This is a genomic window from Stutzerimonas urumqiensis, from assembly GCF_003640395.1.
Classification (GTDB): Bacteria; Pseudomonadota; Gammaproteobacteria; order Pseudomonadales; family Pseudomonadaceae; genus Stutzerimonas; species Stutzerimonas urumqiensis.
The window spans coordinates 169,688-225,821 of sequence record NZ_RBZQ01000003.1 but is presented as its reverse complement, the minus strand read 5'-3'; the positions used below and the strand labels follow the sequence as shown (position 1 = coordinate 225,821).

Annotated in this window: 49 protein-coding genes and 1 riboswitch (2 of these 50 cut by a window edge); of the genes, 33 read left to right on the top strand and 16 right to left on the bottom strand. The window is 66.2% G+C overall.

Annotated features, from left to right (window positions below; all coding sequences use genetic code 11):
* The 3 genes in view from D7325_RS07055 to D7325_RS07045 are tightly spaced (each overlapping or abutting the next) and all read left to right on the top strand, a layout consistent with a single transcriptional unit that may run on beyond the window.
* Window positions 1-2,246, top strand: the 3' end of a protein-coding gene (locus D7325_RS07055) for an Hpt domain-containing protein (RefSeq protein WP_120994843.1). It extends 4,789 nt beyond the left edge of the window; only the last 2,246 of its 7,035 coding nucleotides appear in the window; its start codon lies beyond the left edge, outside the window; it ends in the stop codon at window positions 2,244-2,246.
* A complete protein-coding gene (locus D7325_RS07050) occupies window positions 2,239-3,282 on the top strand; it encodes a chemotaxis protein CheB (RefSeq protein ID WP_120994842.1) in 1,044 nt (347 codons plus the stop codon). Before D7325_RS07055 ends, D7325_RS07050 begins: the two co-directional genes overlap by 8 nt.
* Window positions 3,279-3,752 (top strand): chemotaxis protein CheW, encoded by a 474-nt coding sequence (locus D7325_RS07045; RefSeq protein ID WP_120994841.1) that lies wholly within the window; start codon window positions 3,279-3,281, stop codon window positions 3,750-3,752. The genes D7325_RS07050 and D7325_RS07045 overlap by 4 nt, the downstream gene beginning before the upstream one ends.
* A gap of 4 nt (window positions 3,753-3,756) precedes the next feature.
* On the opposite strand, the gene D7325_RS07040 is transcribed toward D7325_RS07045, so the two are convergent.
* Together D7325_RS07040 and D7325_RS07035 are read right to left on the bottom strand one after the other, a co-directional pair.
* Window positions 3,757-4,476 (bottom strand): 16S rRNA (uracil(1498)-N(3))-methyltransferase, encoded by a 720-nt coding sequence (locus D7325_RS07040; RefSeq protein WP_120994840.1) that lies wholly within the window; start codon window positions 4,474-4,476, stop codon window positions 3,757-3,759.
* Window positions 4,477-4,531: 55 nt separating this feature from the next.
* A complete protein-coding gene (locus D7325_RS07035) occupies window positions 4,532-5,938 on the bottom strand; it encodes an adenosylmethionine--8-amino-7-oxononanoate transaminase (protein ID WP_120994839.1) in 1,407 nt (468 codons plus the stop codon).
* A gap of 157 nt (window positions 5,939-6,095) precedes the next feature.
* Here D7325_RS07035 and D7325_RS07030 point away from each other — a divergent pair, with 157 nt between their 5' ends.
* The 5 genes from D7325_RS07030 to D7325_RS07010 all read left to right on the top strand — a co-directional run bounded on the left by D7325_RS07030 (window position 6,096) and on the right by D7325_RS07010 (window position 13,182).
* Window positions 6,096-6,650, top strand: coding sequence for a cytochrome b (locus D7325_RS07030; protein ID WP_120994838.1), 555 nt, complete (start codon window positions 6,096-6,098; stop codon window positions 6,648-6,650).
* A 15-nt stretch (window positions 6,651-6,665) separates the two neighbouring features.
* A complete protein-coding gene (locus D7325_RS07025; protein WP_120994837.1) occupies window positions 6,666-7,241 on the top strand; it encodes a YceI family protein in 576 nt (191 codons plus the stop codon).
* A gap of 225 nt (window positions 7,242-7,466) precedes the next feature.
* Window positions 7,467-8,609: an efflux RND transporter periplasmic adaptor subunit gene (locus D7325_RS07020; RefSeq protein ID WP_120995109.1), complete on the top strand. Its 1,143-nt coding sequence runs from the start codon at window positions 7,467-7,469 to the stop codon at window positions 8,607-8,609.
* Between the two features lie 8 nt (window positions 8,610-8,617).
* Window positions 8,618-11,755: an efflux RND transporter permease subunit gene (locus D7325_RS07015; RefSeq protein ID WP_120994836.1), complete on the top strand. Its 3,138-nt coding sequence runs from the start codon at window positions 8,618-8,620 to the stop codon at window positions 11,753-11,755.
* On the top strand, window positions 11,752-13,182 hold the full coding sequence (locus D7325_RS07010; RefSeq protein WP_120994835.1) for an efflux transporter outer membrane subunit: 1,431 nt from the start codon (window positions 11,752-11,754) through the stop codon (window positions 13,180-13,182). Before D7325_RS07015 ends, D7325_RS07010 begins: the two co-directional genes overlap by 4 nt.
* 64 nt (window positions 13,183-13,246) lie before the next feature.
* On the opposite strand, the gene rhlE2 is transcribed toward D7325_RS07010, so the two are convergent.
* From rhlE2 to ahcY, 3 genes are all read right to left on the bottom strand, one after another.
* Window positions 13,247-15,076, bottom strand: a complete 1,830-nt coding sequence (rhlE2, locus tag D7325_RS07005) for an RNA helicase RhlE2 (RefSeq protein ID WP_120994834.1) — start codon at window positions 15,074-15,076, stop codon at window positions 13,247-13,249.
* Between the two features lie 232 nt (window positions 15,077-15,308).
* Window positions 15,309-16,163 (bottom strand): methylenetetrahydrofolate reductase [NAD(P)H], encoded by an 855-nt coding sequence (gene metF / locus D7325_RS07000; RefSeq protein WP_120994833.1) that lies wholly within the window; start codon window positions 16,161-16,163, stop codon window positions 15,309-15,311.
* A gap of 183 nt (window positions 16,164-16,346) precedes the next feature.
* Complete coding sequence (ahcY, locus tag D7325_RS06995) at window positions 16,347-17,753, bottom strand: adenosylhomocysteinase (RefSeq protein WP_120994832.1); 1,407 nt, start codon at window positions 17,751-17,753, stop codon at window positions 16,347-16,349.
* A gap of 24 nt (window positions 17,754-17,777) precedes the next feature.
* Window positions 17,778-17,860: riboswitch (S-adenosyl-L-homocysteine riboswitch) on the bottom strand.
* Window positions 17,861-18,052: 192 nt separating this feature from the next.
* On the opposite strand from ahcY, the gene D7325_RS06990 reads away from it, so the two are divergent.
* Both D7325_RS06990 and D7325_RS06985 read left to right on the top strand, forming a co-directional pair.
* The gene (locus tag D7325_RS06990) at window positions 18,053-18,484 is read left to right on the top strand and encodes a hypothetical protein (protein ID WP_120994831.1); all 432 of its coding nucleotides are present in this window, start codon (window positions 18,053-18,055) and stop codon (window positions 18,482-18,484) included.
* Between the two features lie 67 nt (window positions 18,485-18,551).
* Window positions 18,552-19,001, top strand: a complete 450-nt coding sequence (locus tag D7325_RS06985) for a c-type cytochrome (protein ID WP_120994830.1) — start codon at window positions 18,552-18,554, stop codon at window positions 18,999-19,001.
* A 17-nt stretch (window positions 19,002-19,018) separates the two neighbouring features.
* Here the strand turns inward: D7325_RS06985 and D7325_RS06980 are convergent, their stop codons facing one another.
* Together D7325_RS06980 and ligB are read right to left on the bottom strand one after the other, a co-directional pair.
* Window positions 19,019-19,402 carry a DUF1090 family protein gene (locus D7325_RS06980; protein WP_120994829.1) on the bottom strand — a complete coding sequence of 128 codons (384 nt, stop codon included), beginning with the start codon at window positions 19,400-19,402 and terminating at the stop codon, window positions 19,019-19,021.
* Between the two features lie 53 nt (window positions 19,403-19,455).
* Window positions 19,456-21,117, bottom strand: coding sequence for an NAD-dependent DNA ligase LigB (gene ligB, locus D7325_RS06975; RefSeq protein WP_120994828.1), 1,662 nt, complete (start codon window positions 21,115-21,117; stop codon window positions 19,456-19,458).
* Window positions 21,118-21,418: 301 nt separating this feature from the next.
* Between ligB and D7325_RS06970 the strand changes: the two genes are divergently transcribed.
* From D7325_RS06970 to D7325_RS06960, 3 genes are read left to right on the top strand one after another with little or no spacing between them, the layout of a single operon-like run.
* Window positions 21,419-22,345 carry an ABC transporter ATP-binding protein gene (locus D7325_RS06970; protein ID WP_120995108.1) on the top strand — a complete coding sequence of 309 codons (927 nt, stop codon included), beginning with the start codon at window positions 21,419-21,421 and terminating at the stop codon, window positions 22,343-22,345.
* On the top strand, window positions 22,342-23,103 hold the full coding sequence (locus D7325_RS06965; protein WP_120994827.1) for an ABC transporter permease: 762 nt from the start codon (window positions 22,342-22,344) through the stop codon (window positions 23,101-23,103). Before D7325_RS06970 ends, D7325_RS06965 begins: the two co-directional genes overlap by 4 nt.
* Window positions 23,104-23,141: 38 nt before the next feature.
* Window positions 23,142-23,705, top strand: coding sequence for a DUF2780 domain-containing protein (locus tag D7325_RS06960; RefSeq protein ID WP_120994826.1), 564 nt, complete (start codon window positions 23,142-23,144; stop codon window positions 23,703-23,705).
* Between the two features lie 155 nt (window positions 23,706-23,860).
* On the opposite strand, the gene metK is transcribed toward D7325_RS06960, so the two are convergent.
* Together metK and D7325_RS06950 are read right to left on the bottom strand one after the other, a co-directional pair.
* On the bottom strand, window positions 23,861-25,051 hold the full coding sequence (gene metK / locus D7325_RS06955; RefSeq protein ID WP_120994825.1) for a methionine adenosyltransferase: 1,191 nt from the start codon (window positions 25,049-25,051) through the stop codon (window positions 23,861-23,863).
* A gap of 14 nt (window positions 25,052-25,065) precedes the next feature.
* On the bottom strand, window positions 25,066-26,067 hold the full coding sequence (locus D7325_RS06950; RefSeq protein ID WP_120994824.1) for an ArsR/SmtB family transcription factor: 1,002 nt from the start codon (window positions 26,065-26,067) through the stop codon (window positions 25,066-25,068).
* A 171-nt stretch (window positions 26,068-26,238) separates the two neighbouring features.
* Between D7325_RS06950 and tkt the strand changes: the two genes are divergently transcribed.
* The 10 genes from tkt to D7325_RS06900 all read left to right on the top strand — a co-directional run bounded on the left by tkt (window position 26,239) and on the right by D7325_RS06900 (window position 36,776).
* Entirely contained in the window at window positions 26,239-28,236 is a 1,998-nt protein-coding gene (tkt, locus tag D7325_RS06945) for a transketolase (protein ID WP_120994823.1), read from the top strand.
* A gap of 174 nt (window positions 28,237-28,410) precedes the next feature.
* Window positions 28,411-29,454: an erythrose-4-phosphate dehydrogenase gene (gene epd, locus D7325_RS06940; RefSeq protein WP_120994822.1), complete on the top strand. Its 1,044-nt coding sequence runs from the start codon at window positions 28,411-28,413 to the stop codon at window positions 29,452-29,454.
* 42 nt (window positions 29,455-29,496) lie between these two features.
* Complete coding sequence (locus D7325_RS06935) at window positions 29,497-30,657, top strand: phosphoglycerate kinase (protein ID WP_120994821.1); 1,161 nt, start codon at window positions 29,497-29,499, stop codon at window positions 30,655-30,657.
* 94 nt (window positions 30,658-30,751) lie between these two features.
* Window positions 30,752-30,943, top strand: coding sequence for a hypothetical protein (locus D7325_RS06930; protein WP_120994820.1), 192 nt, complete (start codon window positions 30,752-30,754; stop codon window positions 30,941-30,943).
* Window positions 30,943-31,302, top strand: coding sequence for an MliC family protein (locus D7325_RS06925; RefSeq protein ID WP_120994819.1), 360 nt, complete (start codon window positions 30,943-30,945; stop codon window positions 31,300-31,302). Before D7325_RS06930 ends, D7325_RS06925 begins: the two co-directional genes overlap by 1 nt.
* Window positions 31,303-31,412: 110 nt before the next feature.
* A complete protein-coding gene (gene fba / locus D7325_RS06920) occupies window positions 31,413-32,477 on the top strand; it encodes a class II fructose-bisphosphate aldolase (protein ID WP_120994818.1) in 1,065 nt (354 codons plus the stop codon).
* Window positions 32,478-32,694: 217 nt separating this feature from the next.
* Window positions 32,695-33,294 carry a CDP-alcohol phosphatidyltransferase family protein gene (locus tag D7325_RS06915; protein WP_120994817.1) on the top strand — a complete coding sequence of 200 codons (600 nt, stop codon included), beginning with the start codon at window positions 32,695-32,697 and terminating at the stop codon, window positions 33,292-33,294.
* Window positions 33,295-33,320: 26 nt separating this feature from the next.
* On the top strand, window positions 33,321-35,075 hold the full coding sequence (locus D7325_RS06910; RefSeq protein WP_120994816.1) for a bifunctional alpha/beta hydrolase/class I SAM-dependent methyltransferase: 1,755 nt from the start codon (window positions 33,321-33,323) through the stop codon (window positions 35,073-35,075).
* 146 nt (window positions 35,076-35,221) lie between these two features.
* A complete protein-coding gene (locus D7325_RS06905) occupies window positions 35,222-35,842 on the top strand; it encodes a lysophospholipid acyltransferase family protein (protein ID WP_120994815.1) in 621 nt (206 codons plus the stop codon).
* Between the two features lies 1 nt (window position 35,843).
* Entirely contained in the window at window positions 35,844-36,776 is a 933-nt protein-coding gene (locus D7325_RS06900) for a phosphatidate cytidylyltransferase (RefSeq protein ID WP_120994814.1), read from the top strand.
* 59 nt (window positions 36,777-36,835) lie between these two features.
* On the opposite strand, the gene D7325_RS06895 is transcribed toward D7325_RS06900, so the two are convergent.
* The gene (locus D7325_RS06895) at window positions 36,836-37,504 is read right to left on the bottom strand and encodes an HAD-IA family hydrolase (RefSeq protein ID WP_120994813.1); all 669 of its coding nucleotides are present in this window, start codon (window positions 37,502-37,504) and stop codon (window positions 36,836-36,838) included.
* A gap of 40 nt (window positions 37,505-37,544) precedes the next feature.
* On the bottom strand, window positions 37,545-37,925 hold the full coding sequence (locus D7325_RS06890; protein ID WP_120994812.1) for a response regulator: 381 nt from the start codon (window positions 37,923-37,925) through the stop codon (window positions 37,545-37,547).
* A gap of 524 nt (window positions 37,926-38,449) precedes the next feature.
* On the opposite strand from D7325_RS06890, the gene D7325_RS06885 reads away from it, so the two are divergent.
* From D7325_RS06885 to D7325_RS06870, 4 genes are all read left to right on the top strand, one after another.
* The gene (locus tag D7325_RS06885; protein ID WP_120994811.1) at window positions 38,450-38,728 is read left to right on the top strand and encodes a DUF3509 domain-containing protein; all 279 of its coding nucleotides are present in this window, start codon (window positions 38,450-38,452) and stop codon (window positions 38,726-38,728) included.
* A gap of 84 nt (window positions 38,729-38,812) precedes the next feature.
* Window positions 38,813-39,268, top strand: coding sequence for a PA2171 family ribosome-binding persister protein (locus D7325_RS06880; RefSeq protein ID WP_120994810.1), 456 nt, complete (start codon window positions 38,813-38,815; stop codon window positions 39,266-39,268).
* 157 nt (window positions 39,269-39,425) lie between these two features.
* Entirely contained in the window at window positions 39,426-39,809 is a 384-nt protein-coding gene (locus D7325_RS06875; protein ID WP_120994809.1) for a hypothetical protein, read from the top strand.
* A 49-nt stretch (window positions 39,810-39,858) separates the two neighbouring features.
* Window positions 39,859-40,044, top strand: a complete 186-nt coding sequence (locus D7325_RS06870; protein ID WP_120994808.1) for a hypothetical protein — start codon at window positions 39,859-39,861, stop codon at window positions 40,042-40,044.
* On the opposite strand, the gene D7325_RS06865 is transcribed toward D7325_RS06870, so the two are convergent.
* Window positions 40,045-41,259 (bottom strand): BaiN/RdsA family NAD(P)/FAD-dependent oxidoreductase, encoded by a 1,215-nt coding sequence (locus D7325_RS06865; protein ID WP_425452268.1) that lies wholly within the window; start codon window positions 41,257-41,259, stop codon window positions 40,045-40,047.
* Between the two features lie 109 nt (window positions 41,260-41,368).
* Between D7325_RS06865 and D7325_RS06860 the strand changes: the two genes are divergently transcribed.
* The gene (locus D7325_RS06860; protein WP_162988014.1) at window positions 41,369-42,130 is read left to right on the top strand and encodes a substrate-binding periplasmic protein; all 762 of its coding nucleotides are present in this window, start codon (window positions 41,369-41,371) and stop codon (window positions 42,128-42,130) included.
* Here the strand turns inward: D7325_RS06860 and yccS are convergent, their stop codons facing one another.
* Window positions 42,131-44,314: a YccS family putative transporter gene (gene yccS / locus D7325_RS06855; RefSeq protein WP_120994806.1), complete on the bottom strand. Its 2,184-nt coding sequence runs from the start codon at window positions 44,312-44,314 to the stop codon at window positions 42,131-42,133.
* Between the two features lie 191 nt (window positions 44,315-44,505).
* Between yccS and D7325_RS06850 the strand changes: the two genes are divergently transcribed.
* Window positions 44,506-45,987 carry an alkaline phosphatase PhoX gene (locus D7325_RS06850; protein ID WP_120994805.1) on the top strand — a complete coding sequence of 494 codons (1,482 nt, stop codon included), beginning with the start codon at window positions 44,506-44,508 and terminating at the stop codon, window positions 45,985-45,987.
* A 72-nt stretch (window positions 45,988-46,059) separates the two neighbouring features.
* On the opposite strand, the gene dbpA is transcribed toward D7325_RS06850, so the two are convergent.
* Window positions 46,060-47,439 carry an ATP-dependent RNA helicase DbpA gene (gene dbpA, locus D7325_RS06845; RefSeq protein ID WP_120994804.1) on the bottom strand — a complete coding sequence of 460 codons (1,380 nt, stop codon included), beginning with the start codon at window positions 47,437-47,439 and terminating at the stop codon, window positions 46,060-46,062.
* Window positions 47,440-47,513: 74 nt separating this feature from the next.
* The gene (locus tag D7325_RS06840) at window positions 47,514-48,401 is read right to left on the bottom strand and encodes an acyltransferase (RefSeq protein ID WP_120994803.1); all 888 of its coding nucleotides are present in this window, start codon (window positions 48,399-48,401) and stop codon (window positions 47,514-47,516) included.
* Window positions 48,402-48,563: 162 nt separating this feature from the next.
* On the opposite strand from D7325_RS06840, the gene D7325_RS06835 reads away from it, so the two are divergent.
* Window positions 48,564-49,784: an HD-GYP domain-containing protein gene (locus D7325_RS06835; protein WP_120994802.1), complete on the top strand. Its 1,221-nt coding sequence runs from the start codon at window positions 48,564-48,566 to the stop codon at window positions 49,782-49,784.
* A 47-nt stretch (window positions 49,785-49,831) separates the two neighbouring features.
* On the opposite strand, the gene pulA is transcribed toward D7325_RS06835, so the two are convergent.
* Window positions 49,832-52,948 carry a pullulanase-type alpha-1,6-glucosidase gene (gene pulA, locus D7325_RS06830; RefSeq protein ID WP_120994801.1) on the bottom strand — a complete coding sequence of 1,039 codons (3,117 nt, stop codon included), beginning with the start codon at window positions 52,946-52,948 and terminating at the stop codon, window positions 49,832-49,834.
* 249 nt (window positions 52,949-53,197) lie between these two features.
* On the opposite strand from pulA, the gene D7325_RS06825 reads away from it, so the two are divergent.
* The 3 genes from D7325_RS06825 to D7325_RS06815 all read left to right on the top strand — a co-directional run.
* Window positions 53,198-53,464, top strand: a complete 267-nt coding sequence (locus tag D7325_RS06825) for a DUF4212 domain-containing protein (RefSeq protein ID WP_120994800.1) — start codon at window positions 53,198-53,200, stop codon at window positions 53,462-53,464.
* Window positions 53,465-53,471: 7 nt separating this feature from the next.
* Window positions 53,472-55,238: a sodium:solute symporter family protein gene (locus D7325_RS06820; protein ID WP_120994799.1), complete on the top strand. Its 1,767-nt coding sequence runs from the start codon at window positions 53,472-53,474 to the stop codon at window positions 55,236-55,238.
* 182 nt (window positions 55,239-55,420) lie between these two features.
* Window positions 55,421-56,134, top strand: partial view of a PAAR domain-containing protein gene (locus tag D7325_RS06815; RefSeq protein WP_120994798.1) — the beginning only. The gene runs 1,182 nt beyond the window's last position; 714 of the gene's 1,896 nt are visible here — the first part of the coding sequence; its start codon is at window positions 55,421-55,423; its stop codon lies off the right edge, out of view.

Here is a 56,134-nt window from a genome sequence, read left to right as displayed (position 1 = left end):
ACACCCTGAAAGGCGGCGCGCGGTTGGCAGGGCAGCGGGCGCTCGGCGACATGGCTCATGATCTCGAGCAACTGCTGAGCGAGGCGCACGGTCGCGGCGCTCCCTTTGCCGAAAGCCTCGAGGTGGACCTGAACAACGGCTATTCGGCGCTGCTGGCTAGCGTCGAGGAGCTGAGTGGGCGCCTGGAGGGTGTCGGCGAGCCGGAAGCGCCGCAGCCTAGTCCGCAGGACGAGCCGACCGGCCAGCCGGCGGCTGAGGCCGCGTCCGCTTCGCCTCGCCCGCTCAACCTTCCCATCATGGCGGCCAGCGCCGAGACGGGAGCCGAAGCGACGCCTGCGAAGATCCTGCCTTTCGTACGGCGCGCCCAGGAGGCGGCCCTCAGTGCCGCCGCCCGGCGGGCACCGCAGGAACTGGTCAAGGTGCCGGCCGACCTTCTGGAAGGCCTGGTCAACCTGGCGGGCGAAACGTCCATTTTCCGCGGACGGGTAGAACAGCAAGTCAGCGATGTGCGTTTCACGCTGAGCGAGATGGAGGCCACGATCGAGCGGGTCCGCGACCAGTTGCGTCGTCTGGACATCGAAACGCAGGCACAGATCCTCAGCCGCTACCAGGCCGAAGCGGAACGGGCAGGTTACGAAGAGTTCGATCCGCTGGAGATGGACCGTCATTCGCAGCTGCAACAGCTCTCGCGCGCCTTGTTCGAGTCGGCATCCGACCTGCTCGATCTGAAGGAGACCCTGTCGGCGCGTAACCGGGATGCCGAGACGCTGCTGTTGCAGCAGGCGCGGGTCAATACCGAATTGCAGGAAGGGCTGATGCGCACCCGGATGGTGCCGTTCGATCGGCTGGTGCCGCGCCTGCGACGCATCGTGCGCCAGGTCGCTTCCGAGCTCGGCAAGCAGGTCGAATTCATCGTCGGTAATGCCGATGGCGAAATGGATCGGACAGTCCTGGAACGCATCGTCGCGCCGTTGGAGCACATGCTGCGCAATGCGGTCGATCACGGTATCGAGCTGGCGGATCAGCGCCGCCTGGCCGGCAAGTCCGAACAGGGCACCATCCGGCTGGATCTCGGCCGCGAGGGTGGCGATATCGTCCTGGTGATGAGCGACGATGGGGCCGGCATCAACCTCGACGCCGTGCGACGCAAAGCCATCGATCGCGGAATGATGAGCCCGGATAGCCCGCTCAGCGACCATGAGGTGTTGCAGTTCATCCTCGAATCCGGGTTCTCGACGGCCGAACGTGTCACGCAGATTTCCGGGCGCGGCGTGGGCATGGATGTCGTGCACTCGGAAGTGAAGCAGCTGGGTGGTTCGATGCAGATCGAGTCCACCCCTGGGCAAGGCACACGCTTCACGATTCGGTTGCCCTTCACCGTGTCGGTGAACCGGGCACTGATGGTCTATTCCGGCGACGATCTCTACGCCATTCCGCTCAACACCATCGAGGGTATCGTGCGGGTTTCGCCTTACGAGCTGGAGAGTTACTACCAGCCAGGCGCGCCGCGCTTCGAATACGCCGGCGAGGCCTATGAGCTGCGCTACCTCGGCGACCTGCTCAACAATGGCCAGCATCCGAAGCTGGTCGGGCAGAGCCTGCCGTTGCCCGTCATCCTGGTGCGCTCGAGCGAGCATGCCGTGGCGGTGCAGGTAGACAGCCTTGCCGGCTCGCGCGAGATCGTGGTGAAGAGCCTGGGTGCCCAGTTCGCCAGCGTGCATGGCATTTCCGGGGCGACGATCCTGGGTGACGGCCGTGTGGTCGTGATCCTCGACCTGCTGGCGACCATCCGCAGCCAGCAGACCTTGCAGGCCCCTCAGGTGCGGACGATCGGGCAGGCGCCGACCGCGGCCACGGAGAAAGAGGCCGATCGGCCGGTGCTGGCCATGGTGGTCGACGATTCGGTGACGGTGCGCAAGGTCACCAGCCGCTTGCTCGAGCGCAACGGCATGAATGTGGTAACGGCGAAGGATGGCGTGGATGCCATCCAGTTGCTGCAGGATCATCGTCCCGACGTCATGTTGCTCGACATCGAGATGCCCCGGATGGACGGTTTTGAGGTCGCGGCGCTGGTGCGCCACGACGAGGGGCTGAAGAACCTGCCCATAATCATGATCACCTCGCGCACCGGCGAGAAGCACCGCGAGCGGGCGATCTCCATCGGCGTCAACGAATACATGGGCAAGCCTTATCAGGAATCGGTGTTGCTGGAGGCTATTCAGCGACTGGTACATGCCAATGATTGATCGTGCCCCCGCTCGTATCGGCGTCATCGCCGATACCTCGTTACAGCGCCATGTGCTGCAGCAGGCGCTGACGTCCAATGGTTACGAGGTGATCCTCAACTGCGATCCGCAGCGCATCGCGATCGAGGATCTGGCGACCGCCGGCGCCGACCTGTGGCTCGTCGACCTGGCTCAATCGGAGGATTCGCCCTTGGTCGACAGCCTGCTCGAGCGTGCCGAATGCCCGGTCTTGTTCGGCGAAGGGCACGCCCCCGAGCGCCTGTCGGAAAACTATCCGCGCTGGGAACGTCGTCTGTTCGGCAAGCTCAAGGGGCTGGTTGGCGATCCGAGCGATGCGGTCGGCCCTAGCCTCGAAGTGCTGCTCAAGGACGCGAAACGACCCGAACGGATCGAACTTCCCGCCAATCTGGCCGGCCAGCCGCTGGCCGAAGCGCCACGAGAGGTCTGGCTGCTTGCCGCGTCGATGGGCGGCCCCGAGGCGGTGAAGGCCTTCCTGGATGCATTGCCGGGCGGTCTGCCGGTTGCCTTTCTCTATGCCCAGCACATCGAGGCGAGCTTCGAGAGCGCACTGCCGCAGGCGGTTGGCCGCCATAGCCAGTGGCAGGTGAAGCTGGCGCGCGAGGGCGAATCGCTCCGGTGCGGGGAAGTCGTCGTCGTACCGGTCGCGCAGGAGTTGCGCTTCACCGAGGACCGCTCGCTGCAATTGATGGGACGGCCCTGGCCCGAGCCCTACAGTCCGTCGATCGATCAGATGATGCTCAACCTGGGGCAGCGTTTCGGCGCCCACTGCGGTGTCATCGCCTTCAGTGGCATGGGCACCGACGGCAGCGCAGCCGCCGCCTACGTGCGTCGCCAGGGTGGCGCCATCTGGACGCAGCAGGCCGACAGCTGTGTCTGCGCGAGCATGCCCGATGCCCTGCGTGAAGCCGGACACAGCCAACTGAGCGGCGATCCGCGCGCGCTCGCGCGGGCGATGGTGAACCGTCTGGCCAGCCAGCTCGTTGCCCAACCTGCATCTTCGGAGAGCTTCCAATGACTCAGCCGGCCATTGCCCCGCAAGACACCCGTTCGCACCTGACTGGCCTGCTGCTGCCCTTGGCGGATCGAACCCTGTTGCTGCCCAACTCGGCGGTGGCCGAGCTGATTCCCTTGCGGGCGCCGGTTTCCGAAGCCGGCATGCCGCGCTGGCTGCTGGGGCAGGTGGCTTGGCGCAACCTTAACTTGCCGCTGATGTCGTTCGAGGCGGCCGCGGGCGGCGAGCCCTCGATCGGCAGCGGGGCGCGCGTCGCCGTGCTCAACGCGCTCGGCGGTCGTGCTCATGTCAAGTTCATCGCCATGGTGGTGCAGGGCATTCCGCGCTCCGTGCGGCTCGATGAAAGCCTCGCACGGGCCAAGGCGCCCTTGGGCGCGCTGGAACGCGAGGCGGTACTGGTCAACGATCAGGTGGCGAAGATCCCCGACCTCATGGCTCTCGAGGACCTGCTCGCGAGCGCCGGCTACATCTGACGCGCTACAGATCGCCCCACAGGTACTGAAGCAGGCTCAGCGCGACGACCGGCGCCGTTTCGGTGCGCAGCACCCTCGGCCCAAGCCGGACCGACTGGAAGCCAGCCTGCTGCGCGGCGCTGATTTCGGCTTCGCTCAAGCCGCCTTCCGGGCCGATGACGAGGGCCAGGCGCGCGGGCGCCGGATGCTCTGCCAGCGGCGACGCAACCGGATGCAGCACCAGTTTCAAGTCCGCATCGGCGCCCTGTAGCCATTGGTCCAGCGGCTGTGGCGCGTGAATGACCGGCAGCACCGAGCGTCCGCACTGTTCCGCTGCGCTGATTGCGATCTGGCGCCAATGCGCCACGCGCTTGTCGGCGCGTTCGTCGCTCAGGCGAACCTCGCAGCGCTCGGTCAGCAGTGGCGTGATCTCCCTGGCGCCGAGCTCGGTGGCCTTCTGGATCGCCCAATCCATGCGCTCGCCGCGCGACAGGCCCTGGCCGAGGTGGATGGCCAGCGGTGATTCGGGTTGGCCGTCGAACAGGGTCTCGATCGACACCCGGACCTGGCGCTTGCCGACCTCGATGAGCGTGGCGAGCGCTTCCCGTCCCGAGCCGTCGAAGAGCTGCAGACGATCGCCTGACGAGAGGCGCAGCACCCGAGCGATGTAGTGGGCCTGCGCGTCGGGTAAGGCCAGCTCGCCGCTGGCCAATGGTGTGTCGATGAAGAATCGGGAAAGTCGCATGGTCGGGTCGTTGTCCGGTTCGATCGCGTAGCCTGCCAGTTTATTCGCGCGCCGGTCAGCCCGGATCGCGATGGCCCGGATGCAGATCCAGATCCACGCTGACGCTGACTGCCTCGCGCGTGGCAAGGTCGATGCCCTCAGTGGCGATCTCGGCCAGGAGGTCGATCTGCTCCGGGGTGATGACATAGGGAGGCAGCAGGTACACCACGCTGCCGAGTGGACGCAGCAACGCGCCGCGGCCAAGGGCGTGTTCGTAAACCTTCAGGCCGCGACGCTCCTGCCACGGGTAGGAGGTCTTTCCGGCGCGTTCCCGGACCATCTCGATCGCAAGGGTCATACCGGTCTGGCGCACCTCGCCGACATGCGGATGATCGGCCAGGTGGGCGGTGGAGCTTGCCATGCGTGCGGCCAGCGCGCGATTGGCCTCGATCACCCCGTCCTGTTCGAAGATATCGAGCGTTGCCAGCGCGGCGGCGCAGGCCAGTGGATTGCCGGTGTAGCTGTGCGAATGTAGAAACGCGCGCAGCGTCGAGTAGTCATCGTAGAAGGCCTGGTAGACCCGCTCGGTGGTCAGGCAGGCGGCGAGCGGCAGGTAGCCGCCGGTCAGGGCTTTGGAGAGGCACAGGAAGTCGGGCGTGATGCCGGCCTGCTCGCAGGCGAACAGCGTGCCGGTACGGCCGAAGCCCACGGCGATCTCATCGTGGATCAGATGCACCTCGTAGCGATCGCAGGCTTCGCGCAGCAGCTTCAGATAGATCGGGTGGTACATGCGCATGCCACCGGCGCCCTGGATCAACGGCTCGACGATTACCGCGGCGACCTCGTGGTGGTGCTCGGCGAGGGTCTGCTCCATGGCCGCGAACATGGCGCGTGAATGGTCCTCCCAGGTCATGCCGTCCGGGCGCAGGAAGCAATCGGGACTGGGTACCTTCAGCGTGTCGAGCAGCAGCGGCCGGTAGGTTTCGGTGAACAGCGAGACATCGCCGACGGACATCGCCGCGACGGTCTCGCCGTGGTAGCTGTTGGTCAGCGTGACGAAGCGTCGCTTGTCGCTGCGCCCGAGATTGCGCCAGTAGTGAAAGCTCATCTTCAGCGCGACTTCGATGCACGACGAGCCGTTGTCCGCGTAGAACACCCGGTCGAGCCCGGCAGGCGTCAGCTTCACCAGTCGTTCGGAGAGCTCGACCACCGGCGCATGGCTGAAGCCGGCGAGGATGACGTGCTCCAGCTGATCGACCTGCTCCTTGATGCGCTGGCCGATGCGAGGGTTGGCATGGCCGAACACATTGACCCACCAGGAGCTGACGGCGTCGATGTACCGGTTGCCGTCGAAGTCCTCCAGCCAGACGCCTTCGCCCCGGCGGATCGGAATCAGCGGCAGGCGCTCGTGGTCCTTCATCTGGGTGCAGGGGTGCCACAGCACCGCCAGGTCCCGATCGGTCCATTGGCGATTCAGGCTCATCGTTGGTTACTCCTTCGTCCGGCCGAGCGCGAAGCCTACCAGATGGGCCGAGGGGCTCGTTCTATCCGGTGCGCCGATGGTTCCGAGCGAAAAATTTCATTATTCATCGATGGGTTTGCCGCTAGGCTTGTCGCTCATTTGGCTGCGAGACCCTCCGATGCGCCTGCGCAACTCTCCGAACGGTTACGGACTGATCACCATCGGCATGCACTGGATCGTGGCGGTTGCCGTGTTCGGGTTATTCGGGCTCGGGCTGTGGATGCGTGGACTGGACTATTACAGCCCCTGGTACCAGACGGCCCCGGACATTCACAAAAGTGTCGGTCTGTTGCTGCTGGGCCTGATGCTGCTTCGCGTGCTCTGGCGCCTCTATTCGCCCGCACCGCACGTGCTGCCCACCCACGGGCGCGCCACCCGGCTCGCCACCCGCTTCGGGCATGCGGCGCTGTACCTCGCCCTGTTTGGCGTGATGATCGCCGGTTATCTGATTTCGACCGCCGAAGGGCGGCCGATCCCGGTGTTCGGCTGGTTCGAGGTGCCGGCGCTGATCACGTCGATACCGCGCCAGGAAGACATCGCCGGGCTGCTGCATGAATACCTCGCCTGGGCGCTGGTGATCCTCTCCGGCCTGCATGCGCTCGCCGCGCTCAAGCACCATTTCATCGACCGGGATGCCACGCTGGTGCGCATGCTCGGCCGCGAACGCAACTGACCACAGGAGAACACCATGCTCAAGAAGACAATCGCTGCGCTCGGCCTCGGCACGGCGCTACTGGCAGGCCAGGCACTGGCTGCGGACTACGTGATCGATACCAAGGGCCAGCACGCGTTCGTCAATTTCAAGATCAGCCACCTCGGCTACAGCTGGCTGTACGGGACTTTCCGCGATTTCGAAGGCAGCTTTTCCTTCGATGCGCAGCAGCCTGAGAGCGGCAAGGTCAAGGTGACGATCGATACGGCGAGCGTCGACACCAATCACGCCGAGCGCGACAAGCACCTGCGCGGCGACGAGTTTCTCAATGTCGACGATCATCCCACCGCCACCTTCGAGTCGACTGCCATCGAGTCGACCGGCGAGAACACCGCCGACATCACCGGCAACCTAACGCTGAACGGAATCACCAAGCCGGTCGTGATCTCGGCCCGCCTGCTCGGCGAAGGCAAGGATCCTTGGGGCGGCTACCGCGCCGGCTTCGAAGGCAGCACCACGCTTCGCCTGGACGACTTCGGTATCACCCGCGATCTGGGCCCTGCTGCCGAGAGCGTCGAGCTGATCCTGTCCGTCGAGGGCGTGCGTCAGTAAGCCGTTGGGCCACTGCTCGTCGAACGCCGGCCTATGCCGGCGTTCTGCTTTTCGGTCCCGCGAGGCGGTAAATGTTCGGTAAACGGCCGTGGAAGGCCCGCAGCAGACCGATCCGGCGATTTACAAACAAAAGTGAATGTAAGTATATTCCCGCCACTGTTCATTCCGACCGCATTGCTCGGCTTCTCGCGCCGGGCTCGATCCGTTTCCAGAGGTGTCGTGTTCATGCCAGCCAAGTCAATCGGTGCTGCTCTGATCTCGCTCGTTGCCACCGCATTCCTGCTCAGCGGCTGCGAACAGCAGCAAGCCGAAGCCCCGCCAGCGGCTCCGCAGACGCCCAAGGTCGGCGTCGTCACGCTGGAATCCGAACCCTTCGAACTCACCGTCGAGCTGCCCGGACGCACCGTCGCGTACCGCGTGGCCGAGGTCCGGCCGCAGGTCGACGGCATCATCCAGAAGCGTCTTTTCACCGAGGGCAGCGAAGTCAAGGCGGGGCAACAGCTCTACCAGATCGACCCGTCCGTCTACGAGGCGACGTTCGCCAGCGCGAAAGCGCAGCTGGCGTCGGCCAAGTCGCTGTCCGATCGGTACGCGCTGCTGGTCAAGGAGCAGGCGGTCAGCCAGCAGGCGTATGACGAAGCCCGCGCGGCGACCCTGCAGGCCCAGGCCGAGCTGGATCGCGCCGAGATCAACCTGCGCTACACCAAGGTGCTGGCGCCGATTTCCGGTCGCATCGGCCGTTCCGCGGTCAGCGAGGGCGCGCTGGTCAGCATCGGCCAGGCGCAGGAGCTGGCGACCATCCGCCAGCTCGATCCGATCTACGTCGACGTGACCCAGCCGGTGCGCGACCTGCTGACCCTGCGTCAGGACCTGGAAGCCGGGCGCCTCCAGCGCGTCGGCGAGAACGCCGCCAAGGTCGAGCTGGTGCTCGAGGACGGCACCACCTTCGGCCAGCAGGGCACGCTGGAATTCACCGAGCTGGCGGTCGACACCGGCACCGGTTCGGTGACCTTGCGGGCGGTATTCCCCAATCCCGAGCGCATGCTGCTGCCGGGCATGTTCGTTCACGCGCGGCTGGTGGCGGGCGTCAAGGCCGAGGCGGTTCTCGCGCCGCAGCAGGGCATCACGCGCAACCCGAAAGGCGAGGCGACGGCCATGGTCGTCAACGACGAAGGCAAGGTCGAGGTGCGGCAGGTCAAGACCGAACGCGCGGTCGGCAACCGCTGGCTGATTGGCGAGGGCCTCGAGCCGGGTGATCGGCTGATCACCGAGGGCTTGCAGTTCATCCAGCCCGGCATGGCGGTCGAGGCCGTGCCGGCCACCAACGTCGGCGAGCAGACGCCGGCGGTCCAGGCCCGCCAGGGCTGAGGTTCAGCATGTCCAAGTTTTTCATCGACAGACCGATCTTCGCCTGGGTCATCGCCCTGGTGATCATGCTGGCGGGTGGGCTGTCCATCCTCAAGCTGCCGATCAACCAGTACCCGAGCATCGCCGCGCCGGCCGTCGGCATCTCCGTGCGCTATCCGGGTGCCTCCGCACAAACCGTGCAGGACACCGTCGTGCAGGTCATCGAGCAGCAGCTCAATGGCCTGGACGGCTTGCGCTACATCTCCTCGGAGAGCAACTCCGACGGCAGCATGTCGATCACGGTGACCTTCGAGCAGGGCACCGACCCCGACATCGCGCAGGTCCAGGTCCAGAACAAGCTGCAACTCGCCACGCCTCTGTTGCCGCAAGAGGTGCAGCAGCAGGGGATCCGCGTCACCAAGGCGGTGAAGAACTTCCTGATCGTGATCGGTCTGGTGTCGACCGATGGTTCGCTGAACCAGAGCGACCTTGCCGACTACGCGGTGGCCAACCTGCAAGATCCGCTTTCGCGGACCAAGGGGGTCGGCGACTTCCAGGTCTTCGGTGCCCAGTACGCGATGCGCATCTGGCTCGACCCCTCCAAGCTGCAGCGCTACCAGTTGACGCCGAGCGACGTCCGCGACGCGATCCAGGCGCAGAACGTACAGGTCTCGACAGGCCAGCTTGGCGGCTTGCCGGCGGTCGAGGGACAGCAGCTGAACGCGACCATCATCGGCAAGACCCGTTTGCAGGACCCCGAGCAGTTCCGCCAGATCCTGCTGAAGGTCCAGTCGGACGGCTCCCAGGTCCGGCTCGGGGATGTCGCGCGAGTCGAGCTCGGTGCCGAGAACTACAGCATCAGCGCCATGTACAACGGCAAGCCGGCGACGGGTATCGCGCTGAAGCTCGCCACCGGCGCGAACGCCCTCAGCACGGTCGAGGGGGTCAGGCAGACGATCGCCGAACTCGAGCCGTTCTTCCCGGCGGGCGTCGAGGTGGTCTATCCGTACGACACCACGCCGGTGATCTCGGCCTCGATCGAAGGCGTCGTCCATACGCTGATCGAAGCCTTCGTGCTGGTCTTCCTGGTGATGTACCTGTTCCTGCAGAACTTCCGCGCCACGCTGATTCCGACGCTGGCGGTACCGGTGGTGCTGCTCGGAACCTTCGGCGTCCTCGCGGTGTTCGGCTACAGCATCAACACCCTGACCATGTTCGCGATGGTGTTGGCGATCGGCCTGCTGGTGGACGACGCGATCGTGGTGGTGGAAAACGTCGAGCGGGTGATGCGCGAGGAAGGCCTTTCCCCGCGCGAGGCCACGCGCAAGTCGATGGGGCAGATTCAGGGCGCGCTCGTCGGTATCGGCGTGGTGCTGTCGGCGGTGCTGCTGCCGATGGCGTTCTTCGGTGGCTCGACCGGCGTGATCTATCGCCAGTTCTCCATCACGATCGTATCGGCGATGGTGCTGTCGGTGCTGGTCGCGCTGATCTTCACGCCGGCGCTCTGCGCGACCCTGCTCAAGCCGATCGCCAAGGGTGAGCATCACGCCAGCCGCGGCTTCTTCGGCTGGTTCAACCGCACGTTCGAGCGCAGCGTGAATGGATACGAGCGCGGCGTGGCTGCGATTCTGCGCCGCAAGCTGCCGTTCCTGCTGCTCTATGCGCTGATTGTCGGCGTGATGGCGCTGCTGTTCAGCCGCGTGCCGACAGCGTTCCTGCCTGAGGAAGATCAGGGCGTGCTGTTCGTTCAGGTGATGACGCCGCCCGGCTCGACCGCCGAGCGCACCCAGCAGACGATGGACAAGATGCGTGAGTACCTGCTGACCGAAGAGGCCGAGGTGGTCAATTCGGTGTTCACCGTCACTGGCTTCAGCTTCGCGGGTCGCGGGCAGAACTCCGGTATCGCCTTCATCAGCCTCAAACCCTGGGGCGAGCGCACCGAAGAAGGTTCGAGCGTCTTCGCGCTGGCCCAGCGGGCACAGCAGCACTTCGCCAGCCTGCGTGATGCGATGGTCTTCGCCTTCGCCCCGCCGGCGGTCATGGAGCTGGGCAACGCGACCGGCTTCAACCTCTACCTGCAGGACCGGGCCGGTGTCGGCCAGGCCGTGCTGCAACAGGCCCGCGACCAGTTCCTGAAACTGGCCAACCAGAGCCCGGTGCTGACGCGGGTGCGGGCCAACAGCCTGGTGGACGAGCCGCAGTACAAGATCACCATCGATGACGAAAAGGCGCGGGCCCTCGGCGTCTCGCTGGCCGCCATCAACGAAACGATGTCGATCGCCTGGGGCTCTGCCTATGTCAACGACTTCATCGATGACGGGCGGGTCAAGCGGGTCTACATCCAGGGCGAGGCCCAGGCCCGCATGAACCCGGAAGACCTGTCGCGCTGGTACGTGCGCAACGACGCCGGGGAAATGGTGCCCTTCGATGCCTTCGCGTCCGGCGAGTGGGTCTACGGCTCGCCGAAACTCACGCGCTTCAATGGCGTGAACGCCGTCGAGATGCTCGGCGAGCCGGCGCCGGGCTATAGCTCGGGCGAGGCGATGAACGAGATCGCCCGTATCGCCGAGCAATTGCCCGAAGGCATCGGCTTCTCCTGGACCGGCCAATCCTACGAGGAGCGGCTGGCCGGCTCGCAGACCACGGCGCTCTACGCCTTGTCCCTGCTGGTGGTGTTCCTGTGCCTGGCGGCGCTGTACGAGAGTTGGTCGATTCCGTTCGCGGTGATGCTCGTCGTGCCGCTCGGGGTGATCGGTGCGGTGGTGTTCACCCTGCTGCGCGGGCTGTCGAACGATGTGTTCTTCCAGGTCGGCCTGATCACCACGATCGGTCTGTCGGCCCGTAACGCGATCCTCATCGTCGAGTTCGCCAAGTCGCTCCACGAGCAGGGCAAGAGCTTCAAGGAGGCCGCGCTGGAGGCCAGCCGCATGCGTCTGCGGCCGATCGTGATGACGTCGCTGGCGTTCATTCTCGGTGTGCTGCCGCTGGCCATCGCCACCGGCGCGGGCGCCGGCAGCAAGCAGGCGATCGGTACCGGCGTGATCGGGGGCATGCTCTCGGCGGCCATTCTGGCGATTTTCTGGATTCCGTTGTTCTACGTCGCGATTGGCGAGTTCTTCGACCGTCGCAAACGCAACGCGGATCGCAAGGAGAACGGGCACGCATGAACAAAACCTTGTTGAGCCTGGCCTTGCTGGGCGTTTTGAGCGGCTGCTCGCTGATCCCGGACTATGAGCGCCCGGCGGCGCCGATCGATGATCAATGGCGTACAGCCGAGGCCGGCGCACAGACCCAGCCGATGGAGCTGGGCTGGCGCGAATTCTTCCGCGACCCGGCCTTGCAGCGGGTGGTTGGCCTCGCGCTGGAAAACAACCGCGACCTGCGCGTCGCGGCCCTGAACGTCGAGGCCTACCGTGCCCTGTATCGGGTCCAGCGAGCCGAGCTGTTCCCCTTCGTCAGTGCCGATGGCAGCGGCCAGCGGACGCGTACGCCGGGCGATCTGACCCGGACCGGCGAGCCGGTGATCGGCAGCCAGTACAGTGCCACGCTGGGCGTTTCCTGGGAGCTCGATCTGTTCGGTCGACTCGACAGCCTGCGCGAACAAGCCTTGCAGCAGTACTTCGCCTCCGATGCCGCACGCTATGCGACCCGGCTGAGCCTCATCGCCAGCGTCGCCAATGCCTGGCTGACGCTCCAGGCCGATCAGGCGCTGCTGGGCCTGACGCGCGATACGCTCGAAACCTACGAGAAAAGCCTGGCGCTGACCCAGCGCTCGTTCGATGTGGGCGTCGCCTCGGCGCTCGAGCTTCAGCAGGCGCGCAGCGCAGTGGAAAGCGCGCGGGTCGCGCTGGCGCGCTATCGGCGCCAGGTGCTGCAGGATCGCAATGCCCTGGTCCAGCTGGTCGGCGCACCAATCGGCTCCGACCTGCAGCCTGCCGAACTGGGCGAGAACCTCCTGGCCGAGCTGCCGGTCGGTCTGCCGTCGGACCTGCTGTACAAGCGCCCCGACATCCTGCAAGCCGAGCATGAACTGCTCGCCGCCAATGCCAACATCGGTGCGGCGCGGGCCGCGTTCTTCCCCAGCATCAGCCTGACAGGCGCCGCCGGCAGCGCCAGCGCCGAGTTGTCCGGTCTGTTCGACGGGGGCTCGGGGTACTGGAGTTTCGCGCCGTCGATCAGCGTTCCGATCTTCACGGCAGGCCAACTGCGGGCGAACCTGGACTACGCGCGGCTGATCAAGAACGCGCAGGTCGCCGCCTACGAGGGCGCCATTCAGACGGCGTTCCGCGAGGTTGCCGACGCCCTGGCCGCGCGCGAAACCTACGCCGAGCAGGTCGCGGCGCAGCGGGACCTGGCCGAGACCAGCGCCGAGTACTACCGCCTTGCGGAGCGGCGCTACCGGACGGGCGTGGAAAGCTACCTGACGCTGCTGGATGCGCAGCGTCAGCTGTTCGAAGCCCAGCAGCAGCTGATCACGGATCGGCTGGCCCAGCTCACCACGGCGGTCGGCCTCTACACCGCGCTTGGCGGCGGTTGGGACGTTGCGAGCACGCCGCTGGCACGAACTGTCCGGACGGATGCGCCGGCCGATTGATCAATGCCTTGATGAAAACGAAGAAAGCCGCCCTGGGGCGGCTTTCTTCGTTACGGCGAAGCGATCAGCGATTGCGTGTCAGCAATGCGGGTCGTTCGCCGCGAGGCTTGGAGGTCGGCAACTGCTCGAGCTGCTCCAGGCTCGGCAGGCGATCGAGCTTGGACTCCTTGCGCACGATCACCGGCTGACGCGTCGGCTTGTTGGCCGTCGGAACGAACTGGCCAGACTCCATGGCCTGCATGCGTTCCAGCGAATCGGCACTACCCCGACGCGGCTGGGCGGCGCGGTTCTGTCCGTTACGCGGGCCTTGGCGCTTGGCCGGCTGCTTGGCCTTGCCTGCTGTTCCACTGCGGGGCTTAGCTGGCTGGGCGGCTGATGCGCCCGGACGGCCGGCATTGCCACGACGACCACGACCCTGCGACTTCCCTTCGTAAGGGCTTACGTAGTCGACACGGTTACCGAAGTTATCGATCTCGTCGTCGAGAAAGACCTCCGGATCACGATCCTGCGGAAGGCGTGGCGGGCGGGCCACCGGTTGGGCAGCCTGCTGGGCCTCGGCACCTTTGCTGCGGCCACCGCCACGGCGGCGGCGATTGCGCGGGGCTTCGGCGGATTCGCCCGGCGCGGCCTGGGCCGCCGGCTTCTCGCCCGGTGCTGCCTTGCGGGTCGGCTTGTTGCGATCCCCGCCACGCGGCTTGCGGGGCTCCCGCGGTTCGCGGGATTCGGGCTTCTCCGCCTCGAGCGTGCTGACATCGAAGCCCAGCAGGTCGCCTTGCGGGATCTGCTGCTTGGTCATGCGCTCGATGCCCTTGAGCAGCTTCTCTTCGTCCGGTGCGACCAGCGAGATCGCTTCGCCGCTGCGTCCGGCGCGCCCGGTGCGACCGATGCGGTGGACGTAGTCTTCCTCGACATTGGGCAGCTCGAAGTTGACCACATGCGGCAGCTGATCGATGTCCAGTCCGCGGGCAGCGATGTCGGTCGCGACCAGCACGCGGATCTGATTGGCCTTGAAGTCGGCCAGTGCCTTGGTCCGCGCGTTCTGGCTCTTGTTGCCGTGAATCGCGGCGGCGGTCAGGCCGTGCTTGTCGAGGTACTCGGCGAGGCGGTTGGCGCCGTGCTTGGTGCGGGTGAACACCAGCACCTGCTCCCACGCGCCCTGGGTGATCAGGTGCGCCAGCAGCGCACGCTTGTGGCTCGCCGCGATGCGGAACACGCGTTGCTCGATGCGTTCGACCGTGGTGTTCGGCGGCGTGACCTCGATGCGCTCGGGATCATGCAGCAGCTTGCCGGCCAGGTTAATGATGTCTTGCGAGAAGGTCGCCGAGAACAGCAGGTTCTGGCGCTTGGCGGGGAGTTTCGCCAGGACTTTCTTGACGTCGTGGATGAAGCCCATGTCGAGCATGCGGTCGGCTTCGTCGAGCACGAGGATTTCGACGGCGGAGAGATCGACGCTGCCCTGGCCGGCCAGGTCGAGCAGGCGGCCGGGGCAGGCGACCAGGACGTCGACGCCCTTGGCCAGCGCCTGGACCTGGGGATTGATGCCGACGCCGCCGAAGATGCAGGCGCTCTTGAGCGGCAGGTCGCGGGCGTAGAGCGTGAAGCTGTCATGGACCTGAGCGGCCAGTTCGCGGGTCGGGGTGAGGACCAGCACGCGCGGTTGGCGCGCAACGAGCGCGCGGGTGCGGGTCTGGCTGCCCTGGGGGAACAGCAGTTCGAGAACCGGCAGGGCGAAGCCGCCGGTTTTGCCGGTGCCGGTCTGGGCGGCGACCATGAGGTCGCGGCCTTGCAACACGGCGGGGATCGCCCGCTGTTGCACGGGCGTAGGCTGGGCATAGCCAGCAGCCTCGACGGCACCGGCTAGAGCCTCGGAGAGACCGAGGGAAGCAAAGGACATGAGTGATCCTGTCTTGTATGGGCGTGGCCCGGGATGATCAAGCCAAGCTCGAACCATGCGACCCGAAAGCGAAGGGTGCGGTCCCGTCCAGTGTTGCCGAGTGGTCGGCATCCGGACGTAAGCGTGGCGGCAGCGCGGAGTATAACAGGGGCTGTCAACGCCGCATTGGGTACGACAGTGTTGCAGGTCCTGGGTTCATTGGCCAGCCCCGATTCGAGGCCGGCCAATGCGGTCAGCGTGCGATCTGCAGGTTGCGGTAAACCGCGAGACTCGGCTCGGCCTGGTTCAGCGTGTAGAAGTGCAGCCCTGGCGCGCCGCCGGCGAGCAGCTTTTCGCACATCCGGCTGATCACCTCTTCACCGAATGCCTGGATGCTCTCGATGTCATCGCCATAGGCTTCGAGCTGCTTGCGGACCCAGCGCGGGATTTCCGCGCCGCAGGCATCGGAGAAGCGCGCCAGCTTGCTGTAGTTGGTGATCGGCATGATGCCGGGCACCACGGGTATCTCCACGCCCAGCTTGCGCACACGCTCGACGAAGTAGAAGTAGCAGTCGGCATTGAAGAAGTACTGGGTGATGGCGCTGCTGGCTCCGGCCTGCGCCTTGCGGACGAAGTTCTTCAGGTCGTCCTCGAAGTTGCGTGCCTGCGGGTGCATTTCCGGGTAGGCGGCGATCTCGATGTGGAAGTGTCCGCCCGTCTCGGCACGGATGAAGTCCACCAGCTCGTTGGCATAGCGCAGCTCGCCGCTGGCCATGCCCATGCCGGAGGGCAGGTCGCCGCGCAAGGCGACGATCCGCCGGATGCCGGCATTCTTGTAGGTGTTCAGCAGGTCGCGCAGCTCGGCCTTGCTGTCGCCGACGCAGGACAGGTGCGGTGCGGTCGGCACCTTCACCTCGCCATCGAGCTGCAGCACGGTGTTGAGCGTGCGGTCGCGGGTCGAGCCACCGGCACCGTAGGTGCAGGAGAAGAAGTCCGGCGTGTATTCAGCCAGCTGGCGCGCGGTGGCCAGCAGTTTTTCGTGCCCGGCATCGGTCTTGGTGGGGAAGAACTCGAAGCTGATCGAGGGGCGGGATTGAGTTTGGCTCATGGCGAATCCAGGGGCTGTCAGGCAGCGTACTGCCCGAGACGTCCTTTTATCGTCAGAGCCGAAGGCTTCGAACCTCCAGCTCCAACGGCTTTTCATGCGTAGGGTGGAAAACGACCGGAGGCCTTTTCCACCAACCGGGGTCCAGCAGTGGAAAAGCGCTTCGCGCGTTTTCCACCCAGCGGATCAATACCGATAGCTGTCCGGCTTGAACGGGCCTTCGACCTCGACACCGATGTACTCGGCCTGTTTGGGCGTCAGCCTGGTCACGACGCCGCCGAAGCCCTTGACCATTTCCAGCGCGACTTCCTCGTCGAGCTTCTTCGGCAGGACCATGACGGTGACGTTCTTGGTCTTCTCGACCACCGGCAGGTCGGCGAACTTCTCGTTGTACAGGTGGATCTGGGCGAGCACCTGGTTGGCGAAGGAACCGTCCATGATCCGGCTCGGGTGGCCGGTGGCGTTGCCCAGGTTCACCAGGCGGCCTTCGGCCAGCAGGATCAGGTAGTCGTCGTTGGCCGGATCGACCTGCTTGCCGGTGCGGTGGATCTTGTGCACCTGCGGCTTGACCTCTTCCCAGCCCCAGTTCTGGCGCATGAAGGCGGTGTCGATCTCGTTGTCGAAGTGGCCGATGTTGCAGACCACGGCGCGCTTCTTCAGCGCCTTCAGCATGCCGGCGTCGCAGACGTTGGCGTTGCCGGTGGTGGTGACGATCAGGTCGATCTTGCCGAGCAGCGCTTTGTCGATGCTGGCGTCGGTGCCGTCGTTCTGGCCGTTCAGGTAGGGCGAGACGACCTCATAGCCGTCCATGCAGGCCTGCATGGCGCAGATCGGGTCCACTTCGCTGACCTTGACGATCATGCCTTCCTGGCGTAGCGAGGCGGCCGAGCCCTTGCCCACGTCGCCGTAGCCGATCACCAGCGCCTGCTTGCCGGACAGCAGGTGGTCGGTGGCGCGCTTGATGGCGTCGTTGAGGCTGTGGCGGCAGCCGTACTTGTTGTCGTTCTTGCTCTTGGTGACCGAGTCGTTGACGTTGATCGCCGGGATCTTGAGGGTGCCTTTCTTCAGCATGTCCTGCAGGCGGTGCACGCCGGTGGTCGTCTCTTCGGTCACGCCATGCACGCGCTCGAGCACCTGCGAGTACTTGTCGTGCAGGATCTGGGTCAGGTCTCCGCCGTCGTCCAGCACCATGTTGGCGTCCCACGGCTGGCCGTCCTTGAGGATGGTCTGCTCGATGCACCACTCGTACTCTTCTTCGGTCTCGCCCTTCCAAGCAAACACCGGGATGCCGGCCGCGGCGATGGCGGCGGCGGCCTGGTCCTGGGTGGAGAAGATGTTGCAGGAAGACCAGCGCACTTCGGCGCCCAGCGCGACCAGGGTCTCGATCAGCACCGCCGTCTGGATGGTCATGTGGATGCAGCCGAGGATCTTCGCGCCCTTGAGCGGCTGCTCGGCGGCGTACTTGCGGCGCAGGCCCATCAGGGCCGGCATTTCGGATTCGGCGATGATGATCTCGCGGCGGCCCCAGTCGGCCAGGGAAATGTCGGCGACCTTGAAGTCGTTGAAACCGGCAGGCGTGATGACAGCGCTCATCGGATGAGTTCTCCATTCGTAGTGTGCGAATGGGCGCCGTTGATGCGTTCGGAAAACGCCCCAGTCGAGCCTGACAGGTCGAGCCTGCTGCAGCGCCCCTCGGCTGGGTGGCGGGCGCGGCCGAGCGGTGTCGGTCGCGTGAAACCCGGCGAGTATAGCGGCGCGTGCCGAAACGCCCAAGCCTCGCTGCGAACGCCCGTCGGGAGGCGTCCGAACTCCCGCGTCTGCCCTGCGTCGAATTGTCCGAGGGTCCGGTGAAAGACGATGCCGGGCGACAGGCTTCACAGGAGACCCGACCCATGAGACTTGCCCCAGTCACCCTGCTGCCGCTGGCGTTGCTCAGCCTGCCTGCGGCCGCCGATTCCTGTTATGTCATCGCCGCGTCCGCCGGTTCGGTACCGCCGCCGGTCATCACCGAACAGTGTTTCGAGTTCGTCGGGATGAAGGACAAACAGGCCCTCGATTGGGCCTGCCGGGACGTGGACAACGTCCGCATCGCCCGGCGTAACGAACGCGAGCGCTGCCCGGCCGGTTACTTCGCCACCTGCACGGCCGGGGTGACCCCCGAGACGTTGACCAGCGCGCGCGCCACCGGCAGCCAGGGCACGACGGACCTGTTCGATGGCCAGGTGCCGGAGCACGCGAAGATCGTCAGCTACTACTACGAAGCCTCCGACCGCTCGCAGGCCAAGGTCGATTGCGAGTCGGCCGGAGGCGAGTGGGGGCGCTAGGTGCGTTTGTACCGATCGCGTCGCATCGGGATAATCCGCGCTTCCTGTAGATGCAAGCGGTAGGACGATGAAACTGAAGGTGACCATGCTGGCCCTGGTGGCGACACTCGGGCTGGCGGCATGCGATCGCGTCGATCCGAACTCACCCCTGGGCAAGCGCACCGCGATTTTCGAACAGATGATGCAGACCAGCGAGGACATGGGCGGCATGCTGCGCGGCCGTCTGAAGTTCGACGGCGAAGCCTTCGCCCAAGGCGCGGTCCGTCTGGACAAGCTGTCCCGGCAACCCTGGCAGTACTTCCCCGAGGTCAAGGACGACGAACGTACCAGCGCGCGCGACGAGGTATGGGAACGCCAGGAGCGCTTCCAGAGCCTGGCGCGGGAACTGGAGCAGGCCACGGCCAGGCTGGTCGAGGTGTCGCGAGCCAAGCCACTGACGCCCGAGCAGGTCGCGCCGGCGATGCAGCAGGTCGAGGACGCCTGCGAAGCCTGCCATCAGGAATTCCGCGTCTACTGACCGTCGGGTTCGATTGCTCAGCGACCGCGCAAGGCGTCGAGCTGACGTCTTGCGCGGTCCAGGCGTCGCTGGTTGAGTTCGATCGCTGCCGTATCGTTGCGCCCGAGCGCCTGTCTCAGCGCGGCCTCGTGGCGGCTGACTTCGCGAGTCGCCGCTTCTATCGCGGCATGATTCTGCTGCACCGGCACCAGTCCCCGGCAGGCCTCGTTGAGGGCGGTCAGCTCGCCCTCGAGGCGGGTCAGGCGCACATTGTCGCCGGCCAGTCGGGCTTCCTTCATCGCTTCGCTCAGCCGCTGCCGCTCGCCCGCGCAGTCCTGCGGCGCGGCGGTGCACCAACCCGAGAGCGATGCCAGGCTCAGGCTGGTGGCGATCGTCAGGGCGAGGGTGAGGCGAGCGCGCATGGTCACTCCGACAGGTCTTTCGTTATCGACCGGGAAATGTTCGTAAAAGTGCCTCAAAAGCCGGCAATGCCTTCGGTACGAAGCTGCTGGCCGAGCCGGGCGACGTCCGGGTGATCGAAAAAGGCGACCAGCTCGCGGGCGCGTGACGCTGGCATGCCGAGCGCTTGCCAGTCGGCAACGCTGCGCTCGGTGCGAGCCGCCCAGATTTCCCGTTCCGTCAGTTTCACTGATGGCGGCAGGCCGAGCGCGACCATCCAGCGGGCGAACGGGCGCGTCCTGGCCATGCGCAGGCTCGCCAGCAGGTTTTTCGCGCGCGTCGCGCCGAAGCCGGGAAGTGCCGCCAATCGGGCTTCGTCGAGTGACAGCCATGCCAGCAGGTCCGGCAGCAGGCCGGCCTCCAGCAGCTGCTGCCAGGTGCCCGGGCCGACGCCGGGCAGCGCGAGTGCCTGGTCCGCCGCCAGCCAGTCCAGCCGGGCCAGAAACTGCTGCTCACAGCCCGGCGTAGGGCGCCAGCAGCTCAAGCGGTGGTAAGCCTGCGGATCGGGCGCGATGACGGGGGCGCGTGTCGTCGCCCTCAATACGACCTCGCCGAGGCGCGGAATGGCGTTGCCCGCCAGCGCGACCGCCACCTGATCGCCCGGACGAATGTCCGCGGCCCGCCAGCGTCGCAGCGAACCGGCGCTGACGCGGTTGATGGTGCGGTCGTCCAGGCGCACCGGATCGAGTTCCAGTATCGGCGTGATCCGACCGGTGCGGCCGATGCGGAAGTCGATCGCGCGGACCGAGGCCAGGGCCTGTCTCGGCGGGTATTTCCAGGCGGCGGCCCAGTGCGGCGGGGTGGCAGCCCAGCGTGTGGCCGGCGGGCGCTGGCTCTGGCGCAGCACGACCCCGTCGGTCGCGAACGGCAGCGGGCTGCGGAACCAGTGGTCGCGCCAGTGCGCCGCCTCCGCGAAGGTCGCTACCGGCTGGGTGAAGGGGCGCGTGTCGAGCCCCAGGCGCGCGAGGCCGGCGACGCGGGCCTCGATGTCGGCCGGGCCGTCGGGCCAGTCCCAGGCGAACAGATGGATGCGTTCGGCGGTGGCGCGATCCGGCCGCTCGCTCGCCAGGGCGCCGGCGACGCGCGCCCGCGCACCGACCCCTCCGGCGCTCGCCTGGACATGCGCGTCCAGCGCCCAGTAAAGCTCGCCCTGGATGATCGCATCGCGCGGTTCGGTGAGCTGCGTCGGAACGTTCGGCAGCGCCTGCACGCGCGAGGTCCAGTCCTGGCCGGTCGCGCCATCGCCGCGGCTGACGGCCTGCACCAGGCGACCGTTGCGGTAGCGCAGGGTAATGGCGACGCCATCGACCTTGGGCTGGATCCAGACCTGCCGACGATTGCCGATCCAGCGCTCGACCGCGCCCTTGTCGGCCAGCTTGTCGAGGCCGGTCTGGGCGATGGGATGCGCCAGCGTGCCGTGGCTGCTCGCCAAGGGATTCGGTGCCGCTGGCGACGCGAAACACCGCTGCCAGTGGTCGAGGCGGGCGCGCGCCTGGTCGTAGAGTTCGTCGTCGATCAGCGACTGGCCGCGACGGTGATAGGCATCGTCCCACTCGGCGATCCGCTCGCTCAGGCTGGCGATTTCGTTCCGGGCACGCGATTCGACCCAGTCGGGGCAGGGCGCGGCGAGCGATGGCAGGCAAACGGCAAACAGGCAAAGCGCGAGGCTTCGTAACATGGCGGGGCATCCTTGCTCCGTTGAAGGAGCCGCATTGTCTTTCATCGCATCGCCCCGGGCTGTGCGACAGTGCAAGTCCGAGCGACCGCTCGGCCGTCGATTAGGGCGCGCCCGATGAACCCTGCCGGCGCCTGATGGCCTGAGGCTTTGGCCCGGTCGATAGGGGCTGCCAGGCTGTCGTGCAGCCTCCTGCCGGTTTGTGAGAAGGGCCACGGGTTGCGTAACCTGCGCTCGCTACGTGTCCATCCGGCCTGGCTTCGTCGATTTCTCTACAATGGCCCGTTTTGCGGAGAGCCCCGCCGTGCATCCAGTGATCGCCATCGAGCAGCTGACCAAGACCTACGGCTCCGGCCATACGGCGCTGCGCGACATCAACCTCGAGATTCGCAAGGGCGAGATCTTCGCCCTGCTCGGCCCCAACGGGGCGGGCAAGACCACGCTCATCAGCATCGTTTGCGGCATCGTCAATCCAGGCACCGGGCGCGTGCTGGTCGGCGGCAGCGACATCGTCCGCGACTACCGCGCGGCGCGATCGAAGATCGGGCTGGTGCCGCAGGAGTTGTTCAACGAGGGCTTCGAAAGTGTCTGGGCCACGGTGCGCTTTTCACGTGGGCTGTTCGGCAAGAAGCCGGACGACGCGCTGCTCGAGCAGGTGCTGCGCGACCTGTCGCTGTGGGACAAGCGCGACGCGCGGATCAACGAGCTGTCCGGCGGCATGAAGCGCCGGGTGATGATCGCCAAGGCGCTGTCGCATGAACCCGAGGTGCTGTTTCTCGACGAGCCGACCGCCGGCGTCGATGTGGAGCTGCGCCGCGACATGTGGCAGATGGTGCGGCGGCTGCGCGAACGCGGCGTGACCATCATCCTGACCACCCATTACATCGAGGAAGCCGAGGAAATGGCCGACCGCATCGGCGTGATCCGCCGCGGCGAGATCATCCTCGTCGAGGACAAGGCGCGGCTGATGAAGCAGCTCGGCAAGAAGCAACTCACCCTGCAATTGCAGCGGCCCCTGGACGCGATTCCCGCGGAGCTGGCGACCGAGCCGCTGCAACTCGCCGACAGCGGTCACCAGTTGATCTTCACCTTCGATACGCAACGCGAGCACACCGGCATCGCCGAGCTGCTCAAGCGCCTGGCCGCGCACGACATAGATTACAAGGACCTGCAGACCAGCCAGAGCTCGCTGGAAGAAATCTTCGTCGACCTGGTGAGGACCCACGCATGAATCTCTACGCCGTCAGGGCCATCTACCTGTTCGAGCTGGCCCGCGCCTGGCGCACCCTGGCCCAGAGCATCGCCACACCGGTGATTTCGACGTCGCTGTACTTCGTGGTGTTCGGCTCGGCGATCGGTTCGAGCATGAGCCAGGTGCAGGGCATCAGCTACGGTGCCTTCATCGTGCCGGGGCTGATCATGATGATGCTGCTGACCGAAAGCGTCTCGAACGCTTCGTTCGGCATCTACATGCCGCGCTACGCCGGCACCATCTACGAGGTGCTGTCGGCGCCGGTGTCCTATTTCGAGATACTCATCGGCTACGTTGGCGCGGCGGCCACCAAGTCGATCGTGCTCGGGCTGCTGATCCTGGTCACCGCCCGGGTGTTCGTCGACTACCACATCGAGCATCCGCTGATGATGGTGATGTTCCTGGTGCTGACCGCGGTTACCTTCAGCCTGTTCGGCTTCATCATCGGCATCTGGGCCGATGGCTGGGAGAAGCTGCAGGTGGTGCCGGCGCTGATCGTCACGCCGCTGGCGTTTCTCGGCGGCAGCTTCTACTCGATCGGCATGCTGCCGGAGGTCTGGCAGAAGATCGCGCTGATCAATCCGGTGGTTTATCTCATCAGCGGTTTCCGCTGGAGTTTCTACGGCGTGTCGGACGTCAACCCGCTGATCAGCCTGGGCATGACGCTCGGCTTCATGGTGGCGTGCCTCGGCATCGTCGCCTGGATATTTCGCACCGGTTACCGGCTCAAGCGGTGAGCCGGGCCGGTGCGCGGCTCTTCATAGAAGGTGAAACCATGAAAACCATACGAATCCTGGCGCTCGGCGGCGCCCTGAGCCTGTTCGCCGGCCCGGCGCTGGCGGCGTTCGATCTCGGCGAGGCGGCACGCCTCGGTTCGTCGATGCTGGGCGGGGAGAGTCAGGGACAGGCCGCGCAAGCGGTCAAGCTGGTGACGACGCTCGACGAGCTGGGCATCACGCCGCAGCAGGCCATCGGGGGGACGGGCGCGCTGCTCAACGTGGCGCGCAATCAGCTGCCGGCGAGCCAGTATGGCGAGCTGATCAGCGAGGTGCCGGGCCTGCAACAACTGACCGGCAGCGAGGGGCTGGACCAGCTCGCCGGCCTGAGCGGTCTGCTCGGCACGTCGCCATCCTCGGCCCCGATCAGCGAGGCGACGCAGACGGCGCTGGATAACGTTTCGACGCTGCCTCAGGCCCAGCAGGCCTTCTCGATGCTGGGGATGGACTCGGCGCTGATCGGCCAGTTCGCGCCGCTGCTGCTGCAATACCTGGGCAACCAGGGCATCGGCGGCCCGCTACTGCAAGGCTTGGCGAACGTCTGGGGCGTGAAGGGCAACTGACGTCCCGAGCCCAATGAAAAAGCCCCGCGCAGCGCGAGCTGGCGGGGCTTCTTCTTGCGCGCTGTAGGGTGGGCTTCAGCCCACCGCTCCAGGCGGATCGGCTCTCGTGGCGAATGGTGGGCTGAAGCCCACCCTACTGCCGGGGACGAGCCCGATCAGAGACCGGCAGCCGCGCGCAACGCTTCGGCCTTGTCGGTCTTTTCCCAGGTGAAGGCGGTGAAGGTGTCGCCACCGACCGTCATCTCGTAGGGGTTGCGGCCGAAGTGGCCGTAGGCCGCGGTGGCCCGGTACATCGGGTGCAGCAGGTCGAGCATGGTGGTGATCGCGTACGGCCGCAGATCGAAATGCTCGCGCACCAGGGCGACGATCTTCTCGTCGCTGAGCTTGCCGGTGCCGAAGGTGTTGATCGAGATCGAAGTCGGCTGAGCCACGCCGATGGCGTAGGAAACCTGGATTTCGCAACGCTCGGCCAGGCCCGCCGCGACGATGTTCTTGGCCACGTAACGGCCGGCGTAAGCGGCCGAACGATCGACCTTGGACGGGTCCTTGCCGGAGAAGGCGCCGCCGCCGTGACGGGCCATGCCGCCGTAGGTGTCGACGATGATCTTGCGCCCGGTCAGGCCGCAGTCGCCCACCGGGCCGCCGATGATGAACTGGCCGGTCGGGTTGATGTGGAACTGGGTGTCCTTGTGCAGCAGCTCGGCGGGGATGACGTGCTTGACGATCAGCTCCATCACCGCTTCCTTGAGGTCGGCGTGCTTGACCTCGGGGTTGTGCTGGGTGGAGAGCACGATGGCGTCGATGCCGACCACCTTGCCACCTTCATAGCGGCAGGTGACCTGGCTCTTGGCGTCCGGGCGAAGCCAGGGCAGCAGGCCGTTCTTGCGCGCTTCGGCCTGGCGCTCGACCAGTGCGTGGGAGAAGCGGATCGGCGCGGGCATCAGCACGTCGGTCTCGTTGCTGGCATAGCCGAACATCAGGCCTTGGTCGCCAGCGCCCTGGTCTTCCGGCTTGGACCGGTCGACGCCCTGGGCGATGTCCACCGACTGCTTGCCGATGATGTTGAGGATGCCGCAGGTGGCGCCGTCGAAGCCGACGTCCGAGCTGTTGTAGCCGATGTCGATGATGACGTCGCGCACCAGCTGCTCGAGGTCGACCCAGGCGCTGGTAGTCACTTCGCCAGCGACGATGGCCACCCCGGTCTTGACCAGGGTCTCGCAGGCCACGCGGGCGTGCTTGTCCTCGGCGATGATGGCGTCGAGCACGGCGTCGGAGATCTGGTCCGCGATCTTGTCCGGATGCCCTTCGGACACGGATTCGGAGGTGAAAATCGAGTATTCGCTCATCTATCGGTTTCCTGTTACCGGTGGGTGAGTCGGTCGTCGTCAGCGGGCTTGGCGAACTGCCGCACCTGGATCTGAAAACCGTTCTTCAAGCCAATGTAGAGGCTCTCGCCGGGCGTGAGCCCCGCGGCATCGGCCCAACGGGCCAGATCGTCCTGTTCGAAGCCCAACCACAGATCGCCGCAGGCCTCCCTGGCCCAACTCTGGTTGTGGCTGCACAGCTCGGTGATCAACAGGCTGCCACCTGCCTTCACCAGCCGCGCCAGTTGTCGTAGCGCGTCGCCCGGTGCGGCGAGGTGATGCAAAACCATGTTCACCACCACGCAATCGGCTGCCGGGCAATCGTCCTGCAGGGCGTCGGCCAGTCGCAGTTCGACGTTCGCCAATCCCGCCCGTTCACAGCAAGCCTGCGCCAGCTGGAGCATCGCCGGGCTGTTGTCGACCGCGACGACCTGACGGAATCGCCCCGCCAGCACCGGCAGAAAGCCGCCGTCACCAGGGCCGACCTCCAGCGCCGTCGCCGTGCTCGGCAGTTGCAGGGCGTCGAGCAGTGCCAGCACCGCGTCGTGGTACTGCGGCAAGCCGGCGATCAGGTCCTGGCGCGCCTGGAAGCTGCCCGCCATGCGTGCAAAGTAGTCTTCGCTGGCGGCGCTGCGTTGCCCGTGCACGCCTTCGATGCGCTGGCGCACCTCGTCCGGCAGCGCCAGCCGATCGACCTCTTCGAGCAGCGTCGCATGCAGGCTGCCGCCGAGACTTTCAGCACGCGGCAGAGCCCGTCGGTAAAAAATCGCGTTGCCTTCGCGTCGCGTCGCCACCAGCCCGGCCTGCGCCAGCACCTTCAAATGATGGCTGATGCCCGACTGGCCGATGGCGAAAATCTGCGCCAGCTCCAGCACTCCGAACGAATCGTTCGCCAGCGCACGCAGCACGTTCAGTCGCAGCGGATCGCCGGCCGCCTTGCACAGGGCGGCGAGTTGGTCGCTGGCTTCGAAACGCAACTGGGGGACGCGCAGGCTCATGGCGGCGAAGTCTAGCCGCGAGGGGGAGGCGGGACAAGGCTGTATCAAGAAAGTTTGATATAGAAGGGCGGCTGGCGACTGGCCGCCGTTTTAATCGTTTGCCCCCTGGGCGGCCACTGGGCGAAAATGTGCGCCCTTTTCGTTCCAGCCGTTCCCCGCAGGAGATCAGCGATGCCCAGCCGTCGTGAGCGAGCCAATGCCATCCGCGCACTGAGCATGGATGCCGTGCAGAAAGCCAACAGCGGCCACCCCGGTGCCCCGATGGGCATGGCGGACATCGCCGAAGTGCTCTGGCGCGACTACATGAAGCACAGCCCGACCAACCCGCAGTGGGCCGATCGCGACCGTTTCGTACTGTCCAACGGGCACGGCTCGATGCTGATCTACTCGCTGCTGCACCTGACCGGCTACGACCTGTCGATCGACGACCTGAAGAACTTCCGCCAGCTGCACAGCAAGACCCCGGGCCATCCGGAATACGGCTACACCGCCGGCGTCGAGACCACCACCGGCCCGCTGGGCCAGGGCGTGGCCAACGCGGTGGGTTTCGCGCTGGCCGAGAAGATCATGGCCGCGCAGTTCAACCGTCCGGGCCACACTGTCGTCGATCACTTCACCTACGTCTTCATGGGCGACGGCTGCATGATGGAGGGCATCAGCCACGAGGTGTGCTCGCTGGCCGGCACGCTCGGGTTGAACAAGCTGATCGCCTTCTATGACGACAACGGCATCTCCATCGACGGCGAGGTGCATGGCTGGTTCACCGACGACACGCCCAAGCGCTTCGAGGCCTACGGCTGGCAGGTGATCCGCAACGTCAACGGTCACGACGCCGACGAGATCAAGATGGCGCTGGAGACCGCGCGCAAGAGCGACCAGCCGACCCTGATCTGCTGCAAGACCATCATCGGCTTCGGTTCGCCGAACAAGCAGGGCAAGGAGGAATCGCACGGCGCGGCGCTGGGCGAGGCCGAAGTCGCCGCCACTCGCGAGGCCCTGGGCTGGACGCACGGTCCGTTCGAGATCCCGGCCGACATCTATGCCGAGTGGGATGCCAAGGAAGCCGGCGCCCAGGCCGAGAACGAGTGGAACCAGCGCTTCGCCGCCTACCAGGCCGAGTTCCCCGGTCTGGCCGCCGAGTTCAAGCGGCGCATGGCCGGTGAGTTGCCTGCCGACTTCGCCGAGAAGGCCTCCGCGTTCATCCGCGACGTCGCCACCAAGGGCGAGACTATTGCCAGCCGCAAGGCCAGCCAGAACTGCCTGAATGCCTTCGGCCCGCTGCTGCCGGAACTGCTCGGCGGCTCCGCGGACCTCGCCGGTTCCAACCTGACCCTGTGGAAAGGCTGCAAGCCGGTGGTGCAGGAAGACGCCTCGGGCAACTATATGTACTACGGCGTCCGTGAGTTCGGCATGAGCGCCATCATGAACGGCGTTGCCCTGCACGGCGGCCTGATTCCCTACGGCGCGACCTTCCTGATGTTCATGGAATACGCGCGCAACGCGGTGCGCATGTCGGCGCTGATGAAGCAGCGGGTGATCTACGTCTTCACCCACGATTCCATCGGCCTCGGCGAAGACGGCCCGACCCACCAGCCGGTCGAGCAGCTGGTCGCGCTGCGCACCACGCCGAACCTCGACACCTGGCGTCCGGCCGACACGGTCGAATCCGCCGTGGCCTGGAAGCACGCGCTCGAGCGCAAGGACGGCCCCAGCGCGCTGATCTTCTCGCGCCAGAACCTGCCGTATCACGTACGCGATCATGAGACCGAGGGCGCCATCGCCCGCGGTGGCTACATCCTGAAGAACTGCGCCGGCGAGCCGGAGCTGATCCTCATCGCCACCGGTTCGGAGGTGAGCCTGGCGGTACAGGCCGCTGACAAACTGACCGAACAGGGTCGCCAGGTGCGCGTGGTGTCGATGCCCTGCACCAGCGTGTTCGACGCGCAGGATGCCGCCTACAAGCAGCAGGTGCTGCCGGTGGAAGTCGGTGCGCGCATCGCCATCGAGGCGGCGCATGCGGACTACTGGTACAAGTACGTCGGCCTGGATGGCCGGGTCATCGGCATGACCACCTACGGCGAATCCGCCCCGGCGAACCAGCTGTTCGAGCATTTCGGATTCACCGTGGGCAACATCCTCGCGGTGGCCGAGGAGTTGCTGGAAGACTGATTGCGACGATAGCGGTGGATGACTTCGGTCATCCACCCTACGTGCTGGAAGACTGAAGCGGCTGTCTGGCGGCGCCAGGCGTAACTGCCTGTCGATTTGTAGGAGCGAGCCTGCTCGCGAAAATGTTCAACCGATTCGCGAGCACGCTCGCTCCTACGAGACTCTGGGGACACCATGCCGACCCAACCCTATCGCATCGCCCTCAACGGCTATGGCCGCATCGGTCGTTGCGTGCTGCGCGCGTACCACGAGCGCGGTGGCGATTTCCCGTTTCGGATCGTTGCGCTCAACGACCTGGCCGACATGGCCAGCGTGGAATACCTCACCCGCTTCGACTCGACCCACGGTCGCTTTCCCGGCGAGGTGAGGGTCGAGGGCGATGCGCTGCTGCTCGATGGCGAGCGTGTGCAGGTGCTGCGCGAACGCACGCCCGAGGCCGTCGACTGGCGTTCGCTGGACATCGACCTGGTGCTCGAATGCTCCGGCGCCTACAACAGCCGTGCCGAGGGCGAGCGGTTCATCCGTTCCGGCGCGCCGCGCGTGCTGTTTTCCCAGCCGATGGCCAGCGAGGCGGACGTCGACGCCACGCTGGTGCTCGGGGTCAACCACGGCGGCCTGACCGGCCGCGAGCGGCTGGTCTCCAACGCCTCCTGCACCACCAACTGCGGCGTGCCGCTGCTCAAGGTGCTGAACGAGACGGTCGGCATCGAGTACGCCTCGATCACGACCATCCACTCGGCGATGAACGATCAGCCCGTGATCGACGCCTACCACCACGACGATCTGCGACGTACCCGCTCGGCCTTCCAGTCGGTGATTCCGGTGTCGACCGGCCTGGCGCGCGGCATCGAGCGGTTGCTGCCGGAACTCTCCGGACGTATTCAGGCCAAAGCGGTGCGGGTGCCGACGGTGAATGTCTCCTGTCTGGACATCACCCTCCAGACGGCCCGCGACACCGATGCGCAGACGATCAACCGAGTGTTGCGTGAAGCCGCCGAGGTGGGGCCGCTGGCCGGGCTGATTGCCTATACCGAGCTACCCCACGCCAGCTGCGACTTCAACCACGACCCGCACTCGGCGATCGTCGACGGCAGCCTCACGCGGGTTTCCGGTCCGCGCCTGGTCAATCTGCTGGCCTGGTTCGACAACGAGTGGGGGTTCGCCAACCGCATGCTCGAAGTCGCGGATCTCTACCTCGGCGTCGCGCACCGCGCCTGAGTTGGACTCAACGTATCTGGATCAAGGGAACAAGGAATCGCCATGACCGTTTTGAAAATGACCGACCTGGACCTCCAGGGTAAGCGGGTACTGATCCGCGAAGACCTCAACGTCCCGGTGAAGGATGGCCAGGTCAAGAGTGACGCTCGCATCGTCGCCTCGCTGCCGACCATCAAGCTGGCCCTGGAGAAGGGCGCGGCGGTGATGGTCTGTTCGCACCTGGGGCGCCCGACCGAAGGCGAGCCGAGCGAAGAGAACAGCCTCAAGCCCGTGGCCGACTACCTGTCCAAGGCACTGGGCCGCGACGTGCCGCTGGTCACCGACTACCTCGGTGGCGTGCAGGTCGAGCCGGGCCAGGTGGTGCTGTTCGAGAACGTGCGCTTCAACAAGGGCGAGAAGAAGAATGCGGACGAGCTGGCGCAGAAGTACGCCGCCCTCTGCGATGTGTTCGTCATGGACGCCTTCGGCACCGCGCACCGTGCCGAAGGTTCGACGCACGGCGTGGCGAAGTTCGCGCCCATCGCCTGTGCCGGCCCGCTGCTGGCCGCCGAGCTGGACGCGCTGGGCAAGGCGCTGAAGAGCCCGGCCAAGCCGATGGCCGCGATCGTCGCCGGCTCCAAGGTATCGACCAAGCTGGACGTGCTGAACTCGCTGAGCCAGGTGTGCGACCAGCTGATCGTCGGCGGCGGCATCGCCAACACCTTCCTCGCAGCCGCGGGCCACAAGGTCGGCAAGTCGCTGTACGAGCCCGATCTGGTCGACACCGCCAAGGCTATCGCCGCCAAGGTCAGCGTGCCGCTGCCGGTGGATGTGGTGGTTGCCAAGGAATTTGCCGAGAGCGCCACGGCCACGGTCAAGCCCATCGAAGACGTCGCCGATGACGACATGATCCTCGACATCGGTCCGAAGACGGCCGCGCAGTTCGCCGAGTTGCTCAAGAGCTCGAAGACCGTCCTTTGGAACGGCCCGGTGGGCGTGTTCGAGTTCGACCAGTTTGGCGAGGGCACCAAGACCCTGGCCAAGGCCATCGCCGCGAGCGACGCCTTCTCCATCGCCGGCGGTGGCGACACCCTGGCGGCCATCGACAAGTACGGCGTGGCGCAGCAGATCTCCTACATCTCCACCGGTGGCGGTGCCTTCCTCGAGTTCGTCGAGGGCAAGGTGCTGCCGGCCGTCGAGATGCTCGAGCAACGGGCGAACTGACCGGCTCATGATTCGCGTGGCTGGCCGTGTGCCGGCAACCCCTGTCGCCGTCGGCGGTCTGTTGTTCTGTCACGACAGGAAACGGAGATTCACCATGCGCCACGCGATGCTGTTGTTGAGCCTGGGCCTCGTGGGATGTGCGGGCGGTCCGCCGGAGTCCGCCTGTGAGGTGTTCACCCCGCCACCGGCGATCAGCCCCACGGCCGAGAACGATCACCGGATCGAGGTACAGAGCACGGCCGACCCGACCATCATCAACACGCCGGAGGAACAGGCGTGCCCGTGATGCGACGAACTGGACGCGGGGCATGGCTGGGCGCGGGACTGCTCGCCATCGCCCTGACCGGGTGCAGTCACTGGCAGACCGGTGAGGACGCGCCCTTCACCCGTTGGGAATGTGCAGGCGGCAACTCCATCGCCTGGCGGTATGTCGACGAGGCGCGGCGAACCATCGATGTGCGTGTTGGCGACGATCAACGCGCCTATCGCTTGCGTCAGGAACCCTCGGCGTTCGGAACTTTCTACAGCGATGGCGTTCTGGCGTTTCATGACAGGGGCAGCCAGGCGCTGGTATACCGCGTGACGGATGACAAGGTGCTGGCCCACGGCTGCAGCGCCGCGTTGATCAACCTGCCGCTGGGGTAGGAACGAACAGCAAAGCCGTGCCCATGCAGCACGGCGCTTGAACACAGCGTGCCCTCTGCGGCAGGCTCCTTGCGATACAACCGACCCTAACCGGGAGACAGGAAAACACCATGGCACTCATCAGCATGCGCCAGTTGCTCGACCACGCCGCGGAGTTCGGCTACGGCGTGCCGGCCTTCAACGTCAACAACCTCGAGCAGATGCGCGCCATCATGGAAGCGGCTGACAAGACCGATTCCCCGGTGATCGTTCAGGCCTCGGCCGGTGCCCGCAAATATGCGGGTGCGCCCTTCCTGCGGCACCTTATCCTTGCCGCGGTCGAGGAATTTCCGCACATCCCGGTGGTGATGCACCAGGATCACGGCACCAGCCCCGACGTCTGCCAGCGCTCGATCCAGCTGGGCTTCTCGTCAGTGATGATGGACGGCTCGCTGCGTGAAGACGGCAAGACGCCATCGGATTACGACTACAACGTGCGCGTGACGCAGCAGACCGTCGCGTTCGCCCATGCCTGCGGCGTGTCGGTGGAAGGTGAGCTGGGCTGCCTCGGCAGCCTGGAAACCGGAATGGCCGGCGAGGAAGACGGCGTCGGTGCCGAGGGCATGCTGGATCACTCGCAGCTGCTGACCGATCCGGAAGAGGCCGCGCAGTTCGTCAAGGCCACCAAGGTCGACGCCCTGGCGATTGCCATCGGCACCAGCCACGGCGCCTACAAGTTCACCAAGCCGCCGACCGGCGACACCCTGTCGATCCAGCGCATCAAGGAAATCCACCAGCGCATCCCGGATACCCACCTGGTGATGCATGGCTCGTCGTCCGTGCCGCAGGAGTGGCTGGCGATCATCAACGAGTACGGCGGCGACATCAAAGAAACCTACGGCGTGCCGGTCGAGGAAATCGTCGAGGGCATCAAGCACGGCGTGCGCAAGGTGAACATCGACACCGACCTGCGGCTGGCGTCGACGGGGGCCATCCGTGAATTCATGGCGAAGAACCGCAGCGAATTCGATCCCCGCAAGTACCTCGCCAAGACCGTGACGGCCATGCGCGACATCTGTATCGCCCGCTACGAGGCATTCGGCACCGCCGGACAGGCCTCGAAGATCAAGCCGCTGTCGCTGGAAGTCATGTTCCAGCGCTACGCGGCGGGCGAACTGGATCCGAAAGTGAACTGATTCGCTGAACCGAACAAGAAACCCGCCTGTTGGCGGGTTTCTCGTTTCTAGGCTGCGGGCGACCGAGCTGTGCGGTCCACGAAGCCCACGCCAGCTGTGCAAATTCCGAAGCGCTCACGATCTGGAGCGCCGACGCTTGCGCCGGCCCGGCGGGCTCGGCAGAGTCTTGCTCCTGCCGGGCTGCGGCCTGGCATCTGGCTCGCGAAAGGACTCGACCATGCCATCCATCTACCAACTGAAGCCCGCCTTCCAAGGCCTGCTTCGGCCGCTGGTGATCCGGCTGTATCACGCCGGTATCACCGCCAATCAAGTCACGCTGTCGGCGGCGCTGATTTCGCTGCTCATCGGTGGCGTCGTCGCCCTGTTCGCCGCGCAGCCCTGGCTATTCGCACTGATTCCGCTGTGGATGCTGCTGCGCATGGCGCTCAACGCCATCGACGGCATGCTGGCCCGGGAGTTCGGCCAACAGTCGAGACTCGGCGCGTATCTGAACGAGCTGTGCGACATCGTGGCCGATGCCGCGTTGTACCTGCCTTTCGCGCTTCTGCCCGGTGTCTGGCCGGGCGCCGTCGTGCTCGTAACCTTGTTCGCGATGGTCAGCGAATATGCCGGCGTCATGGGCCCCCTCGCCGGGGCGAGTCGCCGATATGACGGCCCGATGGGCAAGAGCGATCGCGCGTTCGTCTTTGGCGTTCTTGCCGTCGGCGTTGCGTCTGGCGCGCTGCCCTCGGCCTGGTTGAACGCCTTCCTTGTGCTGATCGCCTTGCTTTGCGCCGTGACGACGCTCAACCGCGTGCGCAAGGGGCTACAGGAATAACCACAGGTATCGGAAAAGGAGTTTCCATGCGCGCTTCACAGCAGGCTTCCTTCAACACCCACGATGGCGTCGCGCTCTCGTATCGACATTGGCCGGCCACCGCCTCGCACGTCGGCGAGCGCCGCGCCGTGGTCATGTTTCACCGCGGCCATGAGCACGCCGGGCGGATCGCCCACCTGGTGGATGAGCTCGATCTGCCGGGCTTCGACTTCTTCGCCTGGGATGCGCGGGGGCACGGCTTGTCTCCCGGCGCGCGTGGCGACAGCCCCAGTTTTGGCACGAGCGTTCGGGATATTCAGACCTTCGTCGAGCATATCGGCGTCCACCATCAGATCGCCGAAGAAAACCTGGCGATCCTGGCGCAAAGCGTCGGAGCGGTCCTCGTCTCGACCTGGGCCCACGATTACGCGCCGCAGGTCCGCGCACTGGTACTCGCTTCGCCGGCCTTCAAGGTCAAGCTGTACGTGCCGTTTGCACGCGCCGGGTTGAAAGCTGCACGGGCGCTTCGTGGCAACTTCTTCGTCAACAGCTACGTCAAGGCGCGCTTGCTGACGCACGATCCGGCGCGAGTGGCTAGTTACGCCGCCGATCCGCTCATCGCCAAGGCCATTTCGGTGAATGTCCTGCTTGGCCTGTACGACGCGGCGGAGCGTGTGGTTGCCGATGCGCAGGCGATCCAGATCCCGACGCAGTTGCTGATTTCCGGCAGTGATTTCGTTGTCGAGCGCAGGCCGCAGGAGCTGTTCTATGAGCGCCTGGGCAATGTGCGGAAGGAGAAACACCTCCTGCCTGGCTTCTTTCACGACACCCTGGGCGAGCGCGATCGCCATCTTGCGCTGGGCCCGGCGCGCCGCTTCATCCTCAGCCAGTTCGAAGAAGCAGTACCGCAGCCTTCGCTGTTGAATGCGCACCGCGTCGGGGCGACCTGCGCCGAAGCCGAGTCGCTGGCGGCCCCGTTACCGCCGCGTTCCCTTCGTAATGGTTATTGGCGTGCCGCCCGCGCCGGCCTGCGTCTGGGCGCGACGGTTTCGGCCGGCGTGAAACTCGGCTTCGATAGCGGTTTCGATTCGGGCAGCACGCTCGACTACGTTTACCGCAACACACCCACTGGCAAGGGGCTGATCGGCCGGCTGATCGACCGCGGCTACCTTGATTCGATCGGTTGGCGCGGCATCCGGCAGCGCAAGGTACATGTCGAGGAATTGTTGCGCCTGGCGGCCGAGCGCTTGCGCAGTGCCGGCGAGCCGATACACATCCTGGATATTGCCGCCGGCCACGGCCGGTACGTCCTCGAGGCACTCCAGGGTCTGAACCCGCTTCCCGAATCGGTTCTTTTGCGTGACTACAGCGAGCGCAACGTGCGTGAGGGCAGTGCGCTGATCGACGCCAAGGGGCTCGGCGAGATCGCCCGCTTCGTCGAGGGGGATGCCTTCGATCGTGACGGCCTCGCCGGGCTCGCGCCGAGACCGACGCTTGCCGTGGTGTCCGGTCTTTATGAACTGTTCGGTGACAACAAGAGGGTGGGCGATTCGCTCGCCGGTGTCGCCGAGGCGCTTCGGACTGGTGGCTTTCTCGTCTATACGGGGCAGCCCTGGCATCCCCAGCTGGAGTTGATCGCACGGGTGTTGACCAGCCATCGAGAAGGCCAACCCTGGGTGATGCGTCGCCGTACCCAGGCCGAAATGGACCAGCTGGTCGCGGCGGCCGGGCTGGTGAAAGTTACCCAGCGTATCGATGAGTGGGGCATCTTCACCGTATCGCTGGCGTACAAGCCCCGCTGAGGGTCGTGCCGATGCCGCTTGGCGCCTTCCGCCGTCGGTAGCAGCCAGCCCTTTTGTACATGCGCGCTTCGCCAGCTTCCTCTGTCGCCATGCTCTCGCATGGCCGAATCGCAGCCGATCCAACAGAAATATCCCGAGACCGACCCATGTTCGAACGCCTCTTCGCCCACGCCATTACCGGTGCCGCACGCCTCATCACCGGTGCCCGCAGCCTCTGGCTCGGGTGCGCGCCCGTACCGACCAAGCGGATCTACTTTGCGAACCACTGCAGCCATGGCGACTTCGTGCTGCTGTGGGCATCCCTGCCGCCGAGCCTTCGCCCCCGCACCCGACCGGTCGCGGGCGCCGATTACTGGCAGAAGGGCGCCGTCCGGCGCTTCGTCATCAACCGCGTCTTCAACGGTGTGTTGATCGATCGGGACCGTAGCGATCCATCGGCCAACCCGCTACAGCCGATGCTCGACGCCCTGGACCTGGGCGATTCCCTGATCCTCTTCCCCGAGGGTACGCGCAACCAGGGCGATGGCTTGTTGCCGTTCAAGGGCGGCTTGTACCGGCTGGGCCAGGCGCGTCCCGAGGTTGAACTGGTCCCCGTGTGGATCGCCAATCTCAACCGGGTGATGCCCAAGGGCCGCGCCTTGCCGTTACCCCTGCTGTGCACCGTCAGCTTCGGCGAGCCGCTGAGCATCGGCCCCGCCGAAGCAAAGGAAGACTTCCTCGCGCGCGCCCGCGAGGCGCTGTTGGCCCTGGCACCGGAGCAAGCCTGATATGGATCGCAATACCCTCTTGCTGTTCATCGGGATCGGCCTGCTGCTGGCGATCGCATCCCTGATCGGTTACCTGCTCAAGCGCCGCGCCGGCGGTACCGAAAACCCGGTGATCGACAACCTCAATGCCCGCATCAATGCCTGGTGGGTGATGGTCGCGGTCATCGGCATCGCCTTCTGGCTGGGCCACACGGCAGTGGTGGTGCTGTTCTACCTGGTGTCGTTCTTCGCGCTGCGCGAGTTCATCACCCTCACGCCGACGCGCAGAAGCGACTACCCGGCGCTGGTCGCCGCCTTCTATTTCGTGTTGCCAATGCAGTACCTGCTGGTCGGCATCGGCTGGTACGGGATGTTCGCCATTTTCATCCCGGTCTACGTCTTCCTGTTGTTGCCGATCCTGGCGTCGCTCGGTGGCGATTCGACCCGCTTTCTCGAACGTGCCTCGAAGGTGCAGTGGGGCTTGATGATCGCCGTATTCTGCGTTTCGCACGTGCCGGCCCTGCTGACGCTGGACATCCGCGGCTACGAGGGGCGCAACCTGCTGCTCATCGCCTGGCTGGTGATGGTCGTCCAGCTGTCGGACGTATTGCAGTACGTCTGCGGCAAGCTGGCGGGTAAGCGGAAGATCGCCCCCAACCTGTCGCCCTCGAAGACGGTCGAAGGCTTCGTGGGCGGCGTTGCCCTGGCGACCGCCATCGGTGCCGCCCTGTTCTGGATCACGCCCTTCGCGCTCTGGCAGGCCGCACTCATCGCCCTGGCGGTCAACCTGCTGGGTTTCTTCGGCGGGATCGTGATGTCGGCGATCAAGCGTGACCGAGGCGTGAAGGACTGGGGCCACATGATCGAGGGGCACGGCGGCATGCTCGATCGGCTGGACTCGGTGTGCTTCGCCGCGCCGATTTTCTTCCACCTGGTGCGCTATTGGTGGGCCTGATCGCGTCGAGTGCCGCCGGAGCGGTTCCGTCGCCGGGCGTTGCCCGCAAGGGCGCAGGGCTACCCGCGTAGTTCGGCGACCAGGGCGGGCAGGCGCGCCATGTCATCGAAGGTGTCGCGCACGCCGAGCGCCTTGAGGATGCGGTCATGGCCGGGCTGGATATGGCTGGCACCGGTGAACCCCAGCACCGTCATGCCGGCGGCGAGGGCTGCCGTGGCGCCGGTCGTGCTGTCTTCGACCACCAGGCAGCGCGACGGCGCCACGCCCATCCGCTCGGCGGCCAGCAGGTAGACGTCCGGGGCCGGCTTGGGATGAACGACCATGTCGGCACTGAACAGATTGCCGGCGACCCGCTCGGTCAGCCCGGCGCGTTCCAGGCTCGACAGCACGTTGTGCCGCCGGCTGTTGGAGGCGACGGCCAGCGGCAGGTCGATCGCCAGCAGCGCCTCGCGCGCTCCGGGGATAGGCTCCACCTCCGCCTTTACACGCGCCTCGCTTTCGGCGCGCAGGTCATCGTCGAAGCTCGCCGGAATCCCCAGGCCGAACTCGCGTTCGATCTGTTCCAGGATGACCGGCACGGTCAGGCCGAAGGTGTCCTTGAGCAGCGGCTCGAGGGTTTCGGCCGGCACGTAGCGGGTGAGCGCATCGAACAGGACGCGATGGCTGATGATTTCACTGTCGACGAGCACACCGTCGCAGTCGCAGATCAGCAGGTCGAAGGCGGGCATTGGGACTCCGGTGATGATGTGGTCGGCGACGAAGCGTGCGTCATTCGAGCAGGCGGGTGATCTGGCTGCGCAAGCTGTCCAGAGAAAAGGGTTTCGCCAGCACCGGCGCGGAACGGGCGATGGGGCTGCCGGACTCGTAGATTTCGATCGGATAGCCGCTGATGAAAATGACCTTCAGGTCCGGCCTGAGCTTCAGTGCGGGTTCGGCGATCGCCACCCCAGATACGCCGCCTGGCAACCGGAAATCGCTCACCAGAAGATCGAGCTTCGGCTTGGTCGCCAGCACTTCGAACGCCTGAGTGGCATCCGCCGCTTCCAGCACCTGATACCCCTCGCCGGCAAGGTAATCCGACAGCAGGTTCAGGATATGAGGCTCGTCCTCGACCAGCAGGACGGTCCGTGGGCACGGCGGTAGGGTCATCTGGGCTATCTCGATTCCTGGCGAATGCAGGAACTACATGGGTAAGGCAGTTGGCGTCAAGGTTTGAGCCGGCAGCAGCGGGCAAGTTCAGGAAGGCTGGCTGTGGGGTGGCTGTGGCGGCTGAACAGCTTGCGCCTGGAGCCGGTACTTCCGGCGTGCGCGCAGGGGATGGCCGCCCGCGGGCCCGATGGCCGGGTTTCGTATTCGAAAAGGCGCGGCTTAAGCCATGTGAATCGATCTCAGATCCCTTTGAGGAACGGGCGCTGCGATGGCGCGACCGACCCTTCGGAACGCTAAGAGACTGCCCTGGCGACGGCACGACGGGCAACGCTTCGCCTGCTCGGCTGATCGGCCTCGCTCCGGCAGAATGCAAGCCCGGTTCGCGGCCGTCTTGCATTCTGCAAGACGGCGTCTGGCGAGTAGTTTTCATAACTATCTGATTTATAGAGGATTTTTTTACGCTTCAAACCTGGCACGATCACTGCTCCTAGGTCTGCGGCTGGACCTAACCGGAGTACACAACAATGAATCTTGCGCAACGCACCCTTATCGCTGCCTTTTCCGAATTCGATGTCGTGACCGAACCACGCCCTGATGGCGGCCTGCTGCTGACCCTGCGAAACGACGATCGCGTCATCCTCAAGCGAGCCATTTCTCGCGGACAGACCCAGACGGCCGTACAGCTCGACTGGGTGATCAGCTCCATCCGTCGTGACCTCGCGCTGGAAGCCGGCATGTCGCCGTCCATCGCGCATCTGCAGAGCCAGAGCCGCATCGGGCTGCCGACCTACGAATACGCCTGACGATCCGGGCGACGCACCGTGGCGTCGCTCTCTTGCTCGACGGGCCGCAGAGCCCGCGCGCGCCAAGCCGATGGGAGACCCACCATGAATGCGATCGAATTGCTCAAGCAGGACCATGAACGCGTCAAGGACATGCTGAACAAGCTGACCGAAACCGGCGAACGCGCCGTGAAAACGCGCACCGAGCTGCTGGAAAAGATCGAGCAGGAAATCAGCCTGCATACCCGCATCGAGGAGGAAGTGCTCTATCCCGCGCTGCGCCAGGAGGGCGACAAGGAAGAGGTCAAGATGACCCACGAAGCCAAGGAAGAACACCGCGCCGTGGACGACCTGGTACTGCCCGACCTGCTCAAGACCGACGTCGGTAGCCTGGAGTTCTCCGGGCGGGCCAAGGTGCTCAAGGAGCTGATGGAGCATCACATCGAGGAAGAAGAGTCGGAGATGTTCCCGATGTGCGAGAAGACCTTCGATGCCAAGCGCCTCGAAGAGATGGGCCAGCAGATGGCCGATCTGAAGAAGAGCCTGAAGAAGGCCAGCTGAACCTCCGCTCGCCAGCACCTGGCGCGGCGAGCGCTCCTCGTTCTACCCCGACGCTGGCATCGTGTGCAGCCGGTCGGCCAGGCTGCACTTCCCGACTGGCAGCCGGTCAACTCCCTGAATGCTTTCGCCGCCACGCGGCTCGTTCGAGGAGACATCCATGCGCCTGAAATACCTGTTGCCGCCCGTGTTCGGTCTGTTGCTCGCCGGCTGCGGGCCGGACGAACCCCAGGAGCAGCCCGATACCGCCCCGGAAGCGGCCACCGAGCTGAACGCGCCCGCACCGGAAGACACGCCCGGCGGCGCCGTACCGACCGAAGCGCCGGCCTCGCCGGGCCTGGGCGGTGGCGATGCGACCGGCGATGCGGTCGACACCGGGACGGGCATCACCTCCGGGGCAGCGGGTTCGGCGCCGGTCGACGGCGAGACCGGCTACGGCGCACCGCCGTCTCCCGCCGACAACGGCAGCGGACTGGGCACCGCATCGGGCGCCGGCGCTGCACCCGCTGGCGGAAGCGGGCCGAGCAACGGCGTCAAACCCTGATCATTCACGGCCGCCGGCACCCTTCGATGCCGGCGCATGAGGACACTGCATGAAACTCCATCCCCTGCTGCTGGCCCTGGCCTGCGGCGCACTGATAACCGGATGTTCACCGGAAGACGACGAAGAGGGCGCCCTCGGCAACTACGAGGACAACCCGCAGGAGTACTACAACACCGCCACCGATCCGGCCGGCCCGCGCGAGATCAACCCGCCGTCGGACGTGCCGAACCAGTGATCAGGCGTATTGCCCGGCGGCATAGCCCGACGCCCAGGCCCACTGGAAGTTGAAGCCGCCGAGGTGGCCGGTCACATCCAGCACCTCGCCCACGAAATACAGCCCCGGCGCCAGGCGCGATTCCATCGTCTTGGATGACACCTCGTCGGTATCCACGCCGCCCAGGGTGACCTCGGCGGTCCGGTAGCCCTCGGTGCCGGCCGGCTGCACCTGCCAGCCGCCGAGCCGCTGGGCGATGGTCGTCAGCTCCGCCGGGGCATATTGTTTGAGCGGGCGCGACGTGAACCAGGCCTCGGCGATCAGCACCGCCATCTTCCGCGTGAAGACCTCGCCGAGCAGGGTGCGCAGCTCGGTGTTGGGTCGCTGCGCTTGCTGGTCCTGCAGCCAGGCGAGCGGGTCGCGATCCGGCAGCAGGTCGATCTCGAGCGTATCGCCCGGCTGCCAGTACGAGGAAATCTGCAACATCGCCGGCCCGCTCAGGCCCCGGTGGGTGAAGAGCAGGTTCTCGTGGAAGGTCTGGCCGTTGCAGCTGACGCGGCACTCCAGCGCTGTGCCGGACAGCTCCTCGCACATCGCCTTGAGCGCCGGCTCGGTCACCGTGAAGGGAACCAGCCCGGCACGGGTCGGCAGCACCCGGTGGCCGAACTGACGCGCCACCTGGTAGCCGAAACCGCTCGCCCCGAGCGTCGGGATCGACAGGCCGCCGGTGGCCATCACCAGCGACTGGCACTCGAGGGTCTCGCCGGGCAGCGCGAGCCGATAGCCGGCCTCGATGCGCTCGATGCCCGTTACCGGCGTCTGGAGTCGAATCCGCGCACCGTGGCGATCGCATTCGGCGAGCAGCATGTCGAGGATGTCGTTGGCCTTGCGGTCGCAGAACAGCTGGCCGAGCTTCTTCTCGTGATAGGGGACCTCGTGGCGAGCGACCAGCGCCAGGAAGTCCCACTGGGTGTAGCGGGCCAGCGCCGACTTGCAGAAATGCGGGTTGGCGCCGAGGAAATTCGCCGGCTCGGTGTACAGGTTGGTGAAATTGCAGCGCCCGCCGCCCGACATGAGGATCTTCTTGCCGGCCTTGTTGGCGTGATCGAGCACCAGGACATGGCGACCGCGTGCGGCCGCGCTGGCTGCGCACATCAGACCGGCCGCCCCTGCGCCGATAACCACCACGTCCACTGCTTGCACCGCGACCTCCGCCCTGGCGAAAAAACGGCGCATGGTACCGCGTGCGGCGTTGCCTGCCACGGTCCGACCGGCGGATGCCGCGGCTTGTCATGCCGCTGTGGTTTACTGGCCGCTGATGTCACAAAGCCATGAAGGGCTGCTGATGAAACAGGGTCGATGGATATTGCTGTGCCTGCTGGGCGTTTGCCTGTCGGGTTGGACGGCGCCGGTGGTGCGCCTGGCCGGTGATGTCTGGCCGCCCTACACCGACAGCCGCCTGCCTGGCGACGGTCTGGCGATCTCGCTGGTCCGTACTGCGCTGGAGCGTGCCGGCTATCGCGTCGACTACGAGGAGATGCCCTGGCCGCGCGCGGTGTTGAGCCTCGAGCGCGGCCAGATCGACGGCCTGAGCGATTGGCACGGTGGCCAGCGCAGCCACATGGCGCTGCATTCGACGCCCTACCTGTACAACCACCTGCGCTGGATCGCCCGCGCGGAAGATCCGATCAAGGCATCCGACCTGACCGGCAAGCGCGTGGCGCTGGTCCGCGGCTACGTCTACACCGCAGTGCCCGAAGCGCTGGCGAGCATGGATCGCGTCTACGTGAACAGCTTCGCCTCGGCGCTGCGCATGCTCGAAGCGGGGCGAGTCGACCTTGCGCTCGAGGACAGCCGCACGGCACGTTCCCACATGGCGCACGATCCGGCGCTGTCAGCCGAGGCGTTTCGGCTGTTGCCGGGCAGTTTCAGCCGCAACGGCCTGTCACTGGTGATCCGGCAAAGCCATCCGCAGGCGGCGCAGATCATCGCCGACTTCGAGCGCGAGATCGCCGAGATGCGGGCCGACGGCACCTTCGATCGATTGATCGAGCACTACGACGCCGCGCTGCCGGAGGAACGGCTCGTCGCCGAGCCGGCGTCCTGATCAAGCGGTCGTGCCGCGCTCGCGGCGAATCAGGTGTGCGGCCATGCTGCGTAGCGGCCCGAGCTGCCGGCAGATCAGACCGAGCTGCGTCTGTACCAGCCGGTGCGCATCGTCCAGTTCGTCGGGCACCTGTTCCAGGTGCTGGGCCAGCGCATCCTCCTCATCGCTGTGGATGGCCACCGGCGTGCGGTTGGCGAGCCCCTCGGCCAGCTCGCTGAGGGCAGTGGCCAGGCGCTCGGTGGCCTCAGCGAGCAGCGCGTCGCTGGCGTCATCCGGCAGGCGTTCGCGGTGCGCACCCAGGGCCGATAGATAGTTGAGCAGGGTGTGCGAGAGCGTCAGGAAGCGAAAGCCCGTTTCGGCATCCTTACGAAAGTGGCCGGGCTCGAGCAGCATGTTCGACAGCGTGGTGGATAGCGCCGCATCGGCGTTGTGTGCGTTGCGGCGGGCCAGGCGATAGGCCAGGTCGTCGCGCTTGCCGGTCTCGTACTGTTGCATGATCTGGCGCAGGTAGTCGGCATTGCAGCTCAGCGTGTTGGCCACCACCCGGTTCAGGCGCCGGCCCTGCCAGTCCGGCAGGATCAGGAACACCGCTGCCGCCGCGACCAGGCTGCCGAGCAGGGTATCGATCAGCCGCGGCCAGATGAGCCCGTAGCCATCGCCGACCTGGTTGAAGCAGAACAGCACCAAAAGCGTGATGGCGCCGGTCGCCAGGGTATAGCGCGTGGTGCGCGTGGCGAAGAAGACCACACCGGCGACCACGGCGAACAGGGCCTGCACCTCGGGATCGGGAAAGAGGTCGAACAGTGCCCAGCCGGCCAGCAGGCCCAGCACCGTGCCGCCAATGCGCTGCACCAGCTTGATGCGTGTCGCGCCGTAGTTCGGCTGGCAGACGAAAACGGTGGTCAGCAGCACCCAGTAGCCCTGGTCCGGGTGGATGGTATGCAGCAGCGCGTAGCCGCCCAGCAGGGCGACGGCCATGCGCAAGGCATGACGGAACACCAGCGAGGTCGGCGTCAGTTGCTGGCGCACCCGTTCCAGCGCATCCCTGAACGAGCGCGGCTGGCGGTCGAACAGGGTGCTGTCCTGCTCGCCGGCCAGGGTGTCTGGGTTGCTCGCGTTGGCGAGCTGGCGCTGGAGCGTCGACAGGTTGCCCGACAGTGCGCGCAGCGACCGCAGCAGGCCGCGCCAGGCCGGGTTGTTCTGCGCGCGCAGGTAGTCCAGCGAGGCCTCCAGGTCCGCCAATGCCACGGCATTGTCGTCGCTGTGCCGGTAGGGCTGGTCGAACTGGATCGCCTCGCCCAGCTCCAGACATCCGCACGCTTGCAGGCGCAGCAGGCGCTGGCAGCGGAACAGCACGTCGCTGTGAAAGAACGCCTCGGCCAACGCCTGGTAGGGGTAGTGGGATGAGCTGGCACGCTCGTGCAGGTCCTGCGCGAGGAAATACAGCTTGAGGTAGGCGTTGATGGTCGCGCCCGGGCGGCCCTGGCCGAGGCGGTTGAGCAGGCTTTCCTTGGCCGCGTTGAGCGCGCCCACGACCCGGCCGTTCTGGCGCGCCAGTGCCAACCGGCGCGCCTCGATGTCGAGCTGGCGCACCGGCTCGAGCAGATCGGCCTTGAGCCGGAAATACTGGCCCAGCTCGCGGTAGACCCGCGCCAGCCCCTGCTGCACCGGCTGGTGGCTGAACAGGGCGTTCCAGATCACCGACAGCGCCCCATACCAGGCCGCTCCGGCCAACAACAGCAACGGATCGCGCCAGAACGGGCCGGTCGCCGCATGCTGATCGGCGGCGATCATGCTGTAGATCGACAGGATCAGTGTTGCCGAAGCGATGGTGCCGTAGCGCTCGCCCAGAGTGCCGAGCATGACCAGCACGAAGGTCGAGCCGGCGAGCCCGAGGGCGAACAGCCAGGGGTAGGGGAACAGCGCCTGCACGGCGAACGCGGCGATGCCGAAGCAGACCAGCGTCACGCTCAGGCCGCCGAGCCGCCCCCGCCAGCTGTCGTCGGTTTCGGCCAGTGCGCTGGCGATGATGCCGAGGAACAGCGGAATGATCAGCGCCGGGCGATCCAGCCAGCCGCTCAGGCCCATCGCCCCGGCCAGGGCGACGAATACCCGCAGGCTGTAGCCGAACTTGTCCAGTGCCCAGAGGCGGCGCAGCGAGCGGAGGAAGGAAGGTGCGGTCATGAACGGCCTTGATCGAAGGAATTGCTGGCGTCACAAGAATGGCACAGGCGAGGTTGCAGTTTCCCGCCAACCGCCCGCTTGGCTTCTTCATGGCGATGCAACGCAAGCGTAACCGTAATGCCCCATCGAGCCTGTATCTCTGATCCGGCCTGATAACCCCGCGTGCATTCGCCGAAGAGGAGATAACAACGATGACCCAGGAACACGATTCCAGCCGCCGCCGCCTGCTCAAGGGCAGCATGATCGCCGCCGCCGTCGCCACCACGCCGCTGCTGGGCACGCTCGAGGCCTTCGCGGCGCGCCAGCAGCGCGGCCAGGGCACGCTGATGGCCGGCCGCAGCCCGTACGGCCCGCTGCGTCCGACCACCGACCAGGCGACCGGCCTGGACCTGCTGCAACTGCCCGAAGGCTTCCAGTACCGCAGCTTTTCCTGGACTGGCGATCTGATGGAAAACGGCCAGCCGGTGCCTCCGTCGCATGACGGCATGGGCGTTATCGCCGTACAGCGGGGCGCGCGGGGCACCGAAATGGTGCTGGTGCGCAACCACGAGGCCGGCACCGGCCCGCTCATCGAAGCGACCGGCGTCTATGACGGCGTCACCCTCGCCAATGGTCAGCGCCCGGCGGGCGGCACCACCAACCTCTATGTACCGCGCAGCATCCGCCAGCCGGTTCGCACCGTGCCGAGCCTGGGCGGCACGCGCACCAACTGCGCCGGCGGCGTGACGCCCTGGGGCACCTGGCTGTCGTGCGAAGAGACCACGGCCGACTACTCCAGCGTCGGCGGCCGCCAGCACGGCTACGTCTTCGAGGTGACCGCCAACCCGGCGCTGACCACCGGGCAGCCGATCGTCCAGATGGGGCGCTTCGCCCATGAGGCCGTGGCGGTCGATCCGCGCAACAGCTACGTCTACCTGACCGAAGACAACCGCAACAGCGCCGGCTACTACCGCTACATCCCGACCGATGCCAGCCAGCAGCCGGGTTCGCTGGCGGTCGGCGGCATCCTGCAGGCCGCCCGCGTGCGCAACGTCGCTCAGGCCGACCTGCTCGCGCCGCGCAAGGGCGCCAGCTATCAGCTGGAATGGGTCGAAGTGCCGAACCCGGACCTCGCACCGCAGGGCGGCGAGAGCGGTCCGTTCTTCCAGGCCCGTGCCGCCGGCGGTCTGCGCATGAGCCGCGGGGAGGGCATCTGGTTCAGCGAGGGCAAGCTGTTCATCGTCGACACCAGTGCCGGCGTCGATGCCCAGGGCCGCGAGGGATACGGCAACGGCGCGGTGTGGGTGCACGACCTGGCGACCGACCGCCTGACCTGCCTGTTCGCCTCGGACAACGAGCTGATCGCCAACAACCCCGACAACATCACCGTCAGCCCGCGCGGCGGCGTGCTGCTCTGCGAAGACGGTGGCGGCGTGGACGACGAGTTCGGCTTCGGCGAGCGTCTGCTCGGCCTGTCGCGCGAGGGCGAGGCGTTCATCTTCGCCAAGAACAACATCGTGTTCGATGACGTGCAGGCCGCCAACGCGGGCAAGAACGTCTCTGGCGGCGACTACCGCAACAAGGAATTCTGCGGCGCCTGCTTCGATCCGACCGGGCAGTTCCTGTTCGTCAACGCGCAGACCCCCGGCATCACTTTCGCCATCTGGGGCCCCTGGGCGCGCGGTGCGCTGTAAGCGGCCGATGCCTTGAAAGCGGGCCGGAAGGCGGGTGTTCTGCCCGCGCTTCCGGCCTCGTTTTTAGCGCGCCTAGAGCGCCCGGATCTTCAGCGTCCGGCCCTTGATCTTCCCTTCGCTCAGCCGCTTGAGCGCCTCACGGGCAACGCCGCGCTCGACCGCGACGAACGCCTGGAATTCGAACAGCGTGATCTTGCCGACCTTGTCGCCGGGGATTCCGGCGTCTCCGGTCAGGGCTCCGAGAATGTCGCCGGGGCGGAGTTTTTCCTTGCGTCCCGCACCGATTGCCAGCGTCGTCATCGGCGGCAGCAGCGGGCTGTCGTCGCGCACCTTCACCGAACTCAGCGGATGCCAGGCCATCGGCATGCCCTGGAGCGCCTCGATCGCCGCGGCACGGTTGGCCTCGGCGGGCGCAACCAGTGACAGCGCCAGGCCTTTCTCGCCGGCGCGTCCGCTGCGACCGATGCGATGGATGTGCACCTCCGGGTCGCGCGCCAGCTCGACGTTGATGACCAGCTCCAGCCCGGCGATGTCCAGACCGCGCGCCGCGACGTCGGTGGCGACCAGCACGCAGAGGCTGCGGTTGGCGAAGCGCGCCAGCACCTGGTCGCGGTCGCGCTGCTCCAGGTCGCCGTGCAGGGCCTGTGCAGAGATGCGACGCCCGTCGAGGTAGTCGACCAGCTCCTGGCACTGCTGACGGGTCTGGCAGAACGCGACACAGGACGTCGGCCGGTTGGCCAGCAGCAGGCGTTCGACCACGGCGAAGCGGGCGTCCGGGTCGATCTCGTAGAAGCGCTGCTCGATCTGCGAGCCGCTGTGCTGCGACTCGACTTCGACCCGGACCGGCTGCTTCAGGAACCGCGCCGCGAGGGCTTCGATGCCGGCCGGGTAGGTCGCGGAGAACAGCAGCGTCTGACGCCGTGCGGGCGTCTGCTCGGCGATCGCGGCGATGTCGTCGTGAAAGCCCATGTCGAGCATGCGATCGGCTTCGTCCAGCACCAGCGTGCGCAGCCCATCGAGCACCAGCGTGCCCTTGCGCAGGTGTTCCTGGATGCGGCCGGGGGTGCCGACGACGATGTGCGCGCCGTGTTCGAGCGAGCCGATCTGCGGGCCCAGTGGCGTGCCGCCGCACAGCGTCAGCACCTTGATGTTGCCGGCGGACCGCGCCAGGCGCCGGATCTCCCGTGCAACCTGGTCGGCCAGTTCGCGGGTCGGGCAGAGCACCAGCGCCTGGCAACCGAAGAAGCGCGGATTCAGCCCGTGCAGCAGGCCGATGCCGAAGGTGGCGGTCTTGCCGCTGCCGGTCTTGGCCTGGGCGATTAGGTCCTTGCCGGCGAGCACGACGGGCAGCGCCTGCACCTGGATCGGCGTCATGGCGTGATAGCCCAGCGCATCGAGGTTGGCGAGCATGGCCGGGGAAAGCGCGAGGGTGGAAAAGGCAGGGCTGGACACGGGAGTTCTTCGAGGCGCGGAGGGCCGGGCAGTCTACCAGCTGGGCCGCCGCGTCGCGTGGTCGGGCCGACCGCTCAGCGGATGCCTTCGCGCAGTCGGTCGATCCGCGCATCCTTGTCGTGCCACAGCTGGCTGACCCAGGCCTGCAACCAGTGCCGAAAGACCGGATCGTTCTGGTAGTCGCCTTGCCAGAGGGCTGGGTCGAGGGGGCGTGTCTGGATGTCCACGATCACCCGGGGCACCTGGCCGCTGATCAGCTGCCAAAAACCGGGCGTGGGCGTCTGCGGATAGACCACGGTGACATCGAGGATGGCATCGAGCTGCTCGCCCAGCGACGCCAGTACGAACGCTACGCCGCCGGCCTTGGGTTTGAGCAGGTACCGATAGGGCGATTGCTGCTGCGCGTGTTTGGCGGGCGTGAAGCGCGTGCCTTCGAGGTAGTTCACCACGGTGACGGGCAGGTGCCTGAACTTCTCGCAGGCGGCGCGGGTGATCTCCAGGTCCTTGCCTTGCCGCTCCGGGTGGCGCGCCAGGTACGCCTTGGAGTAGCGCTTCATGAAGGGGTAGTCGAGCGCCCAGAAGGCGAGCCCGAGGAAGGGCACCCAGATCAGCTCCTTCTTCAGGAAGAACTTGAAGTAGGGCGCCTTGCGGTTGAAGGCCTGCACCAGCGCGGGAATGTCGACCCAGGACTGGTGGTTGCTGATGACCAGATAGGAGGTGTCGCGGCGCAGCCGCTCGCCGCCCCGGATATCCCAGACGGTCGGGGTGAAGGTGGCGAATATCCACTTGTCGATCTCGGCCCAGGTTTCGGCGATCCACATCACCCCGCGCGAGCAGGCGTTGCGCAACCGTGCGATCGGCAGCAGCTTGATCAGCGCCAGCACCATCATCGGCCCGATGAGGACCAGGGTGTTGATGAGCAGCAGGGTCACGACGGCCAGGGCAGTGGCGGCTCGGCGCATGGGGCGGTCTCGCGTCGGGCAGGAGCGGCCGATGATAGCAGTGCCCGTTTGTCGGTCGAGTAGGCAGCCCAATCGAGCGTGACCCGTGGGTCATGTCATTCTGCAATCAGTCCGGCTAGGCTAGGCTTTCCTTGTTGTTCGCTGGCTCGCGGAGCGCCATCGATGCTCAGACGTATCCCTACCACCGAGCTGCGCCTCGGCATGTTCATCACCGAACTCTGCGGTTCCTGGATCGATCATCCGTTCTGGAAGAAGCGCTTCCTGCTCCAGGACGAGCGCGACCTGCGCCGCCTGCTCGACAGTGGCGTGGCCGAGGTGGTCATCGACACCGCGCGTGGCCTCGATACCGCTGTCGCGAATGCCGAAGCGACCGCGCCTGCACCGGCCGCACCCGCCGCGGAGCCGGCGGTGCCGGTGCCGCTGCGGGTGGCGCTGGACGAGGAGGTTTCGCGGGCCTACCGGCTCTGCGCACGCTCGCGCGATGCGGTGGTCAGCATGTTCAACGACGTGCGCATGGGCCAGGCGATCGACGCCGAGAAAGTCGTCGAGCTGGTCGAGGAAATCACCGAGTCGGTGCTGCGCAACCCCGATGCGCTGATCAGCCTGGCGCGCCTGAAACGGGCCGACGAATATACCTACATGCACTCGGTGGCCGTCTGCGCGCTGATGATTGGCCTGGCGCGCCAGCTCGGCCTGTCGGAGCAGGATGTGCAGGAAGCCGGCATTGCCGGGCTGCTGCACGATGTCGGCAAGATGGCCATTCCGGATGTGGTGCTGAACAAGCCCGGCAAGCTGACCGATGGCGAGTTCGCCGTGGTGCGTAACCACCCCGAGGCGGGTGTGCGGCTGTTGCGCGACAGCCCGCGCGTCAGCGAGATTGCGCTGGATGTCTGCCTGCACCATCACGAGAAGGTCGATGGCACCGGCTATCCGCATCGCCTGCGAGGTGACCAGATCAGCCTGTTCGCGCGCATGGGCGCGGTCTGCGACGTGTACGACGCGGTCACCTCCAACCGTCCGTACAAGGCCGGCTGGGACCCTGCCGAGGCGGTGCGGCGGATGGCCGAGTGGAGCGGCAGCCATTTCGACGAAGCCGTCTTCCAGGCCTTTGTGAAGACGGTTGGCATCTACCCCACCGGCTCGCTGGTACGGCTGGAAAGCGGGCGGATCGGGGTGGTCGTCGAGCAGCATCCGCACTCGCTGCTCAAGCCTCGGGTGAAGGTGTTCTTTTCATCCAAGTCGCGCGAGCAGATCCCGCAGCGAGTGCTGGATCTGGCCGCGCCAGGCGTGACCGAACGCATCGTCGCGCGGGAGTCGGCGCAGGCCTGGGGCTTTCGTCATGTCGATGAGCTGTGGAGCGGGCTGCCGTCGGCCTATGCCTAACGGCAGGGCGAAGCGCGGGCACGGGCTTGCGCCGTGCCCGCGTCGTTTCAGCGACCAGCCTGCGGCTGGACGAACACCGCGGTGGTCATCGCCGGCACTTCGAATTGCCCCGAGTCGGTGTTGGCACCGCGCACGATACCGTCGGTGGACGCCGCCAGCACCGGATGCAGCCGATAGCCGCTCGCGCCCGGTATCCGCACGGTTTCGCCGGAGGCGTTGATCACCACCATCAGGCGTTCGGCCTGGCGATCCAGGTCGCGGCCGGCGCCACGGCTGTCGTCGAGGCTGAAGGCGATCACGCCGGGCTGTTGCTCGGGCCCGGTGTTGTGGAAGCGCAGCCGGCGCTCGACGTCACGCGCCGTTTCCAGGCGGAACAGCGGGCTGGCATCGCGGATGCGCAGCAGGTCGAGGAACTGCCGCTTGGCCGCCAGGATGTGGCTCGGCGCCGGGTCGGCATTCGGATCGGCGATGATCCGGCGAATCAGCGGCCAGTTCGCGCCGTCCTTGTCCTCGCGCGGCAGGCCCTTGTTCCAGTTGTTGTCCTGGTAGCTGAAGTCGACGGCGTTGAACCAGTCGCCGGAGTCGTAGCTGTCGCGTTGCATCGACTTCGATCGCAGGATGTCCGAGCCCATGTGAATGAAGGGCACGCCCTGGCTGAACAGCGGCACCGATAGCGCCACCGTCTGCAGCCGCACGCGCTGAGCGGTGGTGAGGCTCGACGGCAGCTTGTATTGGTTGTTGTCCCAGAGCGTCTGGTTGTCGTGCTTGGAGACGTAGTTGACGGTCTCCTGCGGATCGGCGGTGTAGCCGGCGGGCTGGCCGTTGTAGTCGATCTCGGCGCCGCGCTTGCGCGTTCCGTCGGCGGTGACGAAGGCGTAATCCGCCAGGCCGCCCGCGATGCCGACGCGAATCAGGTCCTGGGCGTGCAGCAGTCGCGCCCGTTCCTCGGCGTCGCCGCTGTTCAGCTCGTTGGGCATCGTGAACAGGCCGTTGGCGAAGCCCTGCATCAGGCGGATCGTCTCGCCGCCGTCGAACGGGCTGCCACCACGCACCGCGTCGCGCTGCCGGTCGTTGAAGGTGCCGATGCCGGTGCCGGCCATGTTCGCCTGGATCGCGTTGACGCCCCGGGCGCCGCTGGCGACCTCGCCGAAATTCCAGCCTTCGCCGTAAAAGTAGGTGTCGCGGTCGACCTGCCGCACGGCGCGTAGAGCCGCGAGCATGTTGTCACGCATGTGGTGGCCCATCAGGTCGAAGCGGAAACCGGCGATCTTGTAGTCGCGCGCCCAGGTCACCAGCGAGTCGACCATGAGCTTTTCCATCATGCGGTGCTCGCTCGCGGTGTTCTGGCAGCAGGTCGAGGTCTCGATGGCGCCGGTGCTGGGGTTCCGGCGGTGGTAATAGCCGGGCACGACCTTGTCGAGCACCGACTTGTCGGCGAGACCCGAGGCGTTGGTGTGGTTGTAGACCACGTCCATCACGGTCGCCAGACCGAGGCCGCCGATCGCCTGGACCATCTGGCGAAACTCGACGATGCGTTGGGTGCCTTCGGCGTCGGTGGCGTAGCTGCCTTCCGGCACGCTGTAGTGGAAGGGGTCGTAGCCCCAGTTGAAGTCGTCCAGCGCGCGCAGATCGTTGTACAGCGCTTGCGCCTGGCCGCTGGCCGGGTCGAAGCCTTCCAGCACGGTGCGCACGCTCTGTCCGCCGCAGTAGCCGGCCCAGTTGCGTCGTGCGCTTTCGGAGAGGTCGCAGAGCTTGGAGAACGGGTCGTCCAGCGAGACGCGCTGGGTCGGGTCCTCGTCGATGGTGGCGATATCGAACACTGGCAGCAGCTGCACGTGGGTCAGCCCGGCGGCGTGCAGGTCTTGAAGATGCTGCACGCCGCGCGCCTGTGGCGTGGCGAAGGCCTTGTAGGTGCCGCGCAGCGACGCGGGCAGGCTGCGGTCGGCGGCGCTGAAGTCGCGCACGTGCGTTTCGTAGACCACCGTATCCTCGGGCGCCCCGACAGCCGGCGGCTCGAAGCTGTCCCAGCCGGCCGGCTTGAGGTCGGCGTCGTCCAGATCGACGACCTGCGCGTACTGGCTGTTCTGCGACAGCGACAGGGCATAGGGATCGCTGACCATCGCGGTTTCGATCTGCCCGGTGCTCGGATGGTAGGCGGTCACCTCGTACTGGTAGTAGCGCCGATCCAGCGTGCGCGGACCCTCGTGCGACCAGACGCCATGGCGTTCGCGCAGGGTCTTGGGGTAGCCGGGCAGCAGGCGCTTGGCGTCATCGAACACATGCAGGCGGACGCGCTGCGCGGTCGGCGCCCACAGGCGGAACTCGACGCCCTGCCCATCGACGCGGGCGCCGAGCCAGCTGCGGTGTTCGAACAGCGCATCGAGCACGCCGGGGGTCTGCACGGCGGTGGCCTCGGTGACGCGACCGTCCGCGTCGTAGGCGATCACCACCAGCTGGCCCGTCAGCGCGGTGCGCAGCGCCCGCGGGGTAAGTTGCATGCGGTAGGCCGGGTCGGCGGCCAGGTGCGGGAAGCGTTCGCGGGTCGATTCGCGCAGCGTGCTCGGCTCCAGCGGTACTGGCGTTCCGCCGCTCACGGTGCGCGCCTGGCCGTCGATGACGATGCTCGCGTCGGTCGAATAGCGCAGCTCCAGCCGCGCGCCGTTACCGAAGCCGTCGTGCAGCGCCAGGGTGAACGGCTCGAGCCAATGCGCGCGGGCGCCCTCGATGGCGACGCCGGGTGCGCTGACCGGTGTGGGCGACAGCTCGGCCGAGCCGCTGAGGGTGAACACCCGGCGGCCCAGTTCGTCGAGCCGCCAGACCAGATCGCCGCCGCCCAGGTCCTTGTCGTCGCCGCGGTGCATGATCAGGTTCAGGCAGCTCGCGTCGCCCGTCAGGGCGATGCGGTAGTAGGCACCGAGCTCGGGGTCGATCCCGGCAGCTGCGAGCGGCTGATCCCAACTGGTGCCCTGGGCCACGCCCTGGCAGTCGGCGGTATTCCACAGGTGCAAACCCCAGCCGGCGTAGTCGGCGTCGCTACGCTGGTAGTAGAGCAGCGCCTGGCCGGGTTCTGGATCGAGCGGAGCGGCCTGGGCGAACTGGGCGACGAGCGCCAGTCCGGCGGCCGGTAGCGCCCAAAGGCGGTAGGACGATCGGAAGCTGAGCATGGTGGACTCCGGGTGATTGTTCTTGTTGTTACCACCGCCCGATGGTCCGCAAGCCGTGCGCCGCGCACATCCTCTTCGCGCGAGCGGCGCGGGGCGTAGCGATCCGGCGTAATAGCGCTATGCTGGCAAACGAAGCGGCAGTGCAGGCGCCATGCGGGCTTGGTATCGACGAAAGTCGTACCTGCGCGCGCGGCGCTGCCCTGCTACCTTCAATGCGCCGATATAACAAAAACAAAATCTGGAGGACCTATGTCCGCACCGACTAGTGAGGCTGCCAAGGCCTATTGGAAAGAAAACTTGCGGCTGATGTTCATGCTGCTGGTGATCTGGTTCGTCGTCTCGTTTGGATTCGGGGTGCTGTTCGTCGAGCAGCTCAACGCCATCCAATTCTTCGGGTTCCCGCTGGGGTTCTGGTTTGCCCAGCAGGGAGCGATCTATGTCTTTGTGCTCGAGATTTTCTTCTACGTCTGGAAGATGAATCAGCTCGACCGCAAATACGACGTCGACGAGCAGTGAGGCGAGTATGGATACCCAAACACTGATTTACCTCGTGGTAGGCGGCACCTTCGCACTGTACATCGCCATCGCGCTCTGGACGCGCGCCGGGTCGACCAGCGAGTACTACGTCGCCAGCAAGGGCGTGCACCCGATCATGAACGGCATGGCCACCGGTGCTGACTGGATGTCGGCGGCCTCGTTCATCTCCATGGCCGGCATCATCGCCTTCGCGGGCTACGACGGCTCGGTCTACCTGATGGGCTGGACCGGCGGCTACGTGCTGCTGGCCATGTGCCTGGCGCCCTACCTGCGCAAATTCGGCAAGTTCACGGTGCCGGATTTCGTCGGTGCCCGTTATTACTCGCAAACCGCGCGGGTGGTGGCGGTGATCTGCGTGATCTTCATCTCCTTCACCTACGTGGCCGGGCAGATGCGCGGCGTCGGTATCGTCTTCTCCCGCTACCTGGAAGTCGGCATCAACACCGGCGTGATCATCGGCATGGCGATCGTGTTCTTCTACTCCGTGCTCGGCGGGATGAAGGGCATCACCTACACCCAGGTGGCGCAGTACTGCGTGATGATCTTCGCCTACATGCTGCCGGCGATTTACATCTCGATGTTGATCACCGGCAACCCGATCCCGCAGCTGGGCTTCGGCAGCGAAGTGACCGGCACCGGCCAGAGCGTCATCGAGCGCCTGAACGGGCTGGGCGCGGAGCTGGGCTTCACGGCCTACACCGACGGCTCCAAGTCGACGGTCGACGTGTTCTTCATCACCTTCGCCCTGATGGTCGGCACCGCCGGCCTGCCGCACGTGATCGTGCGCTTCTTCACCACCCCCACGGTGCGTGATGCGCGCAAATCGGCCGGTTACGCGCTGCTGTTCATCGCGATTCTCTACACCACCGCGCCGGCGGTTGCGGCATTCGCCCGCATCAACCTGCTGACCTCTGTGCCGTCCACGGCCTACGCCGAACTGCCAGCCTGGTTCAAGACCTGGGAGAACGCCGGTCTGATCGCCTGGATGGACAAGAACGACGATGGCGTCGTGCAGTACGGCCCGGGCGCACCCTTCGCCGGCAACCCGACCTTCACCGGCGAGACCGGCGAGGTGGGTCAGCGCCTACTGAGCAACGAGCCGACCCCGGCGGCGACCGAGCTGTACGTCGACCGCGACATCATGGTTCTGGCCAACCCGGAAATCGCCGGTTTGCCGGGCTGGGTGATCGCCTTCATCGCGGCGGGCGGCCTGGCCGCGGCGCTGTCGACGGCGGCCGGCCTGCTGCTGGTGATCTCCACCTCCATCTCGCATGACCTGCTCAAGAGCAACATCAAGCCGGACATCAGCGAGAAGGGCGAACTGCTCGCCGCGCGGGTCGCAGCCGGCATAGCGGTGGTGGTCGCGGGCCTGTTCGGCATCTACCCGCCGGGCTTCGTGGCGCAGGTGGTGGCGTTCGCCTTCGGCCTGGCGGCGGCCTCGTTCTTCCCGGCCATCGTGATGGGGATCTTCTCCAAGCGGATGAACAAGGAAGGCGCCATCGCCGGCATGGCGGTTGGCCTGGCGTTCACCTTCAGCTACATCGTGTACTTCAAGTTCATCAATCCGACCGCTGGTCCGGCAGATTGGTGGTTCGGGATCTCGCCTGAGGGGATCGGCACCCTCGGCATGATCTTCAACTTCGTGGTCTCGGTGATCGTCTGCAAGTTCACCGCGCCGCCGCCCGTGGAAATCCAGCACCTGATCGAAGACATTCGCATCCCGCGGGGGGCGGGTGCTGCCATCGATCACTAAGGCGCCTGCACAGGCTGGCTGACCGCCGGCTGAAGAGACCCCGCCAGCCTCGCTGAGCGGGGTTTTCTTTTGTCTGGTCCGGCGAAATCTGCGACCCATCCCGTAAAACGCGAGCGGCCGTTTGCGTGGCGGCGGCGTGTGCGGCATGGTGCCGGTCCCGCATACCGATAAGGATATTGGTCATGTCCGCAAAACCCGCTGCCCGACTGGGCGACCCCACGGCCTGCCCGAAGCCCGGGCATGGCAACAATCCCATCGCGACCGGCTCGCCGGACGTCACCTTCGACGGCCTGCCTGCTGCGCGCCAGGGCGATAGCACCGGTTGCGGCAGCGCACTGTCCGGCAACCTCATTCCCAATGTGCTGATCAACGGCAAGCCCGCCGCGACGCTCGGAAGCCTTGGCAATCATGGCAACGTGATCGTCGCAGGCTCCGGTACCGTCGTCATCGGCATGTCGCACACGCCGGCCGGCTTCACGCCGCCGTCGCCCTTGAACCTTGCGCCCGCTGCGCTTGCCGCCGAGGCGAGAGCCGTGCCGCCGGGGCCGCTGGTCACCAAAGGGCTTGCCTCGGAAGCACCCGTCGAGCCCGCGCCGCACGGACTGGAAGAGGAAGAAGAGGAGGAAGAACTCAGCGAGCGCCAAGCCGTCACGTTGCGCATCGGCGTGTTCTTCGACGGGACCGGCAACAACGCCAGCAACAGCGCCATCGGCGCCCAGTGCCGTGCGGCCGCGCTTGGCATCGGCGAGCAGACGTCGCTCGCCATCGCCCAACGCTGCGAGTTTCATCATCTCGACCCGGACAGCAGCTACGGGAACGATGTGAGCAATATCTGGCGGTTGTACGACTTGTACAAAGAGGACCTGAAGGCAACGAAAAACGGGGGCGAGTCAGCG

What these genes read in the sequence shown, in the direction of transcription:
- D7325_RS07050 (WP_120994842.1), top strand. Translation starts at nt 2,239, where the DNA reads ATGATTGATCGTGCCCCCGCTCGTATCGGCGTCATCGCCGATACCTCG.
- D7325_RS07045 (WP_120994841.1), top strand. Translation starts at nt 3,279, where the DNA reads ATGACTCAGCCGGCCATTGCCCCGCAAGACACCCGTTCGCACCTGACT.
- D7325_RS07040 (WP_120994840.1), bottom strand. Translation starts at nt 4,476, where the DNA reads ATGCGACTTTCCCGATTCTTCATCGACACACCATTGGCCAGCGGCGAG.
- D7325_RS07035 (WP_120994839.1), bottom strand. Translation starts at nt 5,938, where the DNA reads ATGAGCCTGAATCGCCAATGGACCGATCGGGACCTGGCGGTGCTGTGG.
- D7325_RS07030 (WP_120994838.1), top strand. Translation starts at nt 6,096, where the DNA reads ATGCGCCTGCGCAACTCTCCGAACGGTTACGGACTGATCACCATCGGC.
- D7325_RS07025 (WP_120994837.1), top strand. Translation starts at nt 6,666, where the DNA reads ATGCTCAAGAAGACAATCGCTGCGCTCGGCCTCGGCACGGCGCTACTG.
- D7325_RS07020 (WP_120995109.1), top strand. Translation starts at nt 7,467, where the DNA reads ATGCCAGCCAAGTCAATCGGTGCTGCTCTGATCTCGCTCGTTGCCACC.
- D7325_RS07015 (WP_120994836.1), top strand. Translation starts at nt 8,618, where the DNA reads ATGTCCAAGTTTTTCATCGACAGACCGATCTTCGCCTGGGTCATCGCC.
- D7325_RS07010 (WP_120994835.1), top strand. Translation starts at nt 11,752, where the DNA reads ATGAACAAAACCTTGTTGAGCCTGGCCTTGCTGGGCGTTTTGAGCGGC.
- rhlE2 (WP_120994834.1), bottom strand. Translation starts at nt 15,076, where the DNA reads ATGTCCTTTGCTTCCCTCGGTCTCTCCGAGGCTCTAGCCGGTGCCGTC.
- metF (WP_120994833.1), bottom strand. Translation starts at nt 16,163, where the DNA reads ATGAGCCAAACTCAATCCCGCCCCTCGATCAGCTTCGAGTTCTTCCCC.
- ahcY (WP_120994832.1), bottom strand. Translation starts at nt 17,753, where the DNA reads ATGAGCGCTGTCATCACGCCTGCCGGTTTCAACGACTTCAAGGTCGCC.
- D7325_RS06990 (WP_120994831.1), top strand. Translation starts at nt 18,053, where the DNA reads ATGAGACTTGCCCCAGTCACCCTGCTGCCGCTGGCGTTGCTCAGCCTG.
- D7325_RS06985 (WP_120994830.1), top strand. Translation starts at nt 18,552, where the DNA reads ATGAAACTGAAGGTGACCATGCTGGCCCTGGTGGCGACACTCGGGCTG.
- D7325_RS06980 (WP_120994829.1), bottom strand. Translation starts at nt 19,402, where the DNA reads ATGCGCGCTCGCCTCACCCTCGCCCTGACGATCGCCACCAGCCTGAGC.
- ligB (WP_120994828.1), bottom strand. Translation starts at nt 21,117, where the DNA reads ATGTTACGAAGCCTCGCGCTTTGCCTGTTTGCCGTTTGCCTGCCATCG.
- D7325_RS06965 (WP_120994827.1), top strand. Translation starts at nt 22,342, where the DNA reads ATGAATCTCTACGCCGTCAGGGCCATCTACCTGTTCGAGCTGGCCCGC.
- D7325_RS06960 (WP_120994826.1), top strand. Translation starts at nt 23,142, where the DNA reads ATGAAAACCATACGAATCCTGGCGCTCGGCGGCGCCCTGAGCCTGTTC.
- metK (WP_120994825.1), bottom strand. Translation starts at nt 25,051, where the DNA reads ATGAGCGAATACTCGATTTTCACCTCCGAATCCGTGTCCGAAGGGCAT.
- D7325_RS06950 (WP_120994824.1), bottom strand. Translation starts at nt 26,067, where the DNA reads ATGAGCCTGCGCGTCCCCCAGTTGCGTTTCGAAGCCAGCGACCAACTC.
- tkt (WP_120994823.1), top strand. Translation starts at nt 26,239, where the DNA reads ATGCCCAGCCGTCGTGAGCGAGCCAATGCCATCCGCGCACTGAGCATG.
- epd (WP_120994822.1), top strand. Translation starts at nt 28,411, where the DNA reads ATGCCGACCCAACCCTATCGCATCGCCCTCAACGGCTATGGCCGCATC.
- D7325_RS06935 (WP_120994821.1), top strand. Translation starts at nt 29,497, where the DNA reads ATGACCGTTTTGAAAATGACCGACCTGGACCTCCAGGGTAAGCGGGTA.
- D7325_RS06930 (WP_120994820.1), top strand. Translation starts at nt 30,752, where the DNA reads ATGCGCCACGCGATGCTGTTGTTGAGCCTGGGCCTCGTGGGATGTGCG.
- D7325_RS06925 (WP_120994819.1), top strand. Translation starts at nt 30,943, where the DNA reads ATGCGACGAACTGGACGCGGGGCATGGCTGGGCGCGGGACTGCTCGCC.
- fba (WP_120994818.1), top strand. Translation starts at nt 31,413, where the DNA reads ATGGCACTCATCAGCATGCGCCAGTTGCTCGACCACGCCGCGGAGTTC.
- D7325_RS06915 (WP_120994817.1), top strand. Translation starts at nt 32,695, where the DNA reads ATGCCATCCATCTACCAACTGAAGCCCGCCTTCCAAGGCCTGCTTCGG.
- D7325_RS06910 (WP_120994816.1), top strand. Translation starts at nt 33,321, where the DNA reads ATGCGCGCTTCACAGCAGGCTTCCTTCAACACCCACGATGGCGTCGCG.
- D7325_RS06905 (WP_120994815.1), top strand. Translation starts at nt 35,222, where the DNA reads ATGTTCGAACGCCTCTTCGCCCACGCCATTACCGGTGCCGCACGCCTC.
- D7325_RS06900 (WP_120994814.1), top strand. Translation starts at nt 35,844, where the DNA reads ATGGATCGCAATACCCTCTTGCTGTTCATCGGGATCGGCCTGCTGCTG.
- D7325_RS06895 (WP_120994813.1), bottom strand. Translation starts at nt 37,504, where the DNA reads ATGCCCGCCTTCGACCTGCTGATCTGCGACTGCGACGGTGTGCTCGTC.
- D7325_RS06890 (WP_120994812.1), bottom strand. Translation starts at nt 37,925, where the DNA reads ATGACCCTACCGCCGTGCCCACGGACCGTCCTGCTGGTCGAGGACGAG.
- D7325_RS06885 (WP_120994811.1), top strand. Translation starts at nt 38,450, where the DNA reads ATGAATCTTGCGCAACGCACCCTTATCGCTGCCTTTTCCGAATTCGAT.
- D7325_RS06880 (WP_120994810.1), top strand. Translation starts at nt 38,813, where the DNA reads ATGAATGCGATCGAATTGCTCAAGCAGGACCATGAACGCGTCAAGGAC.
- D7325_RS06875 (WP_120994809.1), top strand. Translation starts at nt 39,426, where the DNA reads ATGCGCCTGAAATACCTGTTGCCGCCCGTGTTCGGTCTGTTGCTCGCC.
- D7325_RS06870 (WP_120994808.1), top strand. Translation starts at nt 39,859, where the DNA reads ATGAAACTCCATCCCCTGCTGCTGGCCCTGGCCTGCGGCGCACTGATA.
- D7325_RS06865 (WP_425452268.1), bottom strand. Translation starts at nt 41,259, where the DNA reads ATGCGCCGTTTTTTCGCCAGGGCGGAGGTCGCGGTGCAAGCAGTGGAC.
- D7325_RS06860 (WP_162988014.1), top strand. Translation starts at nt 41,369, where the DNA reads ATGAAACAGGGTCGATGGATATTGCTGTGCCTGCTGGGCGTTTGCCTG.
- yccS (WP_120994806.1), bottom strand. Translation starts at nt 44,314, where the DNA reads ATGACCGCACCTTCCTTCCTCCGCTCGCTGCGCCGCCTCTGGGCACTG.
- D7325_RS06850 (WP_120994805.1), top strand. Translation starts at nt 44,506, where the DNA reads ATGACCCAGGAACACGATTCCAGCCGCCGCCGCCTGCTCAAGGGCAGC.
- D7325_RS06840 (WP_120994803.1), bottom strand. Translation starts at nt 48,401, where the DNA reads ATGCGCCGAGCCGCCACTGCCCTGGCCGTCGTGACCCTGCTGCTCATC.
- D7325_RS06835 (WP_120994802.1), top strand. Translation starts at nt 48,564, where the DNA reads ATGCTCAGACGTATCCCTACCACCGAGCTGCGCCTCGGCATGTTCATC.
- pulA (WP_120994801.1), bottom strand. Translation starts at nt 52,948, where the DNA reads ATGCTCAGCTTCCGATCGTCCTACCGCCTTTGGGCGCTACCGGCCGCC.
- D7325_RS06825 (WP_120994800.1), top strand. Translation starts at nt 53,198, where the DNA reads ATGTCCGCACCGACTAGTGAGGCTGCCAAGGCCTATTGGAAAGAAAAC.
- D7325_RS06820 (WP_120994799.1), top strand. Translation starts at nt 53,472, where the DNA reads ATGGATACCCAAACACTGATTTACCTCGTGGTAGGCGGCACCTTCGCA.